Source organism: Streptomyces sp. CC53, assembly GCF_001865245.1.
In the GTDB taxonomy this organism is placed as follows: Bacteria; Actinomycetota; Actinomycetes; order Streptomycetales; family Streptomycetaceae; genus Streptomyces.
Genome location: NZ_MKXB01000192.1, coordinates 1 through 49,045, shown reverse-complemented (window position 1 = coordinate 49,045; position 49,045 = coordinate 1). Strand labels below are relative to the sequence as shown.

The window sequence follows — 49,045 nt, the reverse complement described above, 5'->3', positions numbered from 1 at the left end:
CGGGGCCGTACGGACCGGGCATCCCGGGTGGACCGGACGACGCCGGCGGAGGCGACGCGGCCGAGGAGCCGCCGGTCGCGGGGTGCGGCTCCGGGCCGAAGCGCTGCCGGTACGCCGAGGGCGTGAGGCCCGTCTCGCGGCGCAGCAGGATGCGGAGGTTGGCCGGTGTGCCGAGCCCGCTGTGGCGGGCGACGGCGTCGATGCCGGTGTCTCCGCGTTCCAGGAGCCGGCGGGCGAGGGTGACGCGCTGGGTGGTCAGCCAGCCGAGCGGCGTGGTGCCCAGCTGGGTGCGGAAGCGCCGGTACAGGGTGGTGGTGCTGACGGCCGCCTCGGCCGCCAGGTCCGCGACGGTGAGCGGGGCGTCGAGGCGTTCCTGGGCCCAGGCCAGCACGGGTGCCAGGGACTCGTCGGGCAGGTCGGGCATGGGCCGCTCGATGAACTGCCGCTGGCCGCCGTCGCGGTTGGCGGGGAAGACGAGGCGGCGGCTGATGGTGTTGGCGGTCTCCGCGCCGTGGTCGCGGCGGATGATGTGCAGGCCGAGGTCGAGCGCGGCGGCGCTGCCGGCGGAGGTGAGGACGCTGCCGTCGTCGACGAAGAGGACGTCGGGTTCCACGTGGACGGCGGGGTAGCGGGAGCGCAGGAGCTCCGCGCACTGCCAGTGCGTGGTGGCCCGGCGCCCGTCGAGCACACCGGCCTCGGCCAGGGCGAACGCGCCGGTGCAGAAGGAGACCAGCCGGGCGCCCCTGCGGTGGGCGCGGCGTATGGCGTCCAGTACGTCGGGACGGCGTGGACGGGTGACGTCCGGCCTGCTCGGGACGACCAGGGTGTCGGCGGCCTCGGCGGCTTCGAGGCCGGCCGTCCCGGTGAGGGTGAAGAAACGGTTGCGCATGGCCGTGCGGTCACCCGGGGCACACAGCACGAACTCGTACAGCTGATGGTCGAGTTCGGGTCGGGGCAGACCGAAGAGCTCCGTGGCGCAGCCCAGTTCGAACGGGTTGGTGTTCTCGTCCACAAGGACCGCCACACGGTGCGGGCCGGGCCCCTGACGGACGGCGTGGAAGGATTCTTGCGGCATCCGCCACTTCTACCACTCACCCGCGGGCGTGACAGTGCGTCAGAGTGGTCGCCGGGCCGGCCCGCCGCAGCCACCACCTGCGCACCCAGCGCCTGGCCCGCCCTTTCTTCGACCACACGACCCGCAAGGGAGCACACGCATGCCCACAGTGCGACGGGGACCGGTCCTGGCCGGGATCGCGGCCGGGATGCTCGCCCTGACCTCTTCACCGGCCGTGGCGGCGGACAACCGCACGCTCACGCTGGACGCCTCCGACCCCCTGGCGGCCAAGGCCCTGCAGATCTGCTACGACGTGCACCTCATCTCCGAGGTTCCCTACGTGAACAACGACTGCAAGGTCACCTACGACCCGACCGCGTACCGGGCCGCGCCCGGGCCGGAGCACCCGGTGGGCGACCGCGTCCTCAACTACGCCTCCACGACGGTCACTCACACCCTGGCCTGGACGGACACCGTCACGAGCTCGGACAGCTTCGAGGTGAGCTCGTCGGTGAAGTCCACCATCTGGGGCGCGGCGGAGGTCGCGGTGACCGCCAAGTACACCAAGACGTGGACGCGGTCGAGCACCGTCTCGCAGACGAACAGCCTGCCGGTTCCGGCCTGCAACGCCGGCTGGTTCAGCAGGGCCGCGGAGATGGGGACCGCCACCGGTGACCTGCGCGTCGACTTCGACCGGAGCGTCAAGATCAGGAGCGGCACGAAGAAGAGGTACAAGCACGTCGTCATCAAGAACAGCACGTTCAGCGCGCCCACCGGGAAGAACGACCTCCTCATCGCCCGCTCCCGTCCGATGACGGCCGAGGAACGCGGCGCCTGCCCCTCCTGAGCCCGCCCGCCCCGCCGGCGCAGGGCGCGGTCCCGGGGCGCGGCCCCGGCGCGCCCTGCGTCCGGCACGGCGGAACACGTCCCGATCCCGATCCCACGAGAGCACCTTCCATGACCACGACGACCGCGGCCTGCGCGCCGCCCCCGGCGCCGGCCCGGTGCGGCGCCCCGACCGCCGCCACCGTGCTGATCGACGACCAGGCACTCGGAGCGTTCCTGACCGTCGCGGTCGGCGCGTACCGGCGCCTCACCGCCGAAACCCCCCTGCCCTGCTTCGCGCTGCTCCTCGGCCAGGCGGAGGCGGCGACGTTCCACGTGCGCCGCGTCGTCTTCGGCCGCAACGCCCGCACCAGCGACCCGGCGGCCCGGCAGGAGTTCTCCGAGACCATCGTGCCGCGGTTCGGGCCGGCCTACGAGAACGAGCACCGCGGCTGGTGGATGGACTCCGCCGACCTCCTCAAGGCGGCCCGCCAGGCCGAAGAGGCCGGCCTGGACCTGCTCGGCTCCATCCACATGCACCCGGACTGGCACCGCATAGGGCCGCCGTCGGCACGCGCCCACGTGCTCAGCGAGCGCCCCACACCCATGGACCACCACCTCTTCGAGCAGGCGGGCTGGCCCCTCAACCTGATCTGCTACCTCGAACGCCGGGCCGGCGCCTTCTTCCACTCCCTCGCGGCCTGGACACCGTCCCCGCCGGGCGCGCCCGAGGGCGCCGGGTGCACCGGGCTCGACCTGCGCGTCCGCACGAGCACACGGCCCGGGACGTGACGGGCACGCGCGCGTCCGCGCCACCCGCGGGCGCCGGTGGCCAGGGGGACGCCGGTGCGATCCGGGCCCTGTGGGACGCGATGGCCCGCGGCTGGGCGGAGGGCGACGCCGCGCGGTTCGCCGCGAGCTTCGCGGAGGACTGCGACTTCACGACCGTGCGGGGCGACAAGCCGGCCGGCCGGCCCGGCATCGAAGCCGGCCACGCGGACCTCTTCCGCGGGCTGTACGCGGGGACCGTACTCGCGACGGACGTCACGAACATCCGCTTCCTCGGTCCCGGCCTCGCCGCGGTCGACGCGGAGTCGACCGTCAGCAGACCCGGCGGCGCGGTGCTGGCCCGCACCCACGCGCTGGCGATCGTGGCGCGGACGGCCGGACACCGCTGGCTCATCCACACGTTCCACAACATGATCCCCGCCGCCCGCACCCCGCAGCAGACACCCCGACCCCAGGAGCCGACGGTGACCGACCCCAGCCCCCGGCCGAAGCTGCGCCATCTGGCCCTCGTGGCCCGCGAACCCGAGAAGCTCGCCGCGTTCTACTCCTCCGTCTTCGCGATGGAGCTCTTCCACCGGGACCCGGACGGCAGCTGCTTCCTCTCCGACGGCTACCTGACGCTGGCCCTGGTCAAGCACCGGCTCGACGGCGAGACCCCGGTGGGGATGAACCACTTCGGCTTCCACGTCGGAGACACCGCCGAGGTGTCCGCCGCCCTGGTCGCCGCCGGCGTCCCGGAGCCGGCGGAGCGCGCGACCGGCCGGCCCTTCGCCGAGTACCGGGCGATCGACCCCGAGGGCAACTGGTTCGACCTGTCCGCGCACGGCTTCGGCGGCCCGTCCGCCTGACCCCCCGCGGGCAGCGGGACCCGCCGCCTTCCCGGGCGCCCCGCCCCGGGGACACCCCGCCGGGGCGGGCCGGCACCTGGCCGGCCCGCGCCCGCGTACCGGCGCGGTGCGTCCCGGGGCCGCGACCGGTGCGGGCCCCGCGGCTCCGCGCGCCCCCGCTACGGCAGCAGCAGCCAGTCCGCCGCGAGCGCCGCGGCCAAACCCGTGCCGAGGAGCCAGATGCCGAGGCGGGTGCGGCCGTGGCGGCTCAGTTCGATCACCACGCCGCAGAGGATCATGGCCAGCCCGTACACCCCGACGACCAGCACCGAGCCCCGGCTCGCCAGCCGCAGCGCCAGGACGACCGCCAGCGCCACCAGCAGCACGGTCGCCACGACCACACCCAGGCGGCGTGCCTGACGGGGGGTCAGGCCGCCGTCCGGCTCGCGGACGTCCGCCTCCGGCTCGACGCGGTCCTGGATATCGCGGTCGTCGGCTGTGGTCATGCCCGGAGCGTAACGGACCGGCGCACCCGAGGCCGTTCGAGGGAGGCGGTTAGGCTGTCCGCATGACGACCGGGGTGCGCAGACGGATGGGCGTCGAGGAGCGCAGGCAGCAGCTCATCGGCGTGGCGCTGGAGTTGTTCAGCCACCGCTCCCCCGACGAGGTGTCGATCGACGAGATCGCCGCCGCCGCGGGCATCTCCCGGCCGCTCGTCTACCACTACTTCCCGGGCAAGCAGAGCCTGTACGAGGCGGCGCTGCGGCGCGCCGCCGAGGAGCTGCGGGCGCGGTTCGTCGAACCGCACGAGGGGCCTCTGGGGGCCCGGCTGCTGCGGGTGATGCACCGGTTCTTCGACTTCGTGGAGGACCACGGGCCGGGCTTCTCCGCGCTGATGCGGGGCGGCCCGGCGGCCGGGTCGGCGCCGGAGGGGGCGCCGTCGGCGACGAACGTGATGATCGACGAGGTGCGGCAGGCCGCGTACGAGCAGATCCTCAGCCACCTGGGCGTGCCGGTGCCGCCGCCGGCCCGGCTGGACCTGGTCGTGCGGTCGTGGGTGGCGCTCGCCGAGTCGACGGCGCTGATCTGGCTGGACGGCCGCCGTGTGCCGCGCGCCGAGCTGGAGGTGCAGCTCGTGCACGACTTCGCGGCGCTGGCCGCGGTGAGCGCCGCCCACGACGACGAGATGGCCGCGCTGGTGGTGCGGATGCTGGCGGAGGAGCCCGCCGACGGGCCGTTCGGCGGGCTCCTCGACCGGCTGGGTGCCCTGCTGGCGCGGGTGCCGGCCGTGCCGGCTCAGCCGGCCCGGTAGGACACGTCGAGGTCCCGCACCTCGGCCGAGACGTGGACGGTCACGCCGTCCACGGGGGTGAGGAAGTCCCGCACGAGCCCGACCGCGGCCTCGCTCAGCCGGGCCTTCGCCTCCGGCGCGCGTCCGGGGAGCAGGGCGATCTCGACGTGGACGGCGGCGTGGCGGCCGGTGCCGTCGCCGACGGTGGTGTCCCCGGTCGCGCGGGTGCGGGTCGTGTAGGCGGCGAGCCGGGCGGAGACGGTCTCGGCGACGACGGGATGCAGGGCGGCGGCGTAGCCGCGGCGGTCGAAGGCACCGCCGAGGGCGTCCGAGTAGTCGATGGTGATCTGCGGCATGCGCCCACTCTCGCCCGCGTCCGCGCGGGCGCACAAACCGCGACCGGATGGCGGACGCCCCCGCTCCGGCGGACCGGGGCGGGGGCGTGCGCGGTGTGCGGGGGCCGGCTCAGCGGGCGGTGAACACCGCCACTGTGCGGGCCGGGGCCGTGAAGGTGCCGGAGTCCGCGTCGTACGCGGCGGCCTTCACGGCGGCGTCGGAGCCCGACGCCTGCACGGGGTGCAGGGCGTAGTCCGTGCCGGACAGGGCCGGGACGGTCTGCTTCTGCTGCTCCGGCGTGGCGTTGAACACCACGACGAGGTCGCCGAGGCGCATGGTGATCACGCCGGGCGTCTCGTCCTTGCCGGAGAGCGGGAAGGACAGCTCCTCCTGCACCCGGCCTGCGGTGGTCAGGCTGAACGCCTCCTCCGTGGTGCGGATCTTCAGCAGGTCCCGGTAGGCCGCCGAGGCGCCGTCGATCTGCGCGCAGCCCGCCTTCAGGGACGGGGCGGTGAGCAGCGGCTTCGCGTACGGCCACTTGTCCTGGTTGTCGGCGGCGGGCGGCAGGCCGCGGCCGAAGCCGTTGCCGAGGCGGCAGTCCCAGTGCAGGGCGTTGAACCAGTCGCCGCTGTCGTACGAGTTGCGGTCGAGGGACTTGGAGCGCAGCAGGTCCGAGCCGGCCTGGGACAGGGCGGGGCCCTGGGAGAGCGCGGCGGTCGCCATGGCGAGGACCTGCATCCTGGCCCGGTCGGCCGGGGACGTGCCGGCGGGCAGCTTGAAGGCCAGCGCGTCGTACAGGGTCTCGTTGTCGTGGGCGTCGGCGTAGGCGAGGGCCTCACCGGGAGCGGCGGCGTAGCCGGCGGGCCGGCCGTTGTAGTCGACCTGCGCGCCCTTCACCTGCTTGCCGGACGTGTCGGTGAAGGTGAAGTCCGCGAGGTTTCCCGACAGGCCGACCTTGATCAGGTCCTGATAGTGGAGGAGTCGGGCCTTCTGCTCGGCCGGGGTGCCGTTGGCGGCGGAGCCGTTGGGCTCGGTGTACAGGCCGGAGGCGAAGCCCTGGACGCCGGGGTCGGCGTCGAAGGGGCCGCCGCCGCGCACCGCGTCGCGGGCCCGGTCGGAGAACGTGGCGATGCCGGTGCCCGCCATGTTCTTCTGCGTGGCCTGGACGAAGCGGGCGTCGTCGGCGACCTCGCCGAAGTTCCAGCCCTCGCCGTACAGGATGATCTTCTTGCCGTCCACGCCGTCCTTCGCGACGGTGAGGGCGTCGAGCGCCTCACGGACGGCGAGCATGTTCTCCTTCGGGTGGTGGCCCATGAGGTCGAAGCGGAAACCGTCGACCTTGTACTCCCTGGCCCAGGTGACGACCGAGTCCACGACGAGCTTGCCCATCATGGTGTTCTCGGGCGCGGTGTTGGCGCAGCAGGTGGAGGTGGCGACGGAGCCGTCGGCGAGGAGCCGCTGGTAGTAGCCGGGCACGATCCGGTCCAGGACGGACTTGTCGTCCTGGCCGCTCGCCACGGTGTGGTTGTAGACCACGTCCATGACGGTGCGCAGGCCGGAGTCGTTCAGCGCCTTGACCATCTGCCGGAACTCGACGGTGCGGCGGGTCCCTTCGGGGTCGGAGGCGTACGAGCCCTCGGGCACGGTGTAGTGCAGCGGGTCGTAGCCCCAGTTGAAGGCGTCCTGGCCGGCGGCGGCCGCGACGCACTCCGCCTGCGCCTCGGAGTCCGGGGCGTGGGAGGGCAGGTCGCAGTCGGGGGTGGCCTGGTCGGACTTCTTCTCGGGGATGGTGCCGATGTCGAAGGCCGGCAGCAGGTGGACGTAGGAGGTGCCGCTGTCCGCCAGCTTCCCGAGGTGCTTCATGCCGTCCGAGTCGCGGTCGGTGAAGGCGAGGAAGCCGCCGGGGTGCCGGTTCGTCGGGTCGGAGGCGGAGAAGTCGCGGATGTGCAGTTCCTGGATCTGCGCGTCGCGCAGCGGGACGGCGTCCGGCTTCTTCAGGGTCTTCCAGCCCTTGGGGGCCAGCTTCGGGTCGGCGAGGTCGACGACGAGGCTGCGGGCGGAGTCGGTGGTGAGGGCGGTGGAGTAGGGGTCGGTGACCTTGTTGGTGACGACCTTCTGGACGCTGGGCGCCCACACCTTCACCACGTACCGGTAGGGCTTGCCGTTCCACGACCTGCCGCCCCTGGCGGACCAGACGCCGGTGGCGTCGTCCCGCTTCATGCGGACGGTGCGGCCGCCGAGTTCGAGGGAGACCGACTGCGCGGTGGGGGCCCACACGGACAGGGTGGGCCGGCCCTTGTGGAAGACCGGGCCGAGCGCCCTGGTCTTGGCCTTCTCGCCGTACAGGTCGTCGAGGACGCCGGCGATCTGCACACCGGTGGCGCTCAGCAGGGCGCCGTTGGCGGCGTACTGGGTGGCGACGACCTGGCCGCGCAGGGCGGTGCGGATCCGGTCGCGGTCGCGCGGGTCGACCGAGTACGCGGTGTACTTCGCGAGGTGCGGGTACCGGGCCTTCTGCGCGTCGGTGAGGCTCGTCCTGCCCAGCCGCAGCCAGGCCGTGTCCGTTCCGCCGGTCAGCGCGCCGCCCTTGACGGCGAGGGAGCCGGACGGGGAGTACTGGAGCTGGCTGGACGCGGCGGCGGAGGAGCCGTTCCAGGCGAGGGTGGTCTCGTCGATCCACACGGCCGCGGACTGCGTGAGGTCCAGGGCCGCGCCGCCGCCCTTGGGCTGCGGCAGCAGGTGCTTCTCCTGTCCGCCGAGCAGCCACACCTCGTGGCCGGTCGCCTTCAGGTCCAGGGACTGGTCGGTGGGCAGGTCCTTCTCGTCGCCCTTGTGGATGATGTAGCTGAGGGAGGTGGCGCCTTCGGCGAGCGGCACCTCGTAGACCGCGCCGTACGGGTCGGTGCGGACCGGCATGAGCGGCTTGGACCAGTCGGTGGGCTCGGCGGCGCCGGTCCAGACGTGCAGGCCCCAGCCGTCGTAGTCGCCGTCGGCGCGCTGGTAGTGCAGGACGGCCTTGCTGGTGTCCTGCGGCGGGTAGGCGCCGTCGGGCGCCTGGTCCAGGGACTGCTCCTTGCCCTGCTCGATCCATACCTCGCCGGTCTTGGACAGGTCGACGGTGCGGTCGGCGGAGACGTCCTTGTTGCCGTTCTCGTCGATGACGAGGTAGCCGACGCTGGAGGCGCCCGGCTTCAGCTTGACGTGGGCGAAGGCGCCGTAGGCGTCGCGGCCGGTGAAGGCGTGGCCCTCGGGCCACGGGGTGGCCTCGCCCTCGGCGATGTCGCCCCAGGCGTAGAGGCGCCAGCCGTCGTAGTCCCCGTCGGGGCGCTTGTAGTGGACGACCGCGTAGTCCCGCTGGGTCGCGGTCGGCACCTCGGGCGCGGGGGCCTGGCCCGCGGTGGTCTGCGCGAGGTCGCTCGCGGTGCGTCCGCGGGCGTCGACGACGACGGCCTTGTAGCGGACGGTGGCGCCCTCCGGGGCGGTGATGGTGTGGCTGACCCGGTAGGGGGCGTGGTCGGCGGAGCCGAGGACCTGCCACCTGCCGTTGCCCTGCTGAGCGGCGAAGACGACCCGGTTGAGGGCGCCCCCGCCGCTGACGTCGGCGGTGACCTCGACGGTGCCGGTGGCGCCCGCGGCGGGGGCCTTCAGCTCGACGGTGGGCGCGGACGCGGGTGCGGTGACGGCCCGGCCGGCCTTCAGCACGACGGACGACAGGGCGGGCACGGTGACGGTGAGCTTGCCGTCGCCGCCGCTGGTGGCGGTGGCCGCCTCGCCGTAGACGGTGCGGAAGGCGGTGCCGGCGGGGGTGTCGGTGGCGAGTTCGACGGTGCGGGCCTCGGTGGCGTTGTTGACGGCGGCGACGTACTCGGTCTTCTTCCGCGTGTCGATGCGGGAGAAGGCGTAGACGCCCGCGCCGTCGTCGGCGTGCCGCTCGATCTGGACGCCGTCGGCGAGCGCCGGATGGTCCGCGCGGAGTGCGGCGAGCGCGGCGATCTGCCGGTAGAGCGGGTGCGCCGGGTCGTAGGCGTCCCGGTCGTGGCCGCGTGCGGTGCCGAGCTGGTCGTCGTCCAGGTAGTCGGCGGTCTTGGAGGCGAACAGGGTCTGGCGGGCGTCCTTGTCCCCGCCGGCGCCGGTGAAGCCCTGCTCGTCGCCGTAGTAGACGACGGCGTTGCCGCGGCTGAGGAACATCAGCTCGTTGGCGAGGCCGTACCGCTTGACCAGTTCGGCGTCGCCGGCCTTGGCGTTGTCCTGCTGGAGGAACGTGCCGAAGCGGCCCATGTCGTGGTTGCCGAGGAAGTTGACCGTCTCGTAGGCGTTGGCCTTGTCGGTCGTGTACTTGTGGTCGTCGGCGAAGAGCCGGGCGAGCTTCTGTGCGGAGCCGCCCTGGGAGGCGAAGTTCCGGGCGGCTTCCTGGAACGGGAAGTCGAGGGTGGCGTCCAGCCGCCCCTCGCGCACGTAGTGCGAGGTGAGGGAGGTGTCGGAGGAGTACACCTCGCCGAACATGAAGAAGTCCGGCCGGCCCTTCTTCTTCGCGTACGCGTCGAGCGCGGTGGCCCACCGGGTCCAGAACTCGGTGTTGACGTGCTTGACGGTGTCGATGCGGAAGCCGTCGATGTCGAAGTCGCGCACCCACCGCTGGTAGATCTTCTCCATGCCCTCGACGACCTCGGGACGCTCGGTCCACAGGTCGTCCAGGCCCACGAAGTCACCGTGGGTGGAGGACTCGCCGGCGAAGGTGGAGTCGCCGCGGTTGTGGTACATCGCGGGGTCGTTGAGCCACGCCGGGACCTTCAGGTCCTTCTTGTCGGGGGCGACGACCGGCTTGCGGGGGAAGGAGCCCGGGCCGGTCTTCGGGAAGCGGCGCGTCCCGTCGGCGTAGTCCGCGTCGTCGAAGGGCTTCCCGTCCTTGGTCAGGTAGGGGAAGGCGCCCTTCGAGAGGTACTCGTAGGACTTCTCCTCGTAGTCGACGACATCGGCGGTGTGGTTGGTGATGACGTCGAAGAAGACCTTCATGCCCTTGCCGTGGGCCTGCTTGATCAGCTTCTTCAGGTCGTCGTTGGTGCCGAAGTGCGGGTCGACCTGGGTGAAGTCGGTGATCCAGTAGCCGTGGTAGCCGGCGGAGGCGTTCTCGCCCTGGCCCTGCACGGGCTGGTTCTTGAAGATCGGGGCGAGCCAGATGGCGGTGGTGCCGAGGCCCTTGATGTAGTCGAGCCGCTCCGTGAGGCCCTTGAGGTCTCCGCCCTGGTAGAAGCCCTTGTCGGTGGGGTCGTACCCGTGCTGGAGCCGGGTGCCGGTGAGTCCGCCGCGGTCGTTGCCGCGGTCGCCGTTGGCGAACCGGTCGGGCAGCACGAAGTAGAACTGCTCGCGGGTCAGGTCGTGCCGGGCGGGCTCGGCGGCCAGCTTCCGGTCCGACGGCGGGGCGGGCGGCCGGGGTGCGGCGTTCGCCGGGACGACGGCCGGGACGACGAGCGCCGTCACGGTCGCGGCGGCGAGGACGGCCGCCGATCTGCGCCGCGTGGCGCGCAGCCGCGGGGGCTGGAGCCGCGGGAGGCGAGGGCGTGTCAAGACGTTCTCCTCGTTGAGGGTCCTACGGGAGGAGGCCCCGCACCCGGGCGGGTGCGGGGCCCGGTCGGTGCGGGATCAGTTGCGCCAGGTGTCGTTCAGGACGACCTTGCCGTCGGCGGGGACGGTGGCGGTGCGGTTGGCGCCGCTCTCCCAGGTGACGTTTCCGGCGGCGTCCTTGCGGATGTACTTGTACTCGAAGGCGGTGCCGGCGGGCAGGTCGACGTCGAGCTTCCAGACGGGGTACGCGGCGGGGTCGAGCTTCAGGGCACCGGACGGGCTCCAGTTGCCGAGGGCGGCCTGGTTGCCGGTGACGTAGATGTCCTGGCCCCAGCTGGTGGTGGCGTCGACGTTGAAGGAGGCGCCGGTGGCGCCGACGGGCGGCGGGTCGGTCACGTCGCCGCAGTCCCTGGCGCCGACGTGCAGGGCGAGGGCCGTGCCGGCGCCGAGGGTGGCGGTGAACCGGCCCGCGGAGTCGACGGTGACGGCGGTGCCGTTCTGGACGTTGCAGTAGCTGCCGGCGGCGAGGGATGTCTGGAACGTCCGCGTGATCGCGCCGCCCTCGTGGTTGATGGCCACGTAGGCCTTGTCGCCGCGCCCGAAGGCGATGGCGTCGTTGCCGTTGTCCCACCAGTTCGTGACGCCCTGACCGCGGGCCACGTTCCGGAAGGCGACCATGGACTTGATCTCGCGCCAGTCGTGCTGGCACTTCCAGCCGTCGCTGTAGCAGGCGTTCACCTGGCCGCCGTTCGGCGGGCCGGCGTCCTTGTGCGACCACTCGTAGCCGGAGTGGACGTCCGGGGAGCCGTACGGCCAGGCCAGCATGAAGACGCTGGCGAGGGTGTAGGCGGAGCCGCTCTTGTAACTGAGGGTGTCGCCGACGCGCTCGGTGTCGTGGTTGTCGACGAAGACGCCGGACTGGCCGGAGGACATGAAGCCCCAGCCCTCGCCGAAGTTCTTCAGGTAGGCGAGCTTGTCGTTCTGGAACGCCTGCTTCAGCCCGCGGGCGTAGCGGAACTCCTGCACGTCGCCGTTCTGGAGGTACTCGCTGGGGTCGACGGCCTCGCCGGCCCCGTGGATGGCCTCCTGCTTCCAGTACACGTTCGGGTCGGTGAGCTGGGCCTTGATGGCGGCGAGGTCACCGGTGGGCATGTGCTTGGCCGCGTCGATGCGGAAGCCGTCGACGCCGAGCGACAGCAGGTCGTTCATGTACGCGGCGATGCGCTGGCGCGGCCAGGACTCGGAGGTGTCGAGGTCGGAGAGCCCGACGAGCTCGCACTGCTGGACGTTCCAGCGGTCCTGGTAGTTGGTGACGTTGGTGGTGCAGTTGTCGAAGTCGGCGGCGGAGTAGATGCCGGGGTAGTGGTACTTGGTGTACGACGACCCGCCGGTGCCGACGCCGTCGCCCGCGGCCATGTGGTTGATGACGGTGTCGGCGACGACCTTGACGCCTGCCGCGTGGCAGGTGTCGATCATGCTCTTGAAGGCGGCGCGGTCACCGAGGCGACCGGCGATCTTGTAGCTGACGGGCTGGTACGAGGTCCACCACTGGGAGCCCTGGATGTGCTCCTGAGGGGGCGAGACCTGCACGTAGCCGTACCCGGCGGGCCCGAGCGAGTCCGTGCACGCCTTGGCGACGGAGTCGAACTTCCACTCGAACATCACTGCGGTGACGTCCTTGTCGCCCGGCGCGGCGGCCTGCGCCTGGGTGACGGGCGCCGTGACGCCGACTGCGGCTCCCGCCACGACGGCGAGTGCGGCGGCCACGGTTCTTCTGGCCATGTTTCCTCCTGGGGAGGGGAGGTGCGGATGCAGTGGAGGCAGCCTCGTACGACAACGCGCCGTGCCCGCAAGGCCGATGTGGGGGTGAAGCCTCTTGCTGCAAGAAGGCAGCAAAGGTTTTCGGACGTGACCGTACGAGCCACCGGCGGGGGAGGTCAACCCCTTCGACACACTCCTCTTACGCCCGGGTCACATCCCGGAAACCCCGGCAATGAAGGGGTTGCAAGCTCTTTCGCAAGGAATTGCAGTGGGGCTACGTTCAACGACGACTCCGGTCCGGCCGGCCGAGGGTACCGGCCCCATACGCCGGCCCCACGCGCCCGGCCGGCCGGGCCGGTCACCAACCGGGAGGCCCGGGGCTCGAAGAAGACCCCGCCGCCCCTGACACCAGGGCGGGCCCCGGGCCTCCCTGCCATCCCACCGGGCGCCTACGGCAACGCGCGCGCAGTCGCGCCGGTGTGCGGCCCCCCTTTCAGTGGCCACTCGCCCCAACGGTCCGACGGCCGATTCACGCAGCCTCGGCCGCGCGACCTGCGCGCCCCTCCCCCACCTCGCGTACGACCCCCGGCTCCGGCAGTCGGGCAGCGCTGCCGCCAGTGGGGCGTCACCGCGGGCGCAGGACGGCCCCGCCGACTGCATGGCCCCCGGCGGGTGGGCGGGCCGCGTTCGCCGTGCCGCGCCACTTCCGGCCCGCCGCCCCCCGCCCTCTGCCCTGATGCGGGGCAGGTCGGCTGACACCTCGTCCCGGACCGGCTCGGGCAGCGCCGAAGCAGCACCGCGGTCCGCGTACGGCCCGCCCAGGCCACAAGGCGTCTACCGGGGACCGGAATCGGGCCGGCCCGTGTAGTCCTTGAGTTCTTCGGTATCGAGGGTGATGCCCAGGCCGGGGATCTCCACCTGGTCGCCGTAGTCGTAGCACGGAGCGCTCTGGTACTTGCCGTCCACGGGATTGCAGTAGACGGTGATGCTCTCCTCGTCCCGGTCGATCAGGACGTACACCGGGATACCGGACTCCGCGTACGCGCGGGGCTTCTCCTTCCGGTCCCGGACCTCTGTGTCGTAGTCGAACGAGGTGATCTCCGCGACCAGGAGGACCGGATCAGGGTCGCTCCACTCCCCCGCGCCCACGAAGGCCTTGAGCGGCGCGAGCGTTCCGTCCGGCCGGGCGTAGCCCTTGCGGTAGGTCTCCACCTTGAGCCCCTTGCCGGTGAACAAGCCGAGGTCAGGGCGGTGCTGTAGGCACTGCCTCGTGAGCCAGACGGCGACCGTCTCGTGGTTCCCGTCCCCCGCCGGCCTGACCCGCACCCTTCCGTCGATGAACTCCATCGTCACGTCCTCGCGGGCCCCGAATGCAGCGATGCACTCGAACTGCTCCGGTCGCATCTGCGCGCGCGGAGCGGACACGTCGCGCAGGACGCCGCGCTCTCGGCGGGGACCACGGTCCGCAGGGCCGTATCCGATGGGCTGCTCTGTCACAGCGTCCACCTCTCCCCGTCCGTCCGACGACATAGTCGGAAGCCATACGCCGACGCACTCCGGGCGATACAAGGCAACGGTACCGACGCTGAGCGTGACGCCGGGCCGTCGGCAGGCGCCTTCTTCCAGGGAGCCTCTCGCCCCCATGATTCGCCGACGGGCTCACGCCGCCTTGGCCGCGGCGACCTGCCGTGCCCGCTCCTCCAACTCCCGTACGGCTCCCAGGCCCCGGTAGGCGGGCAGGGCGCGCAGCATGGCCGCCAGGTGGGCGTCGCCGCGGGCCGAGGACAGCCCCGCGTGCCCGTCCAGGAAGGCGTGCCAGGTGGCGCAGGCGGCTTCCACATGGCGCATCCGGAACTGGCGCTCGGCGATCACCCCCAGGCAGTGCAGCCGTCCCTGGCGCTCCTGCGGCGACCGGGCCGCGTTGGACCGGCGCAGACTCCTGACCGATCCCTCACCGTCGCCCAGGCACCAGCGGACATGTGCCTCGTGGAAGAAGTACGCCGCCTCGTCGTAACCGCCCACCGCGTCCCGCCGGTTGTCCGCACGCTCCAGTGCCGCCTCGGTCTCCCGGAGCCGTGACAGCGCCGCCCGCCGGTCGCCGGTCATGGCCGAGGCGTGCGCCTGCTGGCCGCGCAGGAACGCCACCAGGCGCGGCCCGGCCGCCGGGGCGGCCTCCGCCGCCGCGTCCGCCAGCTCCAGGGCCCGTGCCCCGTAGCCCAGATGCGATGCCTGAAGGCTCATGCCGCGCAGTGTGCGGCAGTACGTGACGTGGTCCCCGGCCTCCCCGGCCAGTGCGAGCGCCTTCAGGTAGTACCGCTGGCCGAGCCCCTGCTGCTCCTCGTACATGGCCATCCAGCCCGTCAGGTACACCAGGTCGGCTGCGGCGCCCCTCATCTGCTGCCGCACCCGCTCCGGTCCCGACGCCCTCAGGTACGGACCGACCGTGTTGGCCAGGAACGCGGCGGCCATCGGCCGGGCATGGCCCGCGCCGATCTCGTCGAGGATCTCCGCGACCTTGTCCGTCATCCGCCGCACGGTCGCGACATCGCTCGCGCCGATCCGCACGGTACGCGCCGCCTGCGCCGCCTCCGCCCGTCCCGCCAGCACCTCCTGGAACGACGGCACCAGCAGTGTCGCGCTGTACAGCCCCGCTCCCAGCACCCGACGGCGGGAGGGGTCCATGTCGGCCCGGCTGAGCTCGACCACCCCCGACACGACGTCCTGCCCCCCGGCACGGGCGGCGGGCCAGCCGAGCTCGGCCGCCGTCACGGGCCGCCCCGCCAGTCGCGACAACGCCTCCGTGACCGCCGGACGCGCCTCGGCCTTCGGCACGCTGCCCCGCAACCAGTGCGAGACGGTGGACTTGTCGTAGTGCAACCGCAGCCCCAGCTCACCACCCACCGCGTTCACCCGGCGCGCGAGCTGTGCGTTGCCGACCCCCGCCTCGGCCATCAGCCGGGTCAGCGCCTCGTTGGGCATCCGTGTCCGTACCTGTGCCGCCATGGGGCACCCCCAAGCGTTCAACGCGTTCAACCGGACCTCCAGAGTCCCTGGTTCTCCACCGGCGCGTATCCGCGTTGGATGAATGTCAGCCGCACGGAACCGCCGCGTGGCGAGACCTTCCCCAGCCATCCGAGGTGAACGACCATGGCATCCGTCCAGCGCCGGCATGCGGCGCCACCGCCGGCAGACGACTCCGAGGATCTGCAAGTCCTCCAGGATGTCGACCTGGCCCTGCACGCGGCCTCCCTGCGGCCGACCCGCGAGGCGGCCGACGCTCTCCGGGAACGGCTCCGCAGCGTCCTGCTCACCCACGCGGACCGCGTCGCCACCCACGCCCGGGGACTCTCCGACGGGCGGGCCCGAGGCATCGCCCTCAGCGTCGCGGCCCATGCCCGTGCCGTGACCGCCGACCCCGTCCACGACCCGGCGGCACACCTCCGCCTCCTCGCCCGCGGGGCGCAGATGCTGCTCCGGTACACCGCAGCCCTGAGGGCGGAGTCCGCATGACGGAAACAACGGGGCCCGGTACCGAAGTGCGTGTCCTTTCCGGGGCCCGTCCCGGGGACAAGACGTGCATCCTGATCACCGACGGCGGCAGCGGGCCGCTCTCCCGTCACGCCGACGCCGTCGAGACCATCCGGCTCGACCACGCGGCGCACACGCTCGCGCGCGCCCGCAGCCTGCCTGCATCCGTGTCCGTCGCGGAACTGCGCAGATACGTACACCACCTGGCCGACCACCTGGAAGAGGTCCTGCTCGTGGCACGCAGCCGCGGCCGTCGGCTGCCTCTCTGACGGGCACACACCCGGGCGGCCGCCCGGCCGAGGCGCCGGGGCGGGGGCACGGGCATGCCGGGCCGGTCAGCCCGCCGAGGGGGACACCAGCATGCGGAAACCGGGCCGGTTCGGCAGCTCGGGCAGCGGGTGCGCCACCCAGCCGCGGGCGAACTCCGGTGCGGGTCTCCCTCCGGACAGCAGCACGGCGACCGGGCGGCGCTCCGCGAGCCGCGCCAGGCCGGCCGGGGTGATGCTGGCGTCGTGGCCGCCGGGCTGGCGGGACGCGCAGCCCGCCCGGTACGCGATGCGGACGGCGTCCTCCCCGCTGACGACGCACGGCGGGCGCACCCCGCGGGCGTGGAGCTGCTCGGCGATCCGCGTGAGGGTGACGGTGTCGGTGCGCACCCTCCGGGTCACCGAGTCGAGGACCTTGTACTGGATCGCCAGGTGGGCGAGCAGCGCGAGCGCGCACACGCCGAGCAGGGCGCGGCGGCGCCGGGTCCGGGCGTCCGCCACGCGCAGGAGGAGCAGCGCGACCGGCACGGCGAGCAGGACGTACGCCGGGAACAGGAAGCGCGGGGCGGCGTAGTCGACGGTGAAGAGGTACGGGAGCGCGAGTGCGGTCCCGGCGGCCGTGGCCAGGACCGCGGGCGTCCGGTGCGGGGTGCCCGCGGCGACCCGTACGCCGCCGGCGACGCACAGCGGCAGGGCGAGGAACCACAGGCCGGTGACCGGGTTGCGCCAGGGCACGTCGCAGGGGCGGCACAGCGTGCGGCCGGCCAGGGCGCGGACGTGGTCGTCGACCGCGACGTACAGGCCGAGTTCGCCCTGGATCTCGCTGGCCCGGTCCAGCCGTGCGGCCAGGCCGCCGTAGCGGACGTACGCCTCGACGACCCACTCGGCGCCGCCGGCGGCGGCCCCCGCGGCGAGTGCGCCCCACAGCACCGGCCGCCGCCACGCCGGGACCAGCAGCGACGCTGCGGCCAGCACCAGGACGAGCGGCACCGCGTCGGGCGGCCGCATCAGCGCGACGAACGCGACGGCCGCGCCGAGGCCCAGCAGCGGCCGGGGCTCTCCGGGGGCGCGGGCGGCGCGCAGGAAGAAGCCGACGGCGGCGAAAGCGCCGTACGCCACCCACAGGTTGGGCATGACCTGCGGCCCGTAGTACAGCACCGTCCACAGGGTCGCGAACAGGGCGCCCGCCAGGGCGAGCACCCGCGGCGGCAGCAGGGTCAGCCAGGTGCGCAGGGCGAGGAAGAGACCGAGGCCGGACAGCAGGGCAAGCCAGACCCGCAGCGCCGCGACGGAGGCCGTGAGGGCCGCGACGGGCGCGGCGAGGAAGGAGACGCCCCGGGCGCGGGGGGCGCTCAGGAACGCGGCCGGTCCCTGCCGGCCGACCTGACTGACGTACACGGTCTCGTCCCAGCCGAGTCCCAGGCCGGGGGCGACCAGGGTCAGCTGGGCGAGGACGAAGGCCGCGGCGACGGCCGCCGGCCAGAGCACCGCACGGTCCGGTCGGCCCTCCGCGGCAGCGGCGCGCGGCGGCCCGGCCGGAGCCGGTTCGGAGGCGGGGGGCTCGTCACGGGAGCCCGACAGCAGGTGCGGTTCCCGCATGGAGACCTCGTCGGTAGGGGCCGGGCAGGTCCCGGCCTGCCTCTCCACGCTGGGCGCGGCCGTGGGGGCGCGCACAGCGACGCGGCGGCGGGCCGGGGCAGCAGCGCCCGATGAGGTGAGGGCGCTGCGCCATCCGCCGCAGGGCCCGCGGGGCTGCGGGTCCCGGTCCGGCGGCGGAGCGGTCCGGCGTGCCGTCGGGTCCCCGTGCGACCGCCCGCACCCGAGCTGCGCGCCCCCGCAGGGCAGCGGGCACACGGGCACCAGGCGGGCGAGGCGGCGACGCCCCCGTCCGGGAAGGGCGGGGGCGTCGCGGGGCCGGGGGACCCGGCCGCAGGAGCGGCTACCGCGGCGGGGCCGCCGTGGAGCCGCGGACGACCAGTTCCGGCTGGAAGACGTACTCGGTGCGCTGCACCGGGTTGCCGTCGATCTCTTCCAGCAGGGCGTCGACCGCCGCCGTCGCCATCGCCCGCACCGGCTGCCGGACCGTCGTCAGCGGCGGGTCGGTGAAGGGGATGAGCGGCGAGTCGTCGAAGCCGACGACGGACACGTCCCGCGGCACGTCCAGGCCCCGTGCCCGGACCGCGCGGACCGCGCCCAGGGCCATCAGGTCGCTGCCGCAGATGATGGCCGTGCAGCCCTGGTCGAGCAGAGTGCCGGCCGCCGCGTAACCGCCCTCCACGCCGAACAGCGTGGACTGGATGTACGCCGCGCCCTCCTCGCGCGGCACGTCCAGGGTGCGGTGCAGCGCCGACACGAAGCCCTCCGCCTTGCGGCGGGACGGGACGTAGCGGGTCGGGCCGATCGCGAGTCCGATCCGCTCGTGGCCGAGGTCGGCGAGGTGACCGACCGCCATGCGGGCGGCGGCCCGGTCGTCCGGGGACACGAAGGGGGCGTCGATGCGGTCGTTGTAGCCGTTGATGAGGACGTACGGCACGCCCCGCGACGCCAGCCGCTCGTAGCGCGACGGGTCCGCGGTCGCGTCGGCGTGCAGGCCGGACAGGAAGACGATGCCGGTGACGCCCCGCTCCTCCAGCTGCTCGACGAGCTCGTCCTCGGTCGCGCCGCCCGGCATCTGGGTGCACAGGACCGGGGTGTAGCCGTGGCCGGCCAGGGTCTGCTCGATGACCTGGGCGAACGCCGGGAAGATGGGGTTGGTGAGCTCCGGGATGACCAGACCGACGAGGCCCGCGCTGCGCTGGCGCAGCCGTACGGGGCGCTCGTAGCCGAGCAGGTCGAGCGCGGCCAGCACCCGGTGGCGGGTCGCCGCCGCCACGCCCGCCTTGCCGTTCAGCACCCGGCTGACCGTCGCCTCGCTCACCCCGGCCTGTGCGGCGATGTCCGCCAGCCGCGGGGCGCCTGCGGCCAGGTCGCCCCGCGGTGACGGCACCGCCTGCTGGAGGGTCACACCGCCCACCAGACCGTGGTGTCGGCGGGCAGCTCGGCCGTGCCGTCGACGCTCGTGCGGACCTGCTCGTTGGCGAGCAGCATGCGGCCGGGGACGGCGACGCGGACCGGCTCGGAGGTGGTGTTGGCCGTGCAGACGAAGCCGCCCCGGCGGAACGCCAGGACGCCGTCCTCGGCGTCCAGCCACTGCACCGACTCGCCCGCGCCGAGGTCGGGCTGCTCGCGGCGGATGCGCAGGGCCGTGCGGTACAGCTCCAGGGTGGAGCCGGCCACGCCCGTCTGGGCCTCGACCGACAGGGCGCCCCAGGTGGCGGGCTGGGGGAGCCAGCTGCCGCCGGAGCCGAAGCCGTACGACGAGCCCTCCACGGTCCAGGGGATCGGCACGCGGCAGCCGTCGCGGAAGCCGTCCTGTCCGCTGGCGCGGAAGAACGACGGGTCCTGGCGCACCTCGTCGGGCAGGTCGGTGACGTCCGGCAGGCCGAGCTCCTCGCCCTGGTAGACGTACGCCGAGCCGGGCAGGGCCAGCATCAGCAGGGTGGCGGCGCGGGCGCGGCGCAGGCCCAGCTCGCGGTCGCCGGCCTCGCGCAGCTGCGTGCCGAGGCCCGCCGGGTTGGCGAACCGGGTGGCGTGGCGGGTCACGTCGTGGTTCGACAGCACCCAGGTGGTGGGGGCGGCGACCGGGGCCATCGCGGCGAGGGAGGCGTCGATGACCTTGCGGAGCTCCGCGGCGTTCCAGTGGGTGCCGAGGTACTGGAAGTTGAACGCCTGGTGCATCTCGTCGGCGCGCACGTAGTTGGCGGTGCGCTCGACGGTCGGGGTCCACGCCTCGGCGACGAGGATGCGCTCGCCGTCGTACTCGGACAGCACCTGGCGCCAGCTGCGGTAGATCTCGTGGACGCCGTCCTGGTCGAAGAACGGCATGACGTCGTTGCCGAGGAGCTTCAGCTGGTCGTGGCCGCCGATGTCGGGCAGCCCGTCCGCCTTGATGAGGCCGTGGGCGACATCGACGCGGAAGCCGTCCACGCCCATGTCGAGCCAGAAGCGCAGGATGGAGCGGAACTCGTCCCGTACGGCGGGGTGCTCCCAGTTGAAGTCGGGCTGCTCCGGGGCGAAGAGGTGGAGGTACCACTCGCCGGGGGTGCCGTCGAGCTCGGTGATGCGGGTCCAGGCGGGGCCGCCGAAGATGGACTCCCAGTCGTTGGGCGGGAGTTCGCCGTCGGTGCCCTTGCCGGGGCGGAAGTGGTAGCGGTCGCGCAGCGGGGAGCCGGGGCCCTCCTTCAGTGCGCGCTGGAACCACTCGTGCTGGTCCGAGGAGTGGTTGGGCACCAGGTCGACGATGATCCGCAGGCCCAGTGCGTGGGCCTCGCGGACGAGGGCGTCGGCGTCGAGCAGGGTGCCGAACATCGGGTCGATGGCGCGGTAGTCGGCGACGTCGTAGCCCGCGTCGGCCTGCGGCGAGGCGTAGAACGGGCTGAGCCACACGGCGTCGACGCCGAGGTCCCGCAGGTACGGGAGGCGGCTGCGGATGCCTTCCAGGTCGCCCATGCCGTCGCCGTTGCCGTCGGCGAAGCTGCGCGGGTACACCTGGTAGATCACCGCGTCTCTCCACCAGCCGGTGTCCGTGCCGGTGGTCGGGGCGGCGGGGGCGGCGGCAAGGTGCTGGGTCATGTCTTCCCTGATGTGGATTAGGGGATGGAGGGGCGGTGCCGAGCCGGGGACAGGCCGGTTCGGCACCGCCGCCGTGGGCGCGTGGGGTCCGGGCGCCGGGGCGCCGGGGCCCGCACGGCGTCACGGGCCTGCGGGGGTCCGAAGGGCGTCAGCCCTTCGTGCCGCCCGCGGTGAGGCCGGCGACGAGGTTCCGCTGGACCAGGAGGAACACCAGGCCCGCGGGGACCGTGATGATCACCGCGCAGGCGGTGAGGTAGCCCCACTCCGCCTTGTGCTGGCCGATGAAGCTCTGGAGGCCGACGGAGAGGGTGAGCATCGAGTCGCTGGACAGGAAGGCGCGGGCGAAGGCGACCTCGCCCCACGCGGTGAGGAAGGAGTAGAACGCGGTGACCGCCAGGCCGGGCTTGGCCAGCGGCAGGATCAGCCGGTAGAAGGTGCCGAAGGGGGTGAGCCCGTCGACGCGGCCCGCCTCGTCGATCTCGTGCGGGATCGTGTCGAAGTAGCCCTTCATCATCCACGCGCAGAACGGCACGGAGACCGAGCAGTACGTGAGGATGAGGCCGAGGTACGAGTCGAGCAGGCCGAGGCCGCCGAGGATGTTGTAGAGGGCGACGATGAGCACCGCCACCGGGAACATCTGGGTGATGAGCAGCACCCACATCAGCGACCTGTGGCCGGGGAAACGCATCCGGGAGATGGCATACCCGGTGGAGGCGGCGACGAACACGCCGACCAGGGTGGTGCCGGCGGCCACGAGGACGGAGTTGGCGAACCAGCGGGGGAACTCGGTCTCCGTGAGGACGTACGCGTAGTTGCTGATCTCCAGGCCGCCCTCGGCGCTGGTCGGCTTGGTCCAGCCGCTGCGCCCGCGCAGCGAGATGAAGACCATGTAGACGATCGGGAAGACCGCGACGACGCTCGCCGTGACGAGCGCGGCGTGCAGGCCGAGGGACGCCAGCGGGGAGCGCTCCTCGCGGCCCCGGACCTTGCGGGCCTTGCGGGTGCCGGGGGCGGCGTGGGCGGGTGCCGCGCCGGCGGGCTTGTTCCGGGGAGCGGTGACCGTGCTCATCGGGCGGTCTCCTGACGGTTGAGCATGCGCCGGTAGAAGGCGGCGAAGACGAGGAGCATGGAGAGGATGATGATCCCGTAGGTCGCGGCGCCGGCGTAGTCGCGCACCGACCCGAAGGCCAGCCGGTAGGCGTACGTCACGAGGATCTCGCTGTGCAGGGCGTTGGCCTCCCCGAGCATCAGGTAGATGATCGGGAACATGTTGAACGTCCAGATGGTGCCGAGCAGGATCACCGTGGCGCTGACCGGGCGCAGCCCCGGCAGGGTGACGTGGCGGAAGCGCTGCCAGGCGCTGGCCCCGTCCATCTCGGCGGCCTCGTACTGCTCGCTGGAGATGGACTGGAGGCCGCCGAGGACGGCGACCATCATGAAGGGCACGCCGAGCCAGACGTTGACGCCGATGACGGCGACCTTCTGCATGAAGGTGTCGCCGAGCCAGTCGACGGGGCCGAAACCGAGCGAGCCGAGCACGGCGTTGAAGACACCGGACTCGGAGTTGTACATCATGCGCCAGATGTAGGTGGCGACGAACGCGGGCACGGCCCACGGCAGGATGAGCAGCACCCGGTAGAGGGAGCGGCCCTTGACCTTGCGGTTGAGCAGCAGGGCGAGGCCGAGGCCGATGGTGTAGTGGAAGAACACGCAGGACGCGGTCCACACCACGGTCCACCACAGCTTGGGGTAGAACTCGCCGTCGGCGCCCGACAGCACCCGCCAGTAGTTGTCGAAGCCGACGAACTGGTAGGTGGCGGGGATCTCGGCGGCACCGAGTTGCTTGGCGACGTTGAGCTCGTTGGCGTCGGTGAACGACAGGTAGACCCCCCGGCCCAGGGGGTACGCGACGAGCACGCCGATGACCAGGACCACCGGCAGCACCATGGCCCAGGCGTACCAGTGCCGGTCGAAGGAGCGCTTCATGCGCGTGAGCAGCCCGGCCCGGGCAGGCCGCTGGGCCTTGGCGGGGTCTGCGGTGGCTGTGTTCATGGGCGTTCTTTTCCCTCGGGTCCCTCAGTGGCTACGGGTCCGGCCCGGACCGGCGCCCCTGTCGGGGAGGCTGCCGGTCCGGGCCGAAGGGGGCTTACTCGACCGAGTACTCCTTGAGGGAGTTGATGTTGGTCTTCCACTTCTCGGCGGTGGCGTCGAGGCCCTCCTCGACGGAGGCGTTGCCCTTGAGGATTTCGACGTACTGCTTGGTCCACTCGGCGAACATGTCGCTCACGCCGGCGACCGCGGGACGCGGGGTGGAGTCGGCGAGCACGTTCTTGAAGGCGGCGCGGATCGGGTCGGCGACGACCTTGACGGTGTAGGCGTCGTCACGGGTCGGGAGGACGCCGGTCTCCAGGGACGCGGCCTCCTGCGACTCGGCGGAGGTCATGAACGCGACGAACTTCGCGGCCGCGTCCTTGCGTGCCGCGTCGGCACCGTTGTAGACGACCAGGTTGTGGCCGCCGGTGGGCGTGCCCGCGTCGCCGGAGGAGCCGGCCGGCATGGCGGCGACACCGAGGTTGTCCTTGTTCTTGAACGCCTTGCCGGTCAGGTCGTCGGCCGTGGACCAGGGGCCGTTGACGACCATGGCGACCTTGCCGTCCTTGAAGGCGGCCTGCATGTTGTTGTAGCCGTCGGTGTAGTCCGGCTTGACCGCGACACCGCTCTTGATCAGGTCGACGACGGTCTGGACGGCCTTCTTGCCGCGCTCGTCGTTGACGGTGATCTTCTTGTTGTCGGTGTCGACCATCAGGCCGCCCTCGCCGTACAGGAACGGCAGGGCGAAGTAGCTGTCCGGGTTGCGGTAGATGCCGTCGACGCCGGTCTTGTCCTTGATGGTCTTCGCGGCCGTGGACAGCTCGGCCCAGGTCTTCGGCGGCTGGACGCCGGCCTTCGCGAAGACCTCCTTGTTGTATAGGAGGGCGAGGGCATCGGTGACCTGCGGGACGCCGTAGAGCTTGCCGTCGACCTTGGCGCCGTCGACCAGGCTCGGGTTGAAGGAGCCGATCTCCTTGACGGCGGGGGTGCCGTCGAGCGGGGCGAGGTACTGGAGTTCGGCGAGGCCGGCGGTCCAGCCGACGTCGGCGCGCAGGACCTCCGGGGCGTTGCCGGCCTGGGCGGCGGTCTTGTACTTCTGCTCGGCCTCGGCGAACGGGACGTTCTGGTACTTGACCTTGATGTCCTTGTGGGCCGCCTCGAACTTCTCGATCAGCTTCTTGTACGTCGGCGCCTCGTTCGTGGCGTCCGACGTGTCCCACCACGTGATGGTGACCGGACCGTCGGCCGCCTTCTTGTCCCCGTCGCCACTTCCGCCGCCGCACGCCGTCGCCGCGAGGGCCAGGCTCGCAACGAGCGCGGTGGCTGCTATGCCACGCCGCATGTGAACTCCTTCGAACGATCCCGGGTTGCTGCAGACCGCTCCTTCGCGGGGCGCCGGGTTGCCAGGAACGTAACAGGGATGAAAACGAGCCGAAAGAGCTTGCGGAGGATTTCTGCAAGGAGCGGGGATCGTTACATCGGTGTGTCCCTACGGTTGCCGTCGCATCGCTTGACACCCCAGGCGCAGCCGCCCCTTGGCTGCCCGCGGGCAGCCTTGCGGCTGCTCTTGCACCGCGCTGTCCGGCTCTGCAAGCCTTTGCACGACTCTTGCAGAAGGGTCGCATACCGGCCGCCCGTGAACGGTGGGCACGACGCGCCCGAGTGCCCTCAGCCAGTCCCACCTCGGGGAACGTGCCGCGATCCGCAGTCCGCTCCGCCCGCGCGGGCAGCGGTCACGGGCCGGCCCGTGTGCGGCGCACCGGGACCGCGCCGCCGCCTGCGGGCCCTCGGGTCACCGCGCCGCGTCATCGATCATGTACGCCCGGCGACGGTCACGGTGGTGCGAACCGCCCGTTCAGGGCGCCGCGCGGCGGGCCCGCGTGCGGAGCACGGCACGTCCCGAGGCGCAGGGGCGGCGGGTACGGAGTGCGGGACGGCGCTCGCGCCGGAGGCCCTCCACGTGGTGGGCAATCCGACGCCCGCCCGGTACAGTCCCATCCCATGACCGCGCGGCTCGCCGACATCGCAGCCCAGGCGGGGGTCAGTGAGGCCACAGTCAGCCGCGTGCTCAACGGCAAGCCCGGCGTGGCCTCGGCCACCCGCCAGTCCGTGCTGGCCGCACTGGACGTGCTCGGCTACGAACGGCCCGTGCGGCTGCGGCAGCGCAGCGCCGGCCTCGTCGGCCTGATCACCCCCGAGCTGGAGAACCCGATCTTCCCCGCGCTGGCGCAGGTGATCGGCCAGGCCCTGACCCGGCAGGGGTACACCCCGGTGCTGGCCACGCAGACGCCGGGCGGCTCCACCGAGGACGAGCTCACCGAGATGCTCGTGGACCGCGGGGTCGCCGGGATCATCTTCGTGTCGGGACTGCACGCCGACACCACCGCCGACACCCGGCGCTACGACCAGCTGCGCGGCAAGGGCGTCCCGTTCGTCCTCATCAACGGCTTCTCCCCGCACGTCCAGGCGGCGTTCGTGTCGCCCGACGACCGGGCGGCGATGAAGCTGGCCGTCACCCACCTCGCGTCCCTCGGCCACAGCCGGATCGGGCTGGCCGTCGGCCCGAAGCGGTTCGTGCCGGTGCTGCGCAAGATCGAGGGGTTCCACGCCGGCATGCAGGAACGGCTCGGACTGGCCCCGGAGGAGACCGAGGAACTCGTCCAGCACTCCCTGTACACGCTCGAAGGCGGGCAGGCAGCGGCGGCGGCGCTCATCGACCGCGGCTGCACGGCCGTGGTGTGCGCCAGCGACATGATGGCGCTGGGCGCGATCCGGGCCGCCCGGCAGAAGGGGCTGCACGTGCCCCGGGACGTGTCTGTGGTGGGCTTCGACGACTCCCCCCTCATCGCTTTCACGGACCCGCCGCTCACCACGATCCGGCAGCCCGTGCAGGCCATGGGGCAGGCGGCGGTCAGGGCGCTGCTGGAGGAGATCGGCGGCACCCCGGCGCCGCACGGCGAGTTCGTCTTCATGCCCGAGCTGGTCGTTCGCGGTTCCACGGCCTCCGGCCCCCAGGGGTCGAGGTCCCCCGAGAGGCGTACGGCTGGCGACGGGAATCCGTTTGAAGGATGATCGAACAGATGGAGCTTTCTGGCAGACTCTTCCCTCATGGGTGACGGGACATTGACGACGTTGGACGGCCGCGCGGCGGCCCCGACAACCCCTGTGGAGGAGGCCCGGACAGGCCGCCCGGAGGAGCAGCCGACCGCTTGGCAGCGGCTGCGCGCGCCCCGCCGCCCGACCATCTGGTTCGAGATCCTCCTCCTCGGGGCCAGCTACGCCGTGTACTCGCTCATCCGCAACGCCGTACCGGAGCAGAAGGCCCAGGCCATGCGGAACGCCGACTGGATCTGGGAGTTCGAGCGCAGCCTGGGGCTGGCCTTCGAGAAGTCCGTCAACCACGCCGTGGACTCCGTGACGTGGCTCGTCGTGTCGATGAACTACTACTACGCCACCCTGCACTTCGTGGTGACCATCGGCGTCCTGGTGTGGCTCTACCGCAGGCACCCCGGCCGCTACGCCGCCGTACGCGCGGTGCTGTTCTGCATGACGGCCGTCGCCCTGCTCGGCTACTACCTGTACCCGCTGGCGCCGCCCCGCCTGATGCAGGGCGAGAACTTCGTCGACACCGTGATCAAGCACGGCACGTGGGGGTCGATGGCGTCCGGCGACCTGAAGAACATGTCGAACCAGTTCGCCGCGATGCCGTCGATGCACATCGGCTGGTCGCTGTGGTGCGGTCTGGCGCTCTTCGCCCTGGCGAAGGCCCCGTGGGCGCGGATCCTCGGGGTGCTGTACCCGGTGCTGACGCTGGTCGTCATCGTCGCGACCGCCAACCACTTCTGGATGGACGCCGTCGGCGGCGTCCTCTGCCTGGGCTTCGGCCTCGGTGTCGCCTACGCCTGGTACGGCGCGCTCCCCCAGCGGCTGCCGCGCGACGTGGAGCCGCCCCGGGGGCCCTCCGGAGGGGGCGGGGCCACCGCGATGCGGCTGGCACCGCGCGGCTCGCTGGAGGCGTAGCACCCACGCGTCCCGGCGGGGCGCGGTCGGCGGCGGGCACCTGCCCGGGCCGGCCGCGCCCCGCCGTTCGCGTGCCGCCGGCGCGGCCCCCGGGGCGGTCGGCGGCCGGGCGTCAGGACCCGTAGAACAGGTCCTCCGCCACGGCGCGGGCACGGCGGGTGGTGCGCCGGTAGCCGTCGACCATCTCCCCCACGTGACCGGGGCCGTACCCGAGGTAGCGGCCCACGGCGGCCAGCTCGCGGGTGTCCGACGGGAAGGTGTCCCCGGCCCGCCCGCGGACCAGCATCACGCCGTTGCGGACCCGGGTGGCCAGTACCCACGCCTCGTCCAGCGTCCGCGCGTACCGCTCGCTGATCAGCCCCGCCTCCAGGGCCGCGGCGAGGGCCGTGCGGGTGCGCGTGGTGCGCAGCCCCGGCACCTCGTGGCCGTGCCGCAGCTGCAGCAGTTGCACCGTCCACTCGACGTCGGACAGGCCGCCGCGGCCCAGCTTGGCGTGCAGGGTCGGGTCGGCGCCGCGCGGCAGCCGCTCGTTCTCCATGCGGGCCTTCAAGCGCCGGATCTCCAGCACCGCGGCGTCGTCGAGGCCCTTGGCGGGGTAGCGCAGCGGGTCGATCAGCTCGACGAAGCGCCGCCCGAGGTCCTCGTCGCCGGCCATCGGCTCGGCCCGTAGCAGGGCGTGGCTCTCCCACACCCGGGACCAGCGCCGGTAGTAGGCCGCGTACGAGGTGAGGGTGCGCACGAGGGGGCCGTTGCGGCCCTCCGGGCGCAGGTCGGCGTCGATGAGGAGCGGCGGGTCGGCGGTGGGCAGCTGCAACAGCCGCCGCATCTCCGCGACGACCCGGTTCGCGGCGCGGGCGGCCTCCTGCTCGTCGACGCCGTCGCGGGGCTCGTGGACGAAGAGGACGTCGGCGTCGGAGCCGTAGCCGAGTTCGTGGCCGCCGAAGCGGCCCATGCCGATGACGGCGAACCGGGTGGGCAGGGTGTCGCCCCACTCGTCGCGGACGGCGGCCCGCAGGGCGCCGGCGAGGGTGGCGGCGTTCAGGTCGGTGACGGCCTGACCGACCCGGTCGACGAGCGCGTCGGCGTCGACTGGGGTGGGCGCGTCCTCCGTTCCGTACGAGTCGATGAGGTCCGCCGCCGCCGTGCGGAACAGTTCCCGGCGCCGCACGCCGCGGGCCGCCGCGACCGCCTGCTCGGCGCTGCCCGCGCGGTTGACGGCCGCGATGATCTCCGGTTCCAGCTGGGCGCGGTCGCGCGGGGTGAGCCCTTCGGCGGCGCCCAGGATGGCGACCGCCTCCGGGGCCCGCAGCAGCAGGTCGGGGGCGAGCCGGCCGGCGGACAGGACGCGGGCCAGGTTCTGCGCGGCGGCGCCCTCGTCGCGCAGCAGCCGCAGGTACCAGGGGGTCTTGCCGAGCGCGTCGGACACCTTCCGGAAGCCGAGGAGGCCGGCGTCCGGGTCGGCGGAGTCGGCGAACCAGCCGAGCAGCACCGGCAGCAGGGTCCGTTGGATGGCGGCCTTGCGGGTGACGCCGGAGGCCAGGGCCTCCAGGTGGCGCAGCGCGGCCGCGGGGTCGCTGTACCCGAGCGCTTCGAGGCGCTCGCCGGCGGCCTCCGCGCTGAGCCGGGCCTCGCCGGGCGCGAGCCGGGCGGCCGCGTCGAGGAGCGGCCGGTAGAAAAGCTTCTCGTGCAGCCGGCGCACCACGGAGGCGTGCCGGCGCCACTCGCGGCCCAGGTCCGCGACCGGGTCGGTGCGCAGGCCCAGGGACCGGCCGAGCCGCCGCAGGTCCGCCTCCCCCTCCGGTACGAGGTGGGTGCGGCGCAGCCGGTACAGCTGGATGCGGTGCTCCATGGCCCGCAGGAAGCGGTACGCCTCGTCGAGCTGGGCGGCGTCGGCGCGGCCCACGTACCCGCCGGCGGCGAGGGCGGCCAGGGCGTCGAGGGTGGTGCCGCTGCGCAGGGCGGGGTCGCTGCGGCCGTGCACGAGCTGGAGGAGCTGCACGGCGAACTCTACGTCCCGCAGGCCGCCGGGGCCGAGCTTCAGCTCCCGGTCCACGTGGGCGACGGGAATGTTGTCGACGACGCGGCGGCGCATCTTCTGGACGTCGGCGACGAAGTTGTCGCGTTCCGCGGCCTGCCAGACGAGCGGGGCGAGCGCGGCGACGTAGGCGGCGCCCAGCTCGGGGTCGCCCGCCACGGGGCGCGCCTTCAGCAGCGCCTGGAACTCCCACGTCTTCGCCCACCGCTGGTAGTAGGCGACGTGGGAGGCGAGGGTGCGGACCAGCGGCCCGTTGCGGCCCTCGGGCCGCAGGTTCGCGTCGACGGGCCAGATGGTGCCCTCGACGGTGGTTTCTGAGCAGATCCGCATCAGGTGGGAGGCGAGCCGGGTGGCGGCCTGGAGGGCCCGCCGCTCCTCGGTGCCGTCGACCGCCTCCGCGACGAAGATGACGTCGACGTCGGAGACGTAGTTCAGTTCGTGGCCGCCGCACTTGCCCATGCCGATGACGGCGAGCCGGCACAGGGCGGCGTCGTCGGGGGCGGCGGCGCGGGCGATGGCGAGGGCGGCGCGGAGGGTGGCGGTGGCGAGGTCGGCGAGCTCCGCCGCGGTCTCGGCGACGTCGGTGGTGCCGCACACGTCGCGGGCCGCTATGGCGATCAGGCACCGGCGGTAGGCGACGCGCAGCGCGACCGGGTCGGTGGCGGAGGCGAGGTCCCGCTCGAACTCCGCCACGCCGGGGTGGAGGTCGTCCGCCTCGTACGTGACGAGCGCCTGCCAGTCCAGGGGGTGCCGCGCCAGGTGGTCGCCGAGCGCCTCGGACGCGCCGAGCACCCCGAGGAGCCGGTCCCGCAGCGGCTTGGCGCGCAGCAGCGTGGACAGCAGGGCCTGCGGTCCGGGGTCGTCGGGCTGCGCCTCGGCGACCCGTACGAGGCTGCGCAGGGCGAGGTCCGGGTCGGCGGTGGCGCCCAGGGCGTCGAGGAGCACGGGGTCCGTACGGACCGCGGCCATCGCGGGGGTGTCGAGGAGCCGCTCGGCGGCGGACGGGTCGGTGAACCCGTGCCGCAGCAGCCGCGTGAAGGTACTGCTCCGCCGCCCAGGCGCCGGCACCACCATGCCCAGCTCCCCTTCCACGTCCGTCCCTTCCCCGAGCTTAACGGCCGGGTGTGCGAACCGGTCGGGGGCGGCGCGCCGCGCGGGCGGGGGGCAGGGCGCGCCCTCGGGCGCGGCGGACGGCCCGGTGCGGGGCCGGCGGGGCCGACCCCCGGAGCGGGGCGCTCCGACGGGGGATGTACCGTACGTCGACCCTGTGCCCGGTTGGCACCCGGATGTGAGAAGAGGAGCGGCGGCGGCATGAAGACCCGGCGTACGTGGCGCAAGGCGCCCAGGAAGTCGGAGACCGGCGGCGCGGTCGCCACCGGTGTGGCCCGGCTGCTGAGGACACCGGGGGCGTTCCGCGGCCGGTGGGCGTGGGTGGCGGGCAGCACGGGCGTGCTGGTGCTCGGGCTGCTGGCGGCCTGGCTGCTGGCCGGCGAGCAGAAGCCGACGCCGCCGGACCCGCGGGCCCGCCAGTACAAGGACTTCAACGCCTGCCTGCTGACGGACGACAAGGGCATCACGTCCGGCACGACCGCGGCCACCGTGTGGGAGGGCATGCAGGAGGCGTCGGGCGACACCCGGGTGCGGGTCACCTATGTGCCGGTGACGGGTCCGCAGACCGTCGACAACGCCCTGCCGTTCGTGAACGGGCTGCTCCAGCGCAAGTGCGCGGTCGTCCTCGCGGTGGGCGAGGCGCAGGTGAAGGCCGCGGAGCAGCAGGCGGACACGCACGAAGAGGTACGTTTCGTCACCGTGGACGGCACGAAGAAGGCGGCGAACATCACCGCTGCCCGCACCGGCGACGGACTGAGGGACACGGTCGCCGACACCCTTCGGGACGTCGTCGAAGCGGCCGGCATGTGACGACCGGGCAGCCGGTTCCCCCCAACGGGTAAAGGCACGGTAAAGCACCACCACCCGAGTGGAACTGACGTACGGCCATCGGGCAGGCTCACGAGGCTTCTGTAAGCAACGTGTAAAGTTGAGGCCTGACCGATGCATAATCGTTGGGTCCGCGGCTCTCGCCTGTTCCCACCGGGTCGTACCGGTAGACGCAGGGTGAGGGCGACCGCGGTCACCACACTCATATCCCTGTCCCTGCTGCTCAGTACCGAGCAGGCGATGGCCAACGGGGTGTCCCTTCCGCCGCTTTCGATGCCGAAGATGTCCTTGTCGGGGGTGTGGGAGTGGCTGAACACCAAGCCGCTGGACACGCCTGACCAGGAGGGCGGCACCGCTCGCGGGAAGAGCCACAAGGCGTCCGCGGACGACACGAGCGCGGAGGGTGGTGTCGGCCGCAAGCCCGGTAAGGGCAAGGGCGAGCTCGACCCGTTCGAGCGCCCGGTGGACGGCGTGGAGAAGGCGACGACGGGCAAGGCGCCCGGCGACGCCGACAGCTTCGACCCCAAGACCAGCAAGCGTGACGCGAAGAAGTCCACGGAGACCTCGGACTTCTTCGTCAACGCCGACGGCTCGACCACGATCAAGCACTACTCGGGCCCGGCCAACTTCAAGGCTGAGGACGGGTCGTGGAAGCCGATCGACACGCGTCTGGTGGAGGAGTCCGACGGGCGCCTGTCGCAGCGGGCGAACTCCCTGGACGTGGAGTTCGCCGGTGACGCCGCCGACCAGCAGCTCGCCTCGGTGGACTTCGGCGACGGCCGTTCCCTGGCGTACTCGCTGCGGGGCACGGCGAAGGCCGAGCCGGTGGTCGACGAGCAGAAGATCGTCACCTACCCCTCGGTGCTCCCTGACACCGATCTGCGGCTGGTGCCGCTGGCGGAGGGCTTCAAGGAGCTGCTGGTCCTGCACTCGCCGGACGCCCCGAACTCGTGGCTGTTCCCGCTGGAGCTGAAGGGCCTGACCCCGCGCGTGACCGACGCCGGTGACGTGGAGTTCACCGACGGGGAGGGGAAGGTCGCCGCGCGGATCCCCCATGCCTTCATGGAGGACGCGAAGATCGACCCGCGGTCCGGTGACGCGACCCGTTCCCAGGCCGTCAGCTACGAGCTGGTGGAAGAGGGCGGGAAGCCGGCGCTGCGGATGACGGCGGACGAGGAGTGGCTGAAGGACCCCGAGCGGGTCTACCCGGTCACCGTCGACCCGACCGTCACGACGAGCAACAGCACCTACGTCCAGTCCAACTACAGCGCGGACCGGTCCACCGAGAACCAGATCAAGGTCGGCTCGTACGACTCGGGCACGAACAAGGCGAACTCGTTCCTGCAGTTCTCCTCGCTCGGCACGACCCTGAAGGGCCAGCGCGTCACCTCGGCGAAGCTGAACGTGTACGCCTCCTGGTCCTCCACCTGCACCGCCACGGTGTTCTACGCCCACCCGGTGACCCAGTCCTGGTCGCCGTCGACGACGACGACCTACCCGGGTCCCTCGCGCGGTGCGGCGATCGGGTCGGCCACCGTCAACCCGGGCGCCTCCTGCACCAACACCAGCGCGTCCACGAGTGTCGGCGTGAAGATGCCGGTCACCCTGGACACCGGCTGGTTCGACTGGGTGGCCACGGGCGGCGCCAACTACGGTCTGGCGCTGACCGCGCCGACCAACGACGGCCTGCACTGGAAGAAGTTCCACTCCGACAACGCCACCACGTCCGGCTTCCGGCCGGCGCTGGAGCTGACGTATTCGGCGAACACCAAGCCGCAGGTCACCGCGCAGTACCCGCCGGTGAACTTCCAGGCGAACACGCTCCAGCCGGAGCTGCTGGTCTACGCCTCCGACGCCGACAAGTGGCCGTCCGCGCTGAGCTACACCTTCGAGGTGTACGACGCGGACAGTTCCAGCACGACGCCGGTGGCCACCTCGGGTGCGCTGACGCGCGGGGCGTGGAAGATCCCGTCGGGCAAGCTGAAGTGGAGCAAGAACTACGCCTGGTACGTGGCCGTCTCCGACGGCTACGAGGAGGTCGTGCACTCCAGCCGGTTCACCACAGCGGTGCCGCAGCCGCCGATCACCTCGGGGCTGGCGCAGAACACCGACGGCCACGAGTTCGACCCGTCCGACGGCAACTACACCACGGAGGACACCGACGCCGAAGTGTCGGTGGTCGGCCCGTCCCTGGAGATCGACCGGTCCTACAACAGCCTCGACCCGCGCATCGACAACGCGTTCGGCGCGGGCTGGTCGACGGTCGTGGACATGAAGGCCGCCGAGTTCAAGGACCCCTCCGGCACGGTCACGCACGTCGAGATCACCTACCCCGGCGGTGAGCAGGTCGCCTTCGGCCGCAACTCCGACGGCACGTTCGTGCCGCCGCTGGGCCGCTACGCCCGCCTCCAGGCGGTCACCGGCGGCTATACGCTGACGGACAAGGACTTCACCGAGTACCGCTTCACGCAGGCGGTGTCGGGGAAGGCCGGGACGTACGCGATCAGCGCGATCAAGGACTACTCGGGCCGCACGGAGACCTTCGCCTACACCTCCGGCAAGCTCACCAAGATCACGAACGAGGTGTCGAAGCGGTCGCTGACCCTGACGTGGTCGACACCGGCCGGCGCCACCGCCGCGCACGTGGCGACCGTGACGACGGACCCGGCGACCGCCGGTGACGCCGCCACGGCCCAGACGTGGACGTACGGCTACGCCGCTGACCAGCTCACCAAGGTCTGCACCCCGGCCGACCCGCTGAAGTGCACCACCTACGGCTACACCACCGGCAACCACTACCGCACGACGGTGCTGGACGCCGACCCGTTCGCGTACTGGCGGCTGGGTGAGGCGGCGGGTGCGACGGTGGCCAAGGACAGCGTCGACATCAACCAGGGCAAGTACAACGGCCTGTACCACGATGTGACGCTGGGTTCGGCCGGTCCGCTGGCCGGGTCGACGCAGAAGGCCGCCGCGTTCAACGGCACCAGCTCCTACGTGGAGATGCCCTCCGCGCCGGGCGCGACCCCGTCGTACATGTCGGTGTCGCTGTGGTTCAAGACCACGGACGCGGGCGGTGTGCTGTTCTACTACGGCGACAAGCCGCTCAGCGGCACCGACCCGGTGAACAACACCACGAAGAACACCCCCGCGGTGTACGTGGGCACGGACGGCAAGCTGCGCGGCTGCCTGGCGATGTCTCCGAGTTGCAGCCCGAACATCGTCTCCACCCAGACCGTCACCGACGGCAAGTGGCACCAGGCGGTGCTGACCGGTCAGGCCAACAGCCAGACGCTGTACCTGGACGGTACGGTCGTCGGTTCGCTGACCGGCATGATCAACGACTGGAACCAGCCCTACATCAGCCTGGGCGCCGGCGTGAACAACCAGGGCTGGCCGGCGATGGACCCGAACGACAAGCTCGGGCACTACACCGGCGAGCTGGCCGAAGTGGCGATCTACTCCGAGCCGCTCACCCCGGCCGTGATCACCGCCCAGTACAAGGCCGCCAAGAACCCGGCCGGACTGCTGAACAAGATCACCACACCGGAGGGCAAGGTCCGCGCCTCGGTCGTCTACGGCACCACCGACGACCAGGTCCTTGAGGCCACCGACGGCGACGGCGGCACGTGGAAGCTCCACACGCCGACCATCACCGGCTCCTCCGAGGTGTACCGCTCGGCGGTCATGGGCTCCGCCCCGACCGGCTACTGGCGCCTGGACGACACCGGCGGTGCCCCGCAGGCCGCCAACGAGGTCAACACCGGCTTCGGCACCTACAACACCGTCACCCAGGGCGTGACCGGCCCGTTCGGCACCGGTGACGCCACAGCGGTGTCCTTCAACGGCACGTCCTCCTACGCGGAGGTGCCCTTCACGCCGTGGCACGGCTCCTCGGAGCGCGCGGTGGAGCTGTGGTTCAAGACCGGGTCGCCCGGCGTGATCCTGTCCGACCAGTCGCAGCCGCCCACCGGCGCCACACCGACCGGCTCGTGGAACCCGCTGCTGTACGTGGGCGCCGACGGCAAGCTGCACGGCCACTGGTGGAGCGTGTCCGGCTCCGGCAGCACCGCCTTCGGCTCGGCCAAGACCGTCAACGACAACAAGTGGCACCACGCCGTCCTGTCCGCGTCCGGCACCAAGCAGACGCTGTACCTGGACGGGGTCAAGCAGGGCGAGTACAGCGGCGAGGCCAAGGACCAGGTCAACACCCGCACCTTCCTCGGCGCGGGCTTCGGCAAGTACTGGTACCAGTCGCCCGGCGACGTGAGCTTCTTCAACGGCTCCATCGCCGAGTTCGCCGCCTACGGCCACCCGCTCTCCGCCGAACAGGTCGAAGCGCACTGGAAGGCCTACAAGGCATCCTCCGGCGTCGCACCGGTCAAGACGGTCAAGCTGACCGACCCCGGCAACAAGACGCTGACCTACATGTACGACGCGGAGATGGGCAACCGCCTGCTCGCCGCGATCGACACCAACGGCAAGCGCACCACCTACGGCTACGACACCGGCGGCTTCCTGCACACGGTGACCGACGCCAACGGCAACCGCAGCATCAACGGCCACGACGTCCGCGGCAACACGGTCTCCACGACCACCTGCCAGGACACCGCGGCCGACAAGTGCTCCACCGAGTACTACACGTACTACCCGGACGCCACGACCGCGTTCCCGCCGATGGACCTGCGCAACGACCTGCTCCTCACCGAGCGGGACGGGCGCTCGTCCGGGCCGACGGACGACCGGTACCTCACGTCGTACACGTACGACACCTCCGGTCAGCTCACGTCGGTGACGACGCCGCCGGTGGCCGGGCACCCGAACGGGCGCACGGCGACGACGACGTACACCACGGCCTCCACCCCCGCGGCGGAGGGCGGCACGGCGACGGCGCCGGCCGGTCTGCTGGACACGGTGACGACGGCGGGCGGCAAGAAGACCCGGCACGTCTACTACGCCAACGGCGACCTCGCGGAGGTCATCGACGCCAACGGCGCCAAGGTGACCTACACCTACGACAACTTGGGCCGCCAGGTGTCGAAGAAGGAGGTCTCCGACGCGACCCCGGACGGTCTGACGACGACCTACACGTACGACAAGAACGACCAGATCGTCACGGAGACCGGTGAGAAGGTCACCAACCGGGTCACCGGCGCGGTGCACCAGGCGCGGACGACGACCGGCTACGACGCGGACGGCAACATCCTGTCGCAGACGGTGTCCGACCTGACCGGCGGCGACGCGGCGCGCACCACGTCGATGACGTACGACGCGTACAACCGCATGGCCTCGCGGACGGACCCGGGCGGCGACACCACGTCGTTCGAGTACGACGGCTACGGCAACAAGGTCAAGGAGACCGACCCCGACGGCTCGGTCATGACCTTCACCTACGACGGGGAGGGACGGCCGCTCACCACGAACCTGCTGGACTTCGTGGGCGACCCGAACAACCCCTCCGCCCCCACCACCCTGGTGACGGAGTCCCGGGCGTACGACCCCGCGGGCCGGCTCGCGTCGATCACGGACGCGATGGGCTGGGTCACGGAGTACACCTACACGGACGACGGCCTGTCGGCGTCGGTGGTCCGCAAGGACCCGGCGAACAACAAGTCGTTCACCGAGCAGGCGAACACCTATGACGCCGCCGGGAACCTGATCAAGCAGGTCACCAACGACGGCCGGACGACGACCACCTTCACGGTGGACGCCTCCGACCGCGTGGTCTCCTCGATCCTGGACCCGAACGGCCTGCGCCACACGACGTCCGTGTCGTACGACCCGGACGACAACGTGGTGACGGAGTCCGAGTACGACCCGGCCACGGGTGACCGCAGCACGGTCGACCGGCTCTACGACAACCTGGGCAACATCACCGGCACCACCGTCCACGACGGCACGGTCGCCCCGGTGGCCCGCTACAAGCTGGACGAGACCACCGGCTACTCGGTCGGCGACTCCTCCGGCGCCAACCACACCGCCACCCACGGCACCGGCTTCCACTGGCACAGCGACCGCGGCGGCAGCGCCGCCTTCGACGGCAACGCCGAGTCGTACGCGCAGACGGACGGGCCGGTGGTCAACACCAGCGGCAGCTTCACCGTGTCCACGTGGGCGAAGATCTCCGACAAGACGATCGACCACGGCCTGGTCTCGCAGAACAGCCAGAACGTCTACGGCTTCGTCCTGTACTACTCCCGGGGCTCCGGCTGGACGTTCCTGCGGCGCGTCGCGGACAGCACGAGCGCCTCGTACGTGAAGGCCTCTTCCGGTACGGCCGCGGTCACCGCGAACACCTGGACGCACCTGACGGGTGTCTACGACGCTGAGGCGGCCATGCTCCGCCTGTACGTCAACGGCACCCTCGCGCAGGAGACGCCGTTCACCACCCCGTGGGAGGCGACCGGCGCACTCCAGCTCGGCCGCTGGCAGATCGGCACGGGTTACGACGGCGAGTTCACGGGCGGTCTCGACGACGTCCAGGTCTACGGCGAGGCACTGACCGCAGCGCAGGTCTCGGCGGTCAAGGGCGGCACCCTGCCGGCCCCGGGCAGCTCGGTCCGCTCCGCCACGTGGAAGCTGGACCAGCGCGGCCTGCCCGTGTCCGCGACCGACGCCAACGGGTACACCACCGACTACGGCTACGACGAGGGGGGCCAGCAGTCCACGGTCACCGAGCCCGCCGTCCAGGCCGAGCAGGAGGGCGGGGCCCCGGTCACCGTCCGCCCGGTCACGATGATGGGCTACAACACCTTCGGCGAGCAGACCGAGGTCTCGGACCCCCTGGGCAACGTGACGGTGACGGCGTACGACGCCGAGGGCCAGGAATCCTCGGTGACGATGCCGAACTACACCCCGCCGGGTTCCACGACCCCGATCACGGCCACGGCCTGGACGGAGTACAACAGCCTGGGCCAGGTCACGGCCGAGGTGGACCCGCTGGGCAACCGCACCACGTACACCTACACGCAGCTGGGAGCCGTGGCCTCGGTCACCGAGCCGGGCGGCGGTACGACGAAGTACACGTACTCCCGCAGCGGCGACCAGCTGTCGGCGACCCGGCCGAACGGTGCACGGCAGGAGATGACCTGGGACTACCTGGGCCGTCAGCTGACCGACACCACGATCGTGCGCCAGCCGACGCAGCGCGCCTACACGGCGATCAACGAGTACGACGCGCCGGGCGGCGAGCTGTCCCGGTCCGTGAGCCCGACCGGGGTCGCGGAGTCGTACACGTACGACGTGCTGGGTGAGATGACCGAGCTGACCGACTCGGCCGGCCAGGTGACGAAGTTCGTCTACAACATGGACGGCGAGGTCACCAAGACCATCGAACCGGACGGCACCAGCTCCACAGTCGAGTACGACGGCTTCGGTCTGCCGGTGTCCACCAGCGACCTGGCGGCCGACGGCACGGTCATCCGCACCGCGCGGGCCACCTTCGACCGTGCGGGCAACCCCGTCTCCTCCACCGACTACCGGGGCCACACCACCACCTTCACGCTGGACCCGACGGGTCTGGTGACGAAGGCGGTGCAGCCGGTCTCGGCGACGGAATCGATCACCACGACCTTCGGCTACGACGCGGCGGGCAACCGCACGCGCTTCACCGACGGCCGCGGCAACACGTTCCTGACCACCTACAACACCTGGGGGATGCCGGAGAAGCTCATCGAGCCCTCCACCCCGTCCCACCCGGACCTCGCCGACCGCACCTTCACCACGGTGTACGACGCGAACGGCCGCGTGGCGGAGCAGCGCGCCCCCGGCAACGTGACCGTGTCCCACGTGTACGACGCCAAGAGCCGCCTGGTCCGCCAGACCGGCACCGGCGCCGAGGTGGAGACGGTCGACCACACCTACACGTACGACTCCGACGACCGCCTGGTCGCGGCAGCCGGTGTGGGTGACACCACCAACACCTTCAGCTACGACGACCGCGGTCTGCTGCTGTCCACGTCCGGCCCGTCGGGTGCGTCGTCCTTCGCCTACAACGGCGACGGCGCGCTGACCTCCCGCACGGACGCCTCCGGCACGTCGACCTTCGGGTACGACTCGGCCGGCCGGCTGAAGACGGTCGACGACGGCGCCACCGGCGCGTCGATGACCTACGGCTACGACGTCAACAGCAACGTCACGTCGATCGACTACGGCGCGGGCAAGGCCAAGCGCAGCTTCGGCTACGACGCCTTGAAGCGCCTGACGAGCGACAAGCTGACCGCCCCGTCCGGCACGGTGCTCTCGCAGATCACCTACGCCTTCGACGCCAACGGCAACGAGACGTCGAAGACGACCGCGGGGGTGATCGGCGCGTCCACGAACACGTACACGTACGACTGGGCGAACCGCATCACGTCCTGGAACAACGGAACTGCCACGGAGGTCTACGGCTACGACGCGTCCGGCAACCGCACGCGCGTCGGCGGCGACACCTACACCTACGACGCCCGCAACCGCCTCACCTCGGACGGGCACAACACCTACGGCTACACCGCCCGCGGCACGATGAGCTCCATCGTGGACGAGGGCGGCACCACCACGGTGGTCAAGGCCGACGCCTTCAACCGCGTGATCAACGAAGGCGACCGCACCTACCAGTACGACGGCTTCGACCGCGTCCTGTCGGCGAGCGTCGCCGGCGGCAGCGGGCCCCTGTACGACTTCCAGTACAGCGGCATGGGCAACGACGTGGCGTCCGACGGCAGCGCGGTCTACAGCCGCAACGCCGACGGCAGCCTGATCGGTGTCAAGACCCCGACGTCGTCGGCGCTGTACATGACGGACCTGCACACCGACGTGGTGGCGCAGTTCACCGACAGCGGCGAGACCCTGACCGGGTCGACGACCTACACGCCGTTCGGCAAGGTCAGCCAGACCACCGGCATGCTGGGCAACCTCGGCTACCAGTCCGGCTGGACCGACCCGCAGACCGCCAAGGTCAACATGGCGGCGCGCTGGTACTCGCCGGAGACCGGCTCGTTCAACAGCCGCGACACGGCGAACCTGAGCCCCCTCCCGGCCTCCGTCACCGGCAACCGGTACGCCTACGCGGACCAGAACCCGATGACGATGACCGACCCGACCGGCCACTGGTCGATCGGCGGCTTCTTCAAGAAGGTCACCAAGAAGGTCAAGAAGGTCGCCAAGTCGGCCTACAAGAAGACCAAGAAGGCCGTCAAGAAGGTCGCGAAGGTCGTCAAGAAGGCGGCCAAGAAGGTCAAGAGGGTCGTCAAGAAGGTCGTCAAGCGAGCGAAGCGAGCCGTTCGGAAGACGGTCCGCTACGTCAAGGACAGCGTCAAGAAGGTCAAGAGATACGTCAAACGGACCTATAAGCGCGTCAAGAAGTACGCCCACAAGGTCGTCAAGAAGGTAAAGAAGACCGTCAGGAAGGTGGCCAAGGCCGCCAAGAGCGTCGCCAAGAAGGTGGTCAAGGCAGCCAAGAAGGTCGGCAGAGCCGTCAAGAAGGCAGCCAAGGCAACCGCCAACTTCGTCAAGAAACACGCCGGGACCATCGCCTCAGTGGCGGTGGGCGTGGCGGTCTTCGCCGGCTGTACCGCATTGACAGCGGGTGTCGGAGCCATCGGCTGTGCCGCCCTGGCAGGCGCGGCAGCCAACGGCGTCGGCTACATGATGAGCGACGGACCCAAGTCCGTCGGCGGATTCCTGGGAGCCGTGGGCGTCGGTGCGCTGACGGGCGCGCTCGGTGGCGCGGCCGGCGGTGCGGTCTCCGGCGCGGTGGGCCGCCTGCTCGCCAACACCGGCGGCAGGGTCGCCCAGGGCGCGGCCATGGGCGCGGCCGGCGGCGCCGCCGAAGGCGCGGTCGGCTACGGCGTGACCTGCGCGGCCAGCGAGGAGGGCTGCAGCGCCAAGGGCGCGGCGACGGCCACGGCCGTGGGCGCAGTGTCGGGCGGCATCTTCGGTGCGGCGGCCGGGCGCTTCGGGCCGAAGTCCAAGCCCCAGCCGGGACAGTCTTCTTCCAACGGCCCCGGTTGCAGGGTGCCGCACAGCTTCACCGGTTCGACCGGTGTGCTGATGGCTGACGGTTCGACCAAGCCGATCTCCGAGGTGAAGGTCGGGGACTACGTCCTGACGGCCGAGCCCGGCAAGAAGGAGAAGGAGAAGCGCAAGGTCAGGGAGGTGATCGTCACCACGACCGACCGCAACTACGTCGACATCCTCGTTGACACCAAGGCCGGTCCCAAGACGATCCAGAGCACGAAGCACCACCAGTTCTACGAAGCGACCCGCAACTCCTGGACCCAGGCCGGCGATCTCAAGACCGGCCAGAAGCTCCAGAACGCGGACGCCAGGCTGACCACGATCCTCGCCCTCACGTCGTACGAGGCCCAGCGCGTCACGTACGACCTGAGCGTCGAGGGCCTGCACACCTACCATGTGCTGGCAGGGGCCACCCCGATCCTGGTTCACAACTGTGGCAACGCAAGCCCGAATGCCGCAGACCACGTGCAATGGGTCCGCGAGGGTGGCGACATGCGCGCGGGTCCGCGAGTGAGGCCTGCGGCGCAGCGTGCGTACGAGTACGAGTCAGGCGTGACAGGGGCACATTCTGACGTCGCTTCCGGAAGGGCGATGGTCCCGCGGCTGTCAATGCCCGGACGGAACGGAGACGTTACGGCCAAGTTCGATGGACTCGAGGGTGACACACTCATCGACCGCAAGAACGGAGTGCTTCCTTTCACCTCGAAGTCCATGGTTGACGAGGCCAGGCGACAGGCCGGCACGGCTGCGTACCACGGCCTTCGGGTAATGTGGGAGGTCCCAGACGCTGCGGTGCTGAGTCGGGCGCAGCGATGGCTCAATGACGCCGGCGTGACAACCATCGGAGTGAGGGTGGCACCGCGATGAATCTGGATCCGATCATCATGGCGATGGTCAGTTGCATCGATATGCTCGACGCCGCTGAACCTGACGAGGTGGAGCCGAGTTACGCCGTGAAGGTGCAGCAGGTCATGGGTGAATATCTGCAGGCCATTCCCCCGTCGGACGAACCGGAGCTGCGTACGATGTTGTTGCGCATCGCAGGCGATGTCTCAGAGGAAGAGCCGACGATCGCCGCGTACCTCAGGCAATGGGCCGGCAATCTCGGCGAGTGACAAGGAGGGCCCAAATCCCCCGCGAGCCGATAGATGGCTTCAGTGCCTTAGATAAGGCCGCAATGGGTGCAGGTCCGTGAAACCCGAAGCCCCACCAGGCTCGTCCTGGTGGGGCTTCGGCGTGGGTGGGCCGCGCCCGCCCCGCCCGGTGTTTCGGATCTGACCCCTAACGCACCACCCCGTACCGCAGATGCGTGACATCAGGGGCGTCCACGACCTGCGTGATCTCCAGGTGTACGGACGGGTCCACGCCGTCCAGGAGGCGGATGCCGTCGCCCAGGAGGACGGGGGCCAGGTGGAGCAGGAGTTCGTCCACCAGGCCCGCGTTCAGGGCCTCGCGGACCGTGTGGGCGCCGCCGCAGACCTGCACGTCCTTGTCGCCGGCCGAGCGGCTCGCCTGGGCCAGCGCCGCCTCCACGCCCTCCGTCACGTACGTGAAGACCGTCCCGCCGGCCCGGACCCACGGTTCCCGCGCGGTGGTCGTCAGGACGTACACCGGGGCCCGGAACGGCGGCGGGTCCGGCCAGGCCGCCTCGCCCTCGTCGAACATGCGGCGGCCCATGACGTACGCGCCCGTGCGGTCGAAGGTCTCCGCCATCAGCAGCGCGGAACGGCTCTGCTCGCCGCCCTCCATGCCGTGCCGCTCCCGCCACGGCCGGATGCGGTACATCCACTCGTGCAGGCGGCTGCCCCCGTCGCCCAGCGGGTTCCCGGGGCGGGCGTGAGGGCCGGCGACGTAGCCGTCCAGGGACATGGCCAGGTTCGCGAAGACCTTGCTCATGTCCCCCATGCTGGCGCCGCCGGGTGCACCGCGCACCCGGGTGCGGCCCGGAACGGGCGAGGCGCGGTCAGCCGCGGCCGGGGATCGGCCCGTCGCCCGCCCGGTCGCGGGCGACGGCCTCCATCAGCCGCCGGGCGTTGGCGGGGGAACGAAGCAGGTGGACGGTCTCCTGCCAGGACGCGTAGTCGGCGGCGGACATCAGCACCGCGTCGCCGCTCTCGGAGCTGATGCGCACCGGCACGTGGTCGTCGTTGACCCGCTTGATCAGCCCGAGCAGGTCCCGCCGGGCGTCCGAGGCGCTCATCGTCATGGGCGCGCTCCCTTCAGGGGTACGGGCAGGACCGCCCACGCCCGCACCGTGGACGGGCCGCAGACGGCCCAGGGCGAGTGCTACGGGTCCCGGGGTGGCGGTCGTCGACCGCCACCCCGGGACGTCGTGCAACGGCGAAACCTGCGCTGGCCTGCGCTTACAGCACCGGCAGGTTCTTGCGCAGCTCGAAGGCGGTGACCTCCGACCTGTACTCCTCCCACTCCTGCTTCTTGTTGCGGAGGAAGAAGTCGAAGACGTGTTCCCCCAGCGTCTCCGCGACGAGTTCGCTGCGCTCCATGAGGGAGATCGCCTCGCCGAGGTTCTGCGGCAGCGGCTCGATGCCCATGGCGCGGCGTTCCGCGTCGGAGAGGGCCCACACGTCGTCGTCGGCGCCGGGGCCGAGCTCGTAGTCCTCCTCGATGCCCTTGAGGCCGGCGGCGAGCAGGAGGGCGTACGCGAGGTAGGGGTTGCAGCCGGAGTCCAGGGAGCGGACCTCGATGCGGGAGGAGCCGGTCTTGCCGGGCTTGTACATGGGGACGCGGATCAGCGCGGAGCGGTTGTTGTGGCCCCAGCAGATGTAGGAGGGGGCCTCGCCGCCCGCGCCCGCGCTGCGGGTGGAGCCGCCCCAGATGCGCTTGTACGAGTTGACCCACTGGTTGGTGACCGCGGAGATCTCCGCGGCGTGGCGCAGCAGGCCCGCGATGAAGGAGCGGCCGACCTTGGAGAGCTGGTACTCGGAGCCCGACTCGTAGAAGGCGTTCCGGTCGCCCTCGAAGAGGGAGAGGTGGGTGTGCATGCCGGAGCCGGGGTGCTGGGAGAACGGCTTCGGCATGAAGGTGGCCTGGACGCCCTGCTCCAGCGCGACCTGCTTCATGACGAGGCGGAACGTCATGATGTTGTCGGCGGTCGACAGGGCGTCGGCGTAGCGCAGGTCGATCTCCTGCTGCCCGGGGGCGCCCTCGTGGTGGGAGAACTCCACCGAGATGCCCATGTTCTCCAGCATGGTGATGGCCTGGCGGCGGAAGTCCATGCCGACGTTCTGCGGGGTGTGGTCGAAGTAGCCGGAACTGTCGGCGGGCACCGGCGGGGTGCCGTCGACCGGCTTGTCCTTCAGCAGGAAGAACTCGATCTCCGGGTGGGTGTAGCAGGTGAAGCCCAGGTCGGAGGTCTTGGTGAGGGTGCGCTTGAGGACGTAGCGGGGGTCCGCGAAGGAGGGCGAGCCGTCCGGCATGAGGATGTCGCAGAACATGCGCGCGGTGCCCGGGGCCTCGGCGCGCCACGGCAGGATCTGGAACGTCGCCGGGTCGGGCTTGGCGATCATGTCGGATTCGTACACGCGGGCGAAGCCCTCGATGGCCGAGCCGTCGAAGCCGATGCCTTCGTCGAACGCCTGCTCCAGTTCGGCGGGGGCCACGGCCACCGACTTGAGGAAGCCGAGCACGTCGGTGAACCACAGGCGCACGAAGCGGATGTCGCGCTCCTCCAGGGTCCGGAGCACGAATTCCTGCTGCTTGTCCATATCCACACCCATCCTCGCTGATCAAGGCCAGCATGCCACCACACGGTTTCGTGCGCGTTGCGGATCCATACTGCATGCCGGGGTGTGGCGTACGTAACGCGGGGAAGGCGCGCGGACGACGGTGCGCGCAGACTGGGGCCATGGACCGTGCCGGGCTCCAGCTTGCCGGGACGCGGCCGCGGCTGTGGGTGCGGCTGCTGCCGTGGGTGCTGCTCGTCGCCGTGGTCGTCGCACAGCTCGCGACCCCGGAGACGGTGCAGCTGGGCTTCGCCTTCGCCGTCGTCGCGCCGCTGACGTCGCTGGTGTACGGGGTGCTGGGGACGTCCGTGATCGCGGTGGCCATCGCGACGGTGCTGGCCGTGCCCGGAGTGCGGGCGGAGCACCTGTCGGACGGCGACCTCGTGGCGTTCGGGCTGATCGGCGGGGTGAGCGCGTTCCTGGCGTGGGCGCGGGCGCGGCGAGACGCCCAGCTGGTGTCGGTACGGACGGTGGCGGAGGCCGCGCAGCTCGCGGTGCTGCCGCCGCTGCCGGAGCGGGTGGGGCGGGTGCGGTGCGGGGCGCTGTACCGGGCGGCGGAGCGGGGCGCGCTGGTGGGCGGGGACCTGTACGACGTGCAGGCCGGGCCGTACGGCGTGCGGGCGGTGGTGGCGGACGTGCAGGGGCACGGGCTGTCGGCGGTCGCGACGGTGGCGTCGCTGCTGGGGACGTTCCGGGAGGCGGTGCTGGACGAGCGGGAGTTGGCGGGGGTGGCAGCGCGGCTGGACCGGCGGCTGGTGGTGGACGCGGAGCGGGCCGAGGAGGCGGCGGAGCTGTTCGCGACGGCCGTGCTGCTGGAGTTCCCGGAGACCGGTGGGGACGAGTCGTGTGTGCGGGTGCTGAGCTGCGGGCATCCGCCGCCGGTGGTGGTGGACGGTCACGGCGGCCGCGAGGTCGCCCTGGAGCCTGGGCCGCCGCTGGGTCTCGGGCTCGCGGAGTTCCAGCCGCCGAAGGCCGTCACCGTGCCGCTCGGGCCGTCCGAGGTGCTGCTCGCGCACACCGACGGGGTGACGGAGGCCCGGGACGGCAGCGGGGACTTCTACCCGTTGACGTCCCGCGTGCCGTCGGAGCGGGATCCGATGGCGCTGGTGCAGGCCGTGTGGCGGGACGTGTCGTCGTACGCGGGCGAGGTGGCCGACGATGTGGCGCTGCTGGCGCTGAGCGTCTCCCCGGGCGGGTGACCCCCGGCAGGTGGCCTACGATGCGGCCTCCCGGAGCTGCGCGCCCCCGGGGAGGTGACCGCGTCGCACAGCGACGCTGCGGCGCTGGCCGGCCCTGCGCGTCCCCCCGGGCGAGCAGCCCCCGGCGCCGAGCATCACCCCGGGCGGTAGCAGCGGCGCGCAGCCGGCGATGCGGCCCCTGCCTGCGCTGAGCGTCTCCCCGGGCGGGTGGCCCCTGCACTACGATCAGCGCCCATGGAGGGCCTGCGGCTCATACGCCTCGCGCGCCCCGCGCGCGCCTCGCGTCCCATGGCCCTGCTGGGTGCCGTGGCGACGCTCCTCGCCGCGCTCTTCCTGTGCCTCGGCCCTTCGGGCCACGCCGCGGACGCCGACGGCCACCCCGGGGCGCTGTCCGCACGCGCGGGCGCTCCGGCCGCGCCCTCCCTCCCGGCAGCCGGGGCACCGCGGCCGTTCGAGGCGTACGAGGCGTACGAGGCGCTGCACGACGGGGTCGGCGGGCGGTACACCTGCCCCCTGGACGGGCGGGACTGCGGGCTGCTGCCGTCGCTGACGCCCGCGGTGCTGACCGCGCCGCCGCTCGACCCTCCCCTGCACGCCCACGGCGCCGCCGTGGCCGCGCGTGCCCCGGCCCCGGTGCTGCCGTCCGCCGCGTGGAGCGTTCCGCGCGCGCCCGACCTGCACGTCCTTCAGGTGCTGCGGACCTAGGCCGACGCGCCGCGGCCCCTCGTCCGGGCCGCCCGCTCGCCCCGGGCCCGCAGCGCGCGGGCCCGCGCCCCGTACCGCGCCGTACCAGGTTCCTCGACGTACCAGCACCCCGTGCTCCGCAGCACCAGGGTGCTCGCCGTACCCATACGCGTACCACCGCGTACCTCGCACCTCGTACCTCGCCGTACCTCCGTCGACCCACAGAAGGACCTCGGATCACCATGACTTCCCACACCTCCCAGTCCGCCGAGCGCCGCGCCCGAATAGAGCAGATGCGGCAGGCCGAGCGGGCCCGTGAGCGCCGGGTCAGGATCATCACCATCTCCGTCAGCGTCGCCGTCGTCGCCGGCCTCGTCGGCTTCGGCGGCTACGTGCTGAGCCGCGAGCAGGACAAGAAGGAGCAGCAGGAGGCCCTCGCCGCGGCGCCTGTCGGCGAGGAGAAGACCTGGGACAAGCTCACCCAGAACCACGTGGACCCGAAGCCGGTCTCGTACCCGATGAACCCGCCGGTGGGCGGTGACCACCACCGGGCGTGGATGGACTGCAACGGCGACGTCTACAAGGAGGAGATCCCCAAGGAGAACGCCGTGCACTCCCTGGAGCACGGCGCGGTCTGGGTCACGTACAACGACAAGGCCCCCGCCGAGGACGTGAAGAAGCTGGCGGAGAAGGTCTCCAAGACGCCGTACTCGCTGATGAGTCCGGTGAAGGACCAGGCCGGCGCGATCATGCTGTCCGCCTGGGGCAAGCAGGTCACCGTCGACGGCGCCGACGACGAACGCGTCAACCAGTTCTTCACGAAGTACGTGCAGGGCCCGCAGACCCCCGAGCCGGGTGCGGCGTGCACCGGCGGCCTGGCCGGGATGGACAAGTGAGCCGGGCACTGGTCCGCACGATCGGGCTGGCGGCGGGTGCCGTCCTGCTGGCGCTGGTCTTCGCCGGGTGGGCCGCGGTCACGGCGCTGGGGCGCGACGGCGGTGCCGGTTCCGGTGGCGCCTCGGCGACGCCCTCCGACACCTCGGCGGACGCCGGGTTCGCGCGGGACATGGCGGTGCACCACCAGCAGGCCGTCGAGATGTCGTTCATCGTGCGGGACCGTACGCAGGACGGGGAGGTGCGCCGCCTCGCGTACGACATCGCGAACACCCAGGCCAACCAGCGCGGCATGATGCTGGGCTGGCTGGACCTGTGGGGGCTGCCGAAGACGGTGGCGGACCGCGAGCCGATGTCGTGGATGGAGCACGGGAAGGACGGCGCTGCGCACGGCGGCGGCCACGGCGGCTCCGCGGGCGCCTCCGCCGGGAGCGGGGACGACCAGCCGATCATGGCGGGTATGGCCACCCGTGCCGAGATGAAGCGGCTGGGCACCCTCAGCGGCAAGGAGGCCGAGGTGTTCTTCCTCCAGCTGATGATCGACCACCACGTGGGCGGGGTGCACATGGCGCAGGGCTGCGTCGACGCCTGCGCGGTGCCGGTGCAGAAGGCGCTCGCCCAGGGCATGGTCGACGTCCAGGAGTCGGAGATCGGCCTGATGACGGACATGCTGAGGGAGCGGGGCGCCGAGCCGCGCGGCTGAGCACCTCCCGCCGTACCGTCCCGGGACCCGGGCGGTACGGCCGTCCCGCGGCCCGGGACCGAGGCCGCCGCCCGTCACCTCGGGTGGCGGCCTCACACGTGCGGGGGCAGGTGTGGGCGGCCAGAATGGAGGAACTCGGGGACGACGACGTAAGGCGTTCTACGGAGGTAGGCACTTCATGACCACCGCCCGAGACATCATGCACCCCGGGGCCCACTGGATCCCCCGGCACGAGACCCTCGACCGGGCCGCGCAGCTGATGCGCGAACACAATGTCGGCGCGCTGCCCATCGCCGACGAGAACGCGCGCCTCTGCGGCATCGTGACCGACCGCGACATCGTGCTCAAGTGCGTGGCCACCGGCCACGACCCGTCGCGGGTCACCTGCGGGGACGTCGCCGAGGGCACGCCGCGGTGGATCGACGCGGGCGCCGACATCCGCGACGTGCTGCGCGAGATGCAGAGCCACCAGATCAAGCGCCTGCCGGTCATCGAGAACAAGCGTCTCGTCGGCATCATCAGCGAGGCCGACCTGGCCCGGAACCTGCCGGACGAGAAGGTCGGCGAGTTCGCGCAGGCGGTGTACGGCAGGTCCTGACCGCCGCGCCCGTCATGCTGTCGTGAGGACCGCCCCGGCCACCGCGCCGGGGCGGTCCAGCATGACGAGGTGCCCCGAGTCCGGTACGGCGGTGAAACCGCCGCCGAGGGTCTCCGCCAGGGCGCGCTGGCGTGATGTCCACCGGTCGGTGCCGTCCGGGGAGTCGGGTGCCGCGAGGACGGTGACGGGCGCTCCCGGCGGCAGCGGGTGGCGGGCGCGCAGCGCGAGCAG

At 71.9% G+C, this 49,045-nt stretch carries 33 protein-coding genes and 1 pseudogene; 16 read left to right on the top strand and 18 right to left on the bottom strand.

The features are described 5' to 3' along the window. A partial coding sequence (locus BJP40_RS24660) for a GlxA family transcriptional regulator (protein WP_079171439.1) occupies positions 1-1,075 on the bottom strand: 1,075 nt, incomplete at its 3' end. A 139-nt stretch (positions 1,076-1,214) separates the two neighbouring features. On the opposite strand from BJP40_RS24660, the gene BJP40_RS24655 reads away from it, so the two are divergent. The 3 genes from BJP40_RS24655 (at position 1,215) to BJP40_RS24645 (ending at position 3,516) form a co-directional block, all read left to right on the top strand. Next, positions 1,215-1,901, top strand: a complete 687-nt coding sequence (locus tag BJP40_RS24655) for a hypothetical protein (RefSeq protein ID WP_071282462.1) — start codon at positions 1,215-1,217, stop codon at positions 1,899-1,901. Positions 1,902-2,011: 110 nt separating this feature from the next. Further along, the gene (locus BJP40_RS24650; protein WP_079171436.1) at positions 2,012-2,671 is read left to right on the top strand and encodes a hypothetical protein; all 660 of its coding nucleotides are present in this window, start codon (positions 2,012-2,014) and stop codon (positions 2,669-2,671) included. After that, positions 2,668-3,516, top strand: coding sequence for an SgcJ/EcaC family oxidoreductase (locus BJP40_RS24645; RefSeq protein ID WP_071282461.1), 849 nt, complete (start codon positions 2,668-2,670; stop codon positions 3,514-3,516). Before BJP40_RS24650 ends, BJP40_RS24645 begins: the two co-directional genes overlap by 4 nt. Before the next feature lie 158 nt (positions 3,517-3,674). Here the strand turns inward: BJP40_RS24645 and BJP40_RS24640 are convergent, their stop codons facing one another. Continuing rightward, positions 3,675-4,001, bottom strand: coding sequence for a hypothetical protein (locus tag BJP40_RS24640; protein ID WP_071282459.1), 327 nt, complete (start codon positions 3,999-4,001; stop codon positions 3,675-3,677). A gap of 62 nt (positions 4,002-4,063) precedes the next feature. Between BJP40_RS24640 and BJP40_RS24635 the strand changes: the two genes are divergently transcribed. Then, the gene (locus BJP40_RS24635; protein ID WP_071282457.1) at positions 4,064-4,807 is read left to right on the top strand and encodes a TetR/AcrR family transcriptional regulator; all 744 of its coding nucleotides are present in this window, start codon (positions 4,064-4,066) and stop codon (positions 4,805-4,807) included. Here the strand turns inward: BJP40_RS24635 and BJP40_RS24630 are convergent. The 5 genes from BJP40_RS24630 to BJP40_RS24610 form a co-directional block, all read right to left on the bottom strand. After that, positions 4,792-5,142, bottom strand: a complete 351-nt coding sequence (locus BJP40_RS24630; RefSeq protein ID WP_071282455.1) for a 5-carboxymethyl-2-hydroxymuconate Delta-isomerase — start codon at positions 5,140-5,142, stop codon at positions 4,792-4,794. The genes BJP40_RS24635 and BJP40_RS24630 overlap by 16 nt on opposite strands. A gap of 109 nt (positions 5,143-5,251) precedes the next feature. Beyond that, positions 5,252-10,687, bottom strand: a complete 5,436-nt coding sequence (pulA, locus tag BJP40_RS24625; protein ID WP_071282454.1) for a pullulanase-type alpha-1,6-glucosidase — start codon at positions 10,685-10,687, stop codon at positions 5,252-5,254. Positions 10,688-10,762: 75 nt separating this feature from the next. Further along, positions 10,763-12,466, bottom strand: a complete 1,704-nt coding sequence (locus BJP40_RS24620) for a carbohydrate-binding module family 20 domain-containing protein (RefSeq protein WP_071282452.1) — start codon at positions 12,464-12,466, stop codon at positions 10,763-10,765. An 813-nt stretch (positions 12,467-13,279) separates the two neighbouring features. Next, positions 13,280-13,942, bottom strand: coding sequence for a Uma2 family endonuclease (locus BJP40_RS24615; protein WP_256220819.1), 663 nt, complete (start codon positions 13,940-13,942; stop codon positions 13,280-13,282). A gap of 162 nt (positions 13,943-14,104) precedes the next feature. After that, on the bottom strand, positions 14,105-15,424 hold the full coding sequence (locus BJP40_RS24610) for a hypothetical protein (protein WP_226962686.1): 1,320 nt from the start codon (positions 15,422-15,424) through the stop codon (positions 14,105-14,107). Positions 15,425-15,592: 168 nt separating this feature from the next. On the opposite strand from BJP40_RS24610, the gene BJP40_RS24605 reads away from it, so the two are divergent. Then, positions 15,593-15,955 (top strand): hypothetical protein, encoded by a 363-nt coding sequence (locus tag BJP40_RS24605; RefSeq protein ID WP_071282448.1) that lies wholly within the window; start codon positions 15,593-15,595, stop codon positions 15,953-15,955. Next, positions 15,952-16,242, top strand: coding sequence for a hypothetical protein (locus BJP40_RS24600; protein ID WP_143066023.1), 291 nt, complete (start codon positions 15,952-15,954; stop codon positions 16,240-16,242). Before BJP40_RS24605 ends, BJP40_RS24600 begins: the two co-directional genes overlap by 4 nt. Positions 16,243-16,308: 66 nt before the next feature. Here the strand turns inward: BJP40_RS24600 and BJP40_RS24595 are convergent, their stop codons facing one another. The 6 genes from BJP40_RS24595 to BJP40_RS24570 form a co-directional block, all read right to left on the bottom strand. Continuing rightward, complete coding sequence (locus BJP40_RS24595) at positions 16,309-17,838, bottom strand: hypothetical protein (protein ID WP_226962685.1); 1,530 nt, start codon at positions 17,836-17,838, stop codon at positions 16,309-16,311. Positions 17,839-18,178: 340 nt separating this feature from the next. Further along, complete coding sequence (locus tag BJP40_RS24590) at positions 18,179-19,255, bottom strand: LacI family DNA-binding transcriptional regulator (RefSeq protein ID WP_079169259.1); 1,077 nt, start codon at positions 19,253-19,255, stop codon at positions 18,179-18,181. Next, the gene (locus BJP40_RS24585) at positions 19,240-20,910 is read right to left on the bottom strand and encodes a glycoside hydrolase family 13 protein (protein ID WP_071282444.1); all 1,671 of its coding nucleotides are present in this window, start codon (positions 20,908-20,910) and stop codon (positions 19,240-19,242) included. Before BJP40_RS24585 ends, BJP40_RS24590 begins: the two co-directional genes overlap by 16 nt. A 148-nt stretch (positions 20,911-21,058) precedes the next feature. After that, positions 21,059-21,979 carry a sugar ABC transporter permease gene (locus tag BJP40_RS24580; RefSeq protein ID WP_071282442.1) on the bottom strand — a complete coding sequence of 307 codons (921 nt, stop codon included), beginning with the start codon at positions 21,977-21,979 and terminating at the stop codon, positions 21,059-21,061. Continuing rightward, positions 21,976-22,962, bottom strand: a complete 987-nt coding sequence (locus BJP40_RS24575; RefSeq protein WP_079169258.1) for a carbohydrate ABC transporter permease — start codon at positions 22,960-22,962, stop codon at positions 21,976-21,978. Before BJP40_RS24575 ends, BJP40_RS24580 begins: the two co-directional genes overlap by 4 nt. 94 nt (positions 22,963-23,056) lie before the next feature. Continuing rightward, positions 23,057-24,343, bottom strand: coding sequence for an extracellular solute-binding protein (locus BJP40_RS24570; RefSeq protein ID WP_071282441.1), 1,287 nt, complete (start codon positions 24,341-24,343; stop codon positions 23,057-23,059). 659 nt (positions 24,344-25,002) lie between these two features. Between BJP40_RS24570 and BJP40_RS24565 the strand changes: the two genes are divergently transcribed. Both BJP40_RS24565 and BJP40_RS24560 read left to right on the top strand, forming a co-directional pair. Further along, positions 25,003-26,073, top strand: coding sequence for a LacI family DNA-binding transcriptional regulator (locus BJP40_RS24565; RefSeq protein WP_071268771.1), 1,071 nt, complete (start codon positions 25,003-25,005; stop codon positions 26,071-26,073). Between the two features lie 36 nt (positions 26,074-26,109). Continuing rightward, positions 26,110-27,021 (top strand): phosphatase PAP2 family protein, encoded by a 912-nt coding sequence (locus BJP40_RS24560; RefSeq protein ID WP_071282439.1) that lies wholly within the window; start codon positions 26,110-26,112, stop codon positions 27,019-27,021. Positions 27,022-27,133: 112 nt separating this feature from the next. Here the strand turns inward: BJP40_RS24560 and BJP40_RS24555 are convergent, their stop codons facing one another. Beyond that, positions 27,134-30,124, bottom strand: a complete 2,991-nt coding sequence (locus BJP40_RS24555) for a bifunctional [glutamine synthetase] adenylyltransferase/[glutamine synthetase]-adenylyl-L-tyrosine phosphorylase (RefSeq protein WP_107416854.1) — start codon at positions 30,122-30,124, stop codon at positions 27,134-27,136. Positions 30,125-30,367: 243 nt separating this feature from the next. Between BJP40_RS24555 and BJP40_RS24550 the strand changes: the two genes are divergently transcribed. The 3 genes from BJP40_RS24550 (at position 30,368) to BJP40_RS24540 (ending at position 42,108) form a co-directional block, all read left to right on the top strand. Then, positions 30,368-30,976, top strand: coding sequence for a hypothetical protein (locus BJP40_RS24550; RefSeq protein ID WP_071282437.1), 609 nt, complete (start codon positions 30,368-30,370; stop codon positions 30,974-30,976). Positions 30,977-31,171: 195 nt separating this feature from the next. Next, positions 31,172-41,860 (top strand): LamG-like jellyroll fold domain-containing protein, encoded by a 10,689-nt coding sequence (locus BJP40_RS24545; RefSeq protein ID WP_226962683.1) that lies wholly within the window; start codon positions 31,172-31,174, stop codon positions 41,858-41,860. Continuing rightward, positions 41,857-42,108 (top strand): hypothetical protein, encoded by a 252-nt coding sequence (locus tag BJP40_RS24540; protein ID WP_071282435.1) that lies wholly within the window; start codon positions 41,857-41,859, stop codon positions 42,106-42,108. The genes BJP40_RS24545 and BJP40_RS24540 overlap by 4 nt, the downstream gene beginning before the upstream one ends. A gap of 166 nt (positions 42,109-42,274) precedes the next feature. Here BJP40_RS24540 and BJP40_RS24535 read toward each other — a convergent pair whose 3' ends face one another. The 3 genes from BJP40_RS24535 to glnA form a co-directional block, all read right to left on the bottom strand. Continuing rightward, positions 42,275-42,889 carry a dihydrofolate reductase family protein gene (locus BJP40_RS24535; RefSeq protein WP_071282433.1) on the bottom strand — a complete coding sequence of 205 codons (615 nt, stop codon included), beginning with the start codon at positions 42,887-42,889 and terminating at the stop codon, positions 42,275-42,277. A gap of 67 nt (positions 42,890-42,956) precedes the next feature. Continuing rightward, complete coding sequence (locus tag BJP40_RS24530) at positions 42,957-43,199, bottom strand: type II toxin-antitoxin system Phd/YefM family antitoxin (protein ID WP_071282431.1); 243 nt, start codon at positions 43,197-43,199, stop codon at positions 42,957-42,959. A gap of 157 nt (positions 43,200-43,356) precedes the next feature. Further along, positions 43,357-44,718 carry a type I glutamate--ammonia ligase gene (gene glnA, locus BJP40_RS24525; RefSeq protein WP_071269063.1) on the bottom strand — a complete coding sequence of 454 codons (1,362 nt, stop codon included), beginning with the start codon at positions 44,716-44,718 and terminating at the stop codon, positions 43,357-43,359. A gap of 140 nt (positions 44,719-44,858) precedes the next feature. Between glnA and BJP40_RS24520 the strand changes: the two genes are divergently transcribed. From BJP40_RS24520 to BJP40_RS24500, 5 genes are all read left to right on the top strand, one after another. After that, positions 44,859-45,935: a PP2C family protein-serine/threonine phosphatase gene (locus BJP40_RS24520; protein WP_071282429.1), complete on the top strand. Its 1,077-nt coding sequence runs from the start codon at positions 44,859-44,861 to the stop codon at positions 45,933-45,935. A 234-nt stretch (positions 45,936-46,169) separates the two neighbouring features. Next, entirely contained in the window at positions 46,170-46,640 is a 471-nt protein-coding gene (locus BJP40_RS24515; protein ID WP_071282427.1) for a hypothetical protein, read from the top strand. Positions 46,641-46,861: 221 nt separating this feature from the next. After that, on the top strand, positions 46,862-47,515 hold the full coding sequence (locus BJP40_RS24510) for a DUF3105 domain-containing protein (protein ID WP_071282426.1): 654 nt from the start codon (positions 46,862-46,864) through the stop codon (positions 47,513-47,515). After that, positions 47,512-48,216, top strand: coding sequence for a DUF305 domain-containing protein (locus BJP40_RS24505; protein WP_071282424.1), 705 nt, complete (start codon positions 47,512-47,514; stop codon positions 48,214-48,216). Before BJP40_RS24510 ends, BJP40_RS24505 begins: the two co-directional genes overlap by 4 nt. Positions 48,217-48,394: 178 nt before the next feature. Then, positions 48,395-48,814 (top strand): CBS domain-containing protein, encoded by a 420-nt coding sequence (locus BJP40_RS24500; protein WP_071282423.1) that lies wholly within the window; start codon positions 48,395-48,397, stop codon positions 48,812-48,814. Between the two features lie 12 nt (positions 48,815-48,826). On the opposite strand, the pseudogene BJP40_RS24495 reads toward BJP40_RS24500, so the two are convergent. After that, positions 48,827-49,045 (bottom strand): annotated as a pseudogene (locus tag BJP40_RS24495) (alpha/beta hydrolase); the annotation flags it as partial.

Excerpts from the sequence above, each read along its gene's own strand:
- BJP40_RS24655 (WP_071282462.1), top strand. The coding sequence starts at position 1,215 with ATGCCCACAGTGCGACGGGGACCGGTCCTGGCCGGGATCGCGGCCGGG.
- BJP40_RS24565 (WP_071268771.1), top strand. The coding sequence starts at position 25,003 with ATGACCGCGCGGCTCGCCGACATCGCAGCCCAGGCGGGGGTCAGTGAG.
- BJP40_RS24515 (WP_071282427.1), top strand. The coding sequence starts at position 46,170 with ATGGAGGGCCTGCGGCTCATACGCCTCGCGCGCCCCGCGCGCGCCTCG.
- BJP40_RS24610 (WP_226962686.1), bottom strand. The coding sequence starts at position 15,424 with ATGCCCAACGAGGCGCTGACCCGGCTGATGGCCGAGGCGGGGGTCGGC.
- BJP40_RS24550 (WP_071282437.1), top strand. The coding sequence starts at position 30,368 with ATGAAGACCCGGCGTACGTGGCGCAAGGCGCCCAGGAAGTCGGAGACC.
- BJP40_RS24630 (WP_071282455.1), bottom strand. The coding sequence starts at position 5,142 with ATGCCGCAGATCACCATCGACTACTCGGACGCCCTCGGCGGTGCCTTC.
- BJP40_RS24560 (WP_071282439.1), top strand. The coding sequence starts at position 26,110 with ATGGGTGACGGGACATTGACGACGTTGGACGGCCGCGCGGCGGCCCCG.
- BJP40_RS24600 (WP_143066023.1), top strand. The coding sequence starts at position 15,952 with ATGACGGAAACAACGGGGCCCGGTACCGAAGTGCGTGTCCTTTCCGGG.
- BJP40_RS24605 (WP_071282448.1), top strand. The coding sequence starts at position 15,593 with ATGGCATCCGTCCAGCGCCGGCATGCGGCGCCACCGCCGGCAGACGAC.
- BJP40_RS24535 (WP_071282433.1), bottom strand. The coding sequence starts at position 42,889 with ATGAGCAAGGTCTTCGCGAACCTGGCCATGTCCCTGGACGGCTACGTC.
- BJP40_RS24580 (WP_071282442.1), bottom strand. The coding sequence starts at position 21,979 with ATGAGCACGGTCACCGCTCCCCGGAACAAGCCCGCCGGCGCGGCACCC.
- BJP40_RS24650 (WP_079171436.1), top strand. The coding sequence starts at position 2,012 with ATGACCACGACGACCGCGGCCTGCGCGCCGCCCCCGGCGCCGGCCCGG.
- BJP40_RS24570 (WP_071282441.1), bottom strand. The coding sequence starts at position 24,343 with ATGCGGCGTGGCATAGCAGCCACCGCGCTCGTTGCGAGCCTGGCCCTC.
- BJP40_RS24500 (WP_071282423.1), top strand. The coding sequence starts at position 48,395 with ATGACCACCGCCCGAGACATCATGCACCCCGGGGCCCACTGGATCCCC.
- BJP40_RS24510 (WP_071282426.1), top strand. The coding sequence starts at position 46,862 with ATGACTTCCCACACCTCCCAGTCCGCCGAGCGCCGCGCCCGAATAGAG.
- BJP40_RS24530 (WP_071282431.1), bottom strand. The coding sequence starts at position 43,199 with ATGACGATGAGCGCCTCGGACGCCCGGCGGGACCTGCTCGGGCTGATC.
- BJP40_RS24540 (WP_071282435.1), top strand. The coding sequence starts at position 41,857 with ATGAATCTGGATCCGATCATCATGGCGATGGTCAGTTGCATCGATATG.
- BJP40_RS24620 (WP_071282452.1), bottom strand. The coding sequence starts at position 12,466 with ATGGCCAGAAGAACCGTGGCCGCCGCACTCGCCGTCGTGGCGGGAGCC.
- BJP40_RS24635 (WP_071282457.1), top strand. The coding sequence starts at position 4,064 with ATGACGACCGGGGTGCGCAGACGGATGGGCGTCGAGGAGCGCAGGCAG.
- BJP40_RS24595 (WP_226962685.1), bottom strand. The coding sequence starts at position 17,838 with ATGCGGGAACCGCACCTGCTGTCGGGCTCCCGTGACGAGCCCCCCGCC.
- BJP40_RS24575 (WP_079169258.1), bottom strand. The coding sequence starts at position 22,962 with ATGAACACAGCCACCGCAGACCCCGCCAAGGCCCAGCGGCCTGCCCGG.
- BJP40_RS24640 (WP_071282459.1), bottom strand. The coding sequence starts at position 4,001 with ATGACCACAGCCGACGACCGCGATATCCAGGACCGCGTCGAGCCGGAG.
- BJP40_RS24520 (WP_071282429.1), top strand. The coding sequence starts at position 44,859 with ATGGACCGTGCCGGGCTCCAGCTTGCCGGGACGCGGCCGCGGCTGTGG.
- BJP40_RS24585 (WP_071282444.1), bottom strand. The coding sequence starts at position 20,910 with ATGACCCAGCACCTTGCCGCCGCCCCCGCCGCCCCGACCACCGGCACG.
- glnA (WP_071269063.1), bottom strand. The coding sequence starts at position 44,718 with ATGGACAAGCAGCAGGAATTCGTGCTCCGGACCCTGGAGGAGCGCGAC.